At 59.2% G+C, this 43,075-nt stretch carries 38 protein-coding genes and 1 tRNA gene; 26 read left to right on the forward strand and 13 right to left on the reverse strand.

Features of this window, described 5'->3' with window-relative positions; genetic code table 11:
- Window positions 1-119: 119 nt before the first annotated feature.
- Together NTD85_RS18725 and NTD85_RS18730 are read right to left on the reverse strand one after the other, a co-directional pair.
- Window positions 120-1,139, reverse strand: coding sequence for an AraC family transcriptional regulator (locus tag NTD85_RS18725; protein WP_262142887.1), 1,020 nt, complete (start codon window positions 1,137-1,139; stop codon window positions 120-122).
- A gap of 90 nt (window positions 1,140-1,229) precedes the next feature.
- Window positions 1,230-1,925 (reverse strand): SDR family NAD(P)-dependent oxidoreductase, encoded by a 696-nt coding sequence (locus NTD85_RS18730; RefSeq protein WP_003224415.1) that lies wholly within the window; start codon window positions 1,923-1,925, stop codon window positions 1,230-1,232.
- A gap of 350 nt (window positions 1,926-2,275) precedes the next feature.
- Between NTD85_RS18730 and NTD85_RS18735 the strand changes: the two genes are divergently transcribed.
- The 3 genes from NTD85_RS18735 to NTD85_RS18745 all read left to right on the forward strand — a co-directional run bounded on the left by NTD85_RS18735 (window position 2,276) and on the right by NTD85_RS18745 (window position 8,516).
- Window positions 2,276-3,781 carry a sensor domain-containing diguanylate cyclase gene (locus NTD85_RS18735; RefSeq protein WP_003224416.1) on the forward strand — a complete coding sequence of 502 codons (1,506 nt, stop codon included), beginning with the start codon at window positions 2,276-2,278 and terminating at the stop codon, window positions 3,779-3,781.
- Window positions 3,782-4,079: 298 nt separating this feature from the next.
- Complete coding sequence (locus tag NTD85_RS18740) at window positions 4,080-4,520, forward strand: hypothetical protein (RefSeq protein ID WP_262142888.1); 441 nt, start codon at window positions 4,080-4,082, stop codon at window positions 4,518-4,520.
- A gap of 411 nt (window positions 4,521-4,931) precedes the next feature.
- Window positions 4,932-8,516 carry an Ice nucleation protein gene (locus tag NTD85_RS18745; RefSeq protein ID WP_262142889.1) on the forward strand — a complete coding sequence of 1,195 codons (3,585 nt, stop codon included), beginning with the start codon at window positions 4,932-4,934 and terminating at the stop codon, window positions 8,514-8,516.
- Window positions 8,517-8,623: 107 nt separating this feature from the next.
- Here NTD85_RS18745 and NTD85_RS18750 read toward each other — a convergent pair whose 3' ends face one another.
- Window positions 8,624-9,085: a hypothetical protein gene (locus NTD85_RS18750; protein ID WP_262142890.1), complete on the reverse strand. Its 462-nt coding sequence runs from the start codon at window positions 9,083-9,085 to the stop codon at window positions 8,624-8,626.
- A 146-nt stretch (window positions 9,086-9,231) separates the two neighbouring features.
- Complete coding sequence (locus NTD85_RS18755) at window positions 9,232-9,756, reverse strand: GAF domain-containing protein (protein WP_262142891.1); 525 nt, start codon at window positions 9,754-9,756, stop codon at window positions 9,232-9,234.
- Between the two features lie 232 nt (window positions 9,757-9,988).
- On the opposite strand from NTD85_RS18755, the gene NTD85_RS18760 reads away from it, so the two are divergent.
- Complete coding sequence (locus NTD85_RS18760; protein WP_103522079.1) at window positions 9,989-10,219, forward strand: hypothetical protein; 231 nt, start codon at window positions 9,989-9,991, stop codon at window positions 10,217-10,219.
- Between the two features lie 255 nt (window positions 10,220-10,474).
- Here NTD85_RS18760 and NTD85_RS18765 read toward each other — a convergent pair whose 3' ends face one another.
- Window positions 10,475-11,623 (reverse strand): alpha/beta hydrolase family protein, encoded by a 1,149-nt coding sequence (locus NTD85_RS18765; RefSeq protein WP_262142892.1) that lies wholly within the window; start codon window positions 11,621-11,623, stop codon window positions 10,475-10,477.
- 55 nt (window positions 11,624-11,678) lie between these two features.
- Here NTD85_RS18765 and NTD85_RS18770 point away from each other — a divergent pair, with 55 nt between their 5' ends.
- From NTD85_RS18770 to NTD85_RS18780, 3 genes are all read left to right on the forward strand, one after another.
- Complete coding sequence (locus NTD85_RS18770) at window positions 11,679-12,389, forward strand: TetR/AcrR family transcriptional regulator (protein ID WP_262142893.1); 711 nt, start codon at window positions 11,679-11,681, stop codon at window positions 12,387-12,389.
- A 202-nt stretch (window positions 12,390-12,591) separates the two neighbouring features.
- Window positions 12,592-18,675 carry an autotransporter outer membrane beta-barrel domain-containing protein gene (locus NTD85_RS18775; protein ID WP_262142894.1) on the forward strand — a complete coding sequence of 2,028 codons (6,084 nt, stop codon included), beginning with the start codon at window positions 12,592-12,594 and terminating at the stop codon, window positions 18,673-18,675.
- A 130-nt stretch (window positions 18,676-18,805) separates the two neighbouring features.
- The gene (locus NTD85_RS18780) at window positions 18,806-19,135 is read left to right on the forward strand and encodes a hypothetical protein (protein ID WP_003224429.1); all 330 of its coding nucleotides are present in this window, start codon (window positions 18,806-18,808) and stop codon (window positions 19,133-19,135) included.
- A gap of 45 nt (window positions 19,136-19,180) precedes the next feature.
- Here the strand turns inward: NTD85_RS18780 and NTD85_RS18785 are convergent, their stop codons facing one another.
- Window positions 19,181-19,432 carry a hypothetical protein gene (locus NTD85_RS18785; protein WP_262142895.1) on the reverse strand — a complete coding sequence of 84 codons (252 nt, stop codon included), beginning with the start codon at window positions 19,430-19,432 and terminating at the stop codon, window positions 19,181-19,183.
- Window positions 19,433-19,702: 270 nt separating this feature from the next.
- Window positions 19,703-20,482 (reverse strand): AraC family transcriptional regulator, encoded by a 780-nt coding sequence (locus NTD85_RS18790; protein WP_262142896.1) that lies wholly within the window; start codon window positions 20,480-20,482, stop codon window positions 19,703-19,705.
- 98 nt (window positions 20,483-20,580) lie between these two features.
- On the opposite strand from NTD85_RS18790, the gene NTD85_RS18795 reads away from it, so the two are divergent.
- From NTD85_RS18795 to NTD85_RS18810, 4 genes are all read left to right on the forward strand, one after another.
- Complete coding sequence (locus NTD85_RS18795) at window positions 20,581-21,720, forward strand: MFS transporter (protein WP_262142897.1); 1,140 nt, start codon at window positions 20,581-20,583, stop codon at window positions 21,718-21,720.
- A 368-nt stretch (window positions 21,721-22,088) separates the two neighbouring features.
- A complete protein-coding gene (locus NTD85_RS18800; protein ID WP_262142898.1) occupies window positions 22,089-22,364 on the forward strand; it encodes a hypothetical protein in 276 nt (91 codons plus the stop codon).
- Window positions 22,365-22,481: 117 nt separating this feature from the next.
- Entirely contained in the window at window positions 22,482-22,649 is a 168-nt protein-coding gene (locus NTD85_RS18805; RefSeq protein WP_262142899.1) for a hypothetical protein, read from the forward strand.
- 580 nt (window positions 22,650-23,229) lie between these two features.
- Window positions 23,230-23,712, forward strand: coding sequence for a GNAT family N-acetyltransferase (locus NTD85_RS18810; protein ID WP_262142900.1), 483 nt, complete (start codon window positions 23,230-23,232; stop codon window positions 23,710-23,712).
- Between the two features lie 104 nt (window positions 23,713-23,816).
- Here NTD85_RS18810 and NTD85_RS18815 read toward each other — a convergent pair whose 3' ends face one another.
- Together NTD85_RS18815 and NTD85_RS18820 are read right to left on the reverse strand one after the other, a co-directional pair.
- On the reverse strand, window positions 23,817-23,975 hold the full coding sequence (locus tag NTD85_RS18815; protein WP_003224440.1) for a hypothetical protein: 159 nt from the start codon (window positions 23,973-23,975) through the stop codon (window positions 23,817-23,819).
- Window positions 23,976-24,185: 210 nt separating this feature from the next.
- Window positions 24,186-24,273 (reverse strand) — tRNA-Ser (locus NTD85_RS18820).
- A 122-nt stretch (window positions 24,274-24,395) separates the two neighbouring features.
- Here NTD85_RS18820 and NTD85_RS18825 point away from each other — a divergent pair.
- Complete coding sequence (locus NTD85_RS18825) at window positions 24,396-25,067, forward strand: Bax inhibitor-1/YccA family protein (protein ID WP_003224442.1); 672 nt, start codon at window positions 24,396-24,398, stop codon at window positions 25,065-25,067.
- 69 nt (window positions 25,068-25,136) lie between these two features.
- Here the strand turns inward: NTD85_RS18825 and NTD85_RS18830 are convergent, their stop codons facing one another.
- Both NTD85_RS18830 and NTD85_RS18835 read right to left on the reverse strand, forming a co-directional pair.
- Window positions 25,137-25,463, reverse strand: a complete 327-nt coding sequence (locus NTD85_RS18830) for a YceK/YidQ family lipoprotein (protein WP_003224443.1) — start codon at window positions 25,461-25,463, stop codon at window positions 25,137-25,139.
- Window positions 25,464-25,521: 58 nt separating this feature from the next.
- A complete protein-coding gene (locus NTD85_RS18835; protein WP_007915449.1) occupies window positions 25,522-25,959 on the reverse strand; it encodes an Lrp/AsnC family transcriptional regulator in 438 nt (145 codons plus the stop codon).
- Between the two features lie 150 nt (window positions 25,960-26,109).
- On the opposite strand from NTD85_RS18835, the gene NTD85_RS18840 reads away from it, so the two are divergent.
- Window positions 26,110-27,003, forward strand: coding sequence for a DMT family transporter (locus NTD85_RS18840; protein ID WP_262142901.1), 894 nt, complete (start codon window positions 26,110-26,112; stop codon window positions 27,001-27,003).
- Window positions 27,004-27,006: 3 nt separating this feature from the next.
- Here NTD85_RS18840 and NTD85_RS18845 read toward each other — a convergent pair whose 3' ends face one another.
- Together NTD85_RS18845 and NTD85_RS18850 are read right to left on the reverse strand one after the other, a co-directional pair.
- Entirely contained in the window at window positions 27,007-28,047 is a 1,041-nt protein-coding gene (locus NTD85_RS18845) for an FUSC family protein (protein WP_262142910.1), read from the reverse strand.
- Window positions 28,048-28,093: 46 nt separating this feature from the next.
- Window positions 28,094-29,719, reverse strand: a complete 1,626-nt coding sequence (locus NTD85_RS18850) for an NADP-dependent glyceraldehyde-3-phosphate dehydrogenase (protein WP_262142902.1) — start codon at window positions 29,717-29,719, stop codon at window positions 28,094-28,096.
- A gap of 372 nt (window positions 29,720-30,091) precedes the next feature.
- Between NTD85_RS18850 and NTD85_RS18855 the strand changes: the two genes are divergently transcribed.
- From NTD85_RS18855 to NTD85_RS18915, 13 genes are all read left to right on the forward strand, one after another.
- Window positions 30,092-30,454: a c-type cytochrome gene (locus NTD85_RS18855; RefSeq protein WP_103522074.1), complete on the forward strand. Its 363-nt coding sequence runs from the start codon at window positions 30,092-30,094 to the stop codon at window positions 30,452-30,454.
- Between the two features lie 76 nt (window positions 30,455-30,530).
- Entirely contained in the window at window positions 30,531-31,859 is a 1,329-nt protein-coding gene (locus tag NTD85_RS18860; RefSeq protein WP_226501519.1) for a D-arabinono-1,4-lactone oxidase, read from the forward strand.
- Between the two features lie 74 nt (window positions 31,860-31,933).
- Window positions 31,934-33,142 carry a DSD1 family PLP-dependent enzyme gene (locus NTD85_RS18865; RefSeq protein ID WP_262142911.1) on the forward strand — a complete coding sequence of 403 codons (1,209 nt, stop codon included), beginning with the start codon at window positions 31,934-31,936 and terminating at the stop codon, window positions 33,140-33,142.
- A 171-nt stretch (window positions 33,143-33,313) separates the two neighbouring features.
- Window positions 33,314-33,736 carry a hypothetical protein gene (locus NTD85_RS18870; RefSeq protein WP_103485613.1) on the forward strand — a complete coding sequence of 141 codons (423 nt, stop codon included), beginning with the start codon at window positions 33,314-33,316 and terminating at the stop codon, window positions 33,734-33,736.
- A gap of 271 nt (window positions 33,737-34,007) precedes the next feature.
- Entirely contained in the window at window positions 34,008-34,619 is a 612-nt protein-coding gene (locus tag NTD85_RS18875) for a transposase (RefSeq protein ID WP_080593238.1), read from the forward strand.
- A gap of 73 nt (window positions 34,620-34,692) precedes the next feature.
- Complete coding sequence (locus NTD85_RS18880) at window positions 34,693-36,291, forward strand: ShlB/FhaC/HecB family hemolysin secretion/activation protein (RefSeq protein WP_262142903.1); 1,599 nt, start codon at window positions 34,693-34,695, stop codon at window positions 36,289-36,291.
- A gap of 12 nt (window positions 36,292-36,303) precedes the next feature.
- Window positions 36,304-38,103, forward strand: coding sequence for a DUF2341 domain-containing protein (locus tag NTD85_RS18885; RefSeq protein WP_262142904.1), 1,800 nt, complete (start codon window positions 36,304-36,306; stop codon window positions 38,101-38,103).
- A gap of 11 nt (window positions 38,104-38,114) precedes the next feature.
- Window positions 38,115-38,540, forward strand: a complete 426-nt coding sequence (locus NTD85_RS18890) for an ExbD/TolR family protein (protein WP_262142905.1) — start codon at window positions 38,115-38,117, stop codon at window positions 38,538-38,540.
- A 3-nt stretch (window positions 38,541-38,543) separates the two neighbouring features.
- Window positions 38,544-39,242 carry an energy transducer TonB gene (locus tag NTD85_RS18895; protein ID WP_262142906.1) on the forward strand — a complete coding sequence of 233 codons (699 nt, stop codon included), beginning with the start codon at window positions 38,544-38,546 and terminating at the stop codon, window positions 39,240-39,242.
- Window positions 39,243-39,295: 53 nt separating this feature from the next.
- The gene (locus NTD85_RS18900) at window positions 39,296-40,993 is read left to right on the forward strand and encodes a putative porin (RefSeq protein WP_262142907.1); all 1,698 of its coding nucleotides are present in this window, start codon (window positions 39,296-39,298) and stop codon (window positions 40,991-40,993) included.
- 18 nt (window positions 40,994-41,011) lie between these two features.
- Complete coding sequence (locus NTD85_RS18905) at window positions 41,012-41,641, forward strand: DNA repair protein (protein ID WP_262142908.1); 630 nt, start codon at window positions 41,012-41,014, stop codon at window positions 41,639-41,641.
- 21 nt (window positions 41,642-41,662) lie between these two features.
- Entirely contained in the window at window positions 41,663-42,133 is a 471-nt protein-coding gene (locus tag NTD85_RS18910) for a YbjN domain-containing protein (protein WP_003224470.1), read from the forward strand.
- The coding region (locus tag NTD85_RS18915) for a peptidylprolyl isomerase (RefSeq protein WP_262142909.1) at window positions 42,130-43,075 on the forward strand (946 nt) is incomplete at its 3' end. The genes NTD85_RS18910 and NTD85_RS18915, both read left to right, overlap by 4 nt.

Here is a 43,075-nt window from a genome sequence, read left to right on the forward strand (position 1 = left end):
AGCATATGAATTGGCTGACACGGCCCCTTCGCGAGCAAGCCCGCTCCCACAGGTTTACTTGGATGGTGTCAGGTCCACTGGCTTAGCGCAGGCCAATCACGCTATAGGCCAGTCCCGCTTCATCGGGCCCGCAGCAACTTGCGGTAATCCACCGGTGAGATCCCGCGTGCCTGTCGGAAGGAGTGGCTGAAAGAACTGGCCTGCGAGTAACCCAGCATCAGGGCGATGTTCATGATGCTGGTCTCGGTCCGGCGCAGGTAATGGTCGGCCAGTTCCATGCGCATGGTTTCCAGTACCTGATTGAAGTTTTCCCCTTCGGCCGCCAGTTTGCGCTGCAGGGTGCGCGGTGAAATCGCCAACTGCCGGGCCAGGCTTTTCAAGCTGAAATCGCCGGTCGGCAATTGTTCGGTGAGCAATGCACGCAAGCGATCGGTTACGGAAAATGCCGGGTAGGTCAGGCACAACTGCCAATCGGCCTCCAGCAGCATGCTGCGATGCATGCGCGGGTCGGCGCCCTGGATCCGCGTCGAGAGCGTCGACTCGGCAAACACCAGTGCATTGCTCCCGGCCTCGAACTGCACCGGACAGCCAAAAAAGTCTTCGTACAGCGCCGGCTCGCCGACTGCCGGATGCATCATCCGGACCTCCAGCATCGGCTGGTTACTCGCGATCAACCAGCGGCCGAACGCTGCCCAGCCGACCATCAGGGCTTCCTGATGCAGGGCGCAGTAAGGCTCCAGTTCACTGATGCGCTGATCTTCGAGAGTCACGCGACCGTCGCCGATGACGATCCGGGTCTGGCTGGCAGGGCTGTCGTAAACGATCTTGCCGAATCGCAGGATCATGTTCAGCGACTCGCCCAGTGTCGCGCTGGTCATCAGCACATAACCCAGCACACCGTAGGTGCCCGGGCGCACGGCGGTGCCGACCAACAGACCGAAATGCGGCAGGTTGCTGCAGAGCGCCGCCAGTTCCAGCAAGGCACGCAGTTGGCGCATGGGAATGCGCACAATCGAGTCGGACAACTGCTCGCGTGAGAGTCCGGTCTGCTGCAACAGCCAATCGCCATCGCAGCCGTATTGTTCGGCGACATCGAGGACGTGGTTAACGAAAGCAGCGCTGGAAGTGGCGGGTCGCATGGGGGGAGGGGAAGTCCGGTAATCCGGTGATCTTGCTTTTCCGAAAGGTGAAGAAAGCGACGTCGCCAAGGCGCGCGGCGTCAATAGACCCTACATGCGCCCGATCACCGGAATGCCGGTGCCGGTGACGGCCGACGCTTGTTCCGAGATCAGAAACAGAATGACCGCCGCCAGTTGCGCCGGTGTCACCCAGCGCTGATGTTCGGCGTCGGGCATGGCCTCACGGTTTTGCGGGGTGTCGAGAATGCTCGGCAGCACGGCATTGACCGTGATGCTCATGTCCTTGAGCTCTTCGGCGAGGCTTTCGGTCAGGCGCAGTACGCTGGATTTCGACGCAGCGTAAGCGCCCATGCCCAGCCCGGCTTTGGCCGCCATGCTCGCACCGATGTTGACGATGCGTCCTGCCGAGGATTGCAGCAGCAATGGCAGCAGGGCTTTGCTGGCATTCAATGCGGTTCGAAGGTTCAGCGAGTAGAGCCGATCCCAGGCCTCTATCGCACCGCCCAGCAACGGCTCCCACGCATAGCCGCCGGCGCCGTTGACCAGCGCATCGAGGCGACCGAAATAGCGATTGATCTGGTGGGCGACTTCCTGGCAATCGGCAAAGGAAGTCAGATCAATCCCGGACAGGACCAGTCGATTGTGCGAACTGGGCAGCGTAATCATCGCCCGATCGATCAGCACCAGATCTGCGCCCTGGGCTGCGGCCATGTCCGCCAGGGTCTCGCCGAGATTCCCCAGGGCGCCGGTAATCGCCACAACGCGCCGTGAGAGTGACTGAGTCATCAAGAGTCCTTTCCTTTTTAAGGGCGCATACTCTAATGATATCGGTGACCCGTGGCATGCTTTTGGATGTCAACTTGTTGTGCAAAAGTGCCAAAATTTTATGCCTGGCAAAACAGGCGAAAAGGGTCGTGAAACAGGCGCCAGAAAGTTGGCTTTGGGGGTGCGCAGCCCAGTCAAATCCTGAAAGCCTGGCGACGGTTTGGGCTGGCATTCTTGTCGTGGTTTTTGCGCTACATAATCTATCCATCGCTGCTTGTATTCTTCTTCAAAACAAGGACAAATGGCCGCCGCCATTGCGTCGATCCACCAGTCGTTGAAACGGAAAACCGGACTTTCCCAAAGGTAGTAATGTGAAGCGTGATACCCACCTGGTTGTGCTTTTGTTGTTGGTGATCGGTTGTTCCCTCGCGTCACTGACGGTGTGGAAAGTGTTGGCCTCCCGAGAGCGGGCACTGGAGGAAGTCAACGTTCATGGCTTGAACCTGACCCAGGCGCTGGCGACTTACTCCGAAGGGATCGTCCGCCAAAGTTCGTTGCTGCTGCTTGGACTCGTCGAACGCCTGGAAACCGAAGGTAGCGGCCCTGCGCAGATCCAGCGTCTGAGCGCGCTGGTCAATCGTCAGGAACCGCTGATGCCACAGCTCAGCGGCATTACCATCTACGACAATCAGGGCCGATGGTTGATGTCGTCCAACCGACCGATTCCGGCCGGGGCCAACAGCAGTGATCGTGTTTATTTCATCCATCACCGTGACGATCCAAGCCGCGAGACTTTTATCGGTCCGCCGATCCAGAGCCGCTCCAATCAGGAGTGGGTGATTACCGTCAGCCGCCGTTTCAATGATGCGCACGGCGAGTTTGCCGGGGTGGTGGCGGTGACCCTGGGCGTCGAAAACTTCCTGCGTCTGTTCGGCAAGATCGATGTGGGGCAGGAGGGCGCCATCGGCTTGTCCTACACCGACGGTACGTTGCTGGTGCGCTATCCCTTCCGTGAGCAGGACATGGGGCGCAACTTTTCCAAATCGCCGATTTATGAGAAGTATCTGGTCGATCGATCCGTCGGCACCGCGTCGTTTACTTCCAGCCTGGATGGCGTCGAGCGGCTCTATGCGTTCCGCAAGAGTGACCGGCTGCCGCTGATCACCACCGTCGCACTCGGCAAGCGCGAGGCCCTCGCTGCGTGGCGCATGGAAGCATGGCTCTCGGCAGTAGTCGTCATCGGGCTGCTGGGACTTACCGGGCTCATCGGCTGGTTCCTGATTCTGGATATCCGCAGGCGTACCAGGGCTGAAGATCAATTGCGCGGTACGCAGCAGCAATTGCTCGCATCCAATCGCCAGCTCGAGTTGCTGGCGATGAAGGACGCGCTGACTGGTCTGGCCAACCGGCGCTGCTTCGATGAAAGCCTCGCCATGGAAGCACGGCGCGCGCAGCGTGACGGCACGACGCTGGCGTTGCTGATGATCGATATCGACTACTTCAAACTGTTCAACGACTCATTCGGGCATGTCGCCGGCGATGCCTGCCTGCAGAAGGTCGGCAGAATCCTTGAGGGATGTGTGCGGCGCCCGTCGGATCTGGTGGCACGTTACGGCGGCGAGGAGATGAGCGTGATCATGCCGGCCACCGACAGTGAGGGTGCCGCGGTGGTGGCTCAGTTGATCCTCGAGCGCTTGCAACAAGAGAACATCTCACATCCGTCCAGCCCGTTCGGACGGTTGAGTGTAAGTATTGGCATCGCTACGGCCACGGGCGCGCAACTGGAAAGCCTGCAAGGGTTGATCGAGGTCGCAGATCAGGCGTTGTACAACGCCAAGACGCTGGGGCGTGACCGGTTTGTGCAGGGACTCTGGTGATCTGCGTCGTTGCCGACCCGATGAACTCGTCGATCTGGATTTCGTCATGGTGCATGACTAAAACCGTTGGTCAGCTTTCAATGCAACCTGACTGCCTAGCGACTACTTTTGTGGCTCGGTCGTTAAAGTGACAGGAGGTACCACACAGTATTTAAACGTTGATTCAGTTGGCCTCAATGACGTTGATTTCAGGAAGGATCTTGAATAAGGCGCGGTGCATCGCTCTGGCGAATGTGTATCCAGACTCCCGGTCTGTAACGCAGTGCCCGCCACCTTTTGCTTGTTAAGGAGAACACAGATGGCAATCAGCCGAGTACCCGAAACATCCGATAAAAGCGCGCTCGTCGAAGCAGAGGTATACCGTTGGTACAACCTCTTTTTCCCGTGGTCACGCGGTGTGGCTTCGCAATCCGAAGGCGCCATCAAACCCTTGTACGATGCGCTGGCGAGCGACTTCCGAGTGGTGCTCACGGATGGTCAGATCATGGATCGGGCGGACTACTGGGAGCGACTTTGGGGGCTGTACGGGAAGCGTGTTGGCAGCCCCGAATCGCACATCATCAATCTTTCGATCACGCCTCTGCAGGGCGACCTGTTCCTTACGGTTTTCGATCTCGTCAAAGACGGAATCACCAAGAAGAAAGTCGATTCGGCGCTTATGCGTCTGGACCCCACATCGCCTTCGGGAATCTCGTGGGTTTATGTTCATGAAAGCGAGCATGAGAGTGCGGCTGCGTAGTGGCTGAGGACGCACTAGCCATTCTGATTTGCCGCCATCCAGATGCGCCTGGCAGAAACCACAAAGCCCTGATTATTCAGGGCTTTGTCGTATATAGATGATGTATGCGATGGGTTTTTACGTTAAGTATTTCTAATCATCGATGAAATCTACTTCGTTTTACTTCTTTTAAATATGGATCTGTCCAATCATGTCCTATGCCGCCTCGATAAGGCAATACGGCCCCTCTCTTCGCCTCGAGCCATAGGTTTCCGGGTTCTCAAGAGTTTCATGTTTAGTTCAAGGTCTGCGCAGTCGAATGCTTCTGTTAATTCGAGGGCTGTTACCTGCGTGGGTTTTGAGTAGGGAAATATATTATGGACGTTTGTCTCCAAAGGATTTTAGAGATTGAAGTTGTAAAGGTATCGCAAAATGAACACCGAAAAAGTGCTGGTCCTGAGAACATGCGCCAATAACATGGCCGACCATTGTGGTCTGATATGGCCCGTTTCAGGACCGGTGGAATGCAGGTTTTGGGAGCCGACGAGAAAACTTGAAAATGGGCTGGCTGGCTTGCTTTGGGGCCAAGGGACAAACGCCCATTTGAGCATGCAGGCGGATGCGCGATGGGTTGTGTGCGAAGTGGCGGTATGCGACTTGATATTTCTCGAGGACGACGAAGGCGTCAAGTTTTTCCGTGCAGAAGTCGTTCACGTGGGGACACGAAATAGCGCATTGGATTACATCGCCGATAATGCGGCTGATTATGAAGCGTCGACGAAGAACTTGATTGAGACTTTTGAGTTTCCTGAAGTGCAATCCGAGACAATCGAGACACTTCCCGGGCTCCCGGTTATTGCTGGCAGTCTTCCCGATGTCATCAGTCACCGTACAACTGTAAGGGCTACGCAAAAACTCGAAACAGCGGTTTATGGCAGTACGCTCACTGGCGCCAGTCAGAGCCAGCTCATTGCAGGCTACGGCAGCACTGAAACCGCCGGCGATAGCAGCACGCTTATTGCGGGATACGGCAGTACCGGGACTTCGGGGTCCGACAGTTCGATCATTGCAGGTTATGGCAGTACACAAACCGCCGGAGATGAAAGCTCGCTGATGGCGGGTTACGGCAGCACACAAACAGCCAAGGCAGGTAGCGATCTCACCGCTGGCTACGGCAGCACCGGCACCGCAGGCTCCGACAGTTCACTGATCGCCGGCTATGGCAGCACGCAAACGGCTGGCGGAGAAAGCTCCCTGACTGCCGGTTATGGCAGTACGCAAACCGCCCAGGAGGGCAGCGATCTCACCGCCGGTTATGGCAGCACCGGCACCGCTGGCTCCGACAGTTCACTGATCGCCGGATATGGCAGCACCCAGACTGCCGGCGGAGAAAGCTCCTTGACTGCCGGTTATGGCAGTACGCAAACCGCCCAGGAGGGCAGTGATCTCACCGCCGGCTACGGCAGCACAAGTACCGCCGGTTCGGACAGTTCGCTCATAGCTGGCTATGGCAGTACACAGACTGCCGGTGGCGAAAGTTCTTTGACCGCTGGTTACGGCAGTACGCAAACCGCTCAGGTGGGTAGCGATCTCACCGCCGGCTACGGCAGCACCGGCACCGCGGGTTCCGACAGCTCGCTGATTGCCGGCTATGGCAGCACGCAAACGGCTGGCGGAGAAAGCTCCCTGACCGCCGGCTATGGCAGCACTCAGACAGCCCAAGAGGGCAGTGATCTCACCGCCGGTTACGGCAGCACCAGCACCGCCGGTTCCGACAGTTCACTGATTGCCGGCTACGGCAGCACCCAGACTGCCGGCGGAGAAAGCTCCCTGACCGCCGGTTATGGCAGCACTCAGACAGCCCAAGAGGGCAGTGATCTCACCGCCGGTTACGGCAGCACAAGCACCGCCGGCTCCGACAGTTCGCTGATTGCCGGCTACGGAAGCACGCAAACGGCTGGCGGAGAAAGCTCCCTGACCGCCGGTTATGGCAGCACCCAGACAGCCCAAGAGGGCAGTGATCTCACCGCCGGTTACGGCAGCACAAGCACTGCCGGTTCCGACAGTTCGCTGATTGCCGGCTACGGCAGCACGCAAACGGCTGGCGGAGAAAGCTCGTTGACCGCGGGTTACGGCAGTACACAAACCGCTCAGATCGGCAGTGATCTCACCGCAGGCTACGGCAGCACGGGCACCGCCGGCTCCGACAGTTCACTGATCGCAGGCTACGGCAGCACGCAGACTGCTGGGCAGGAAAGCTCTCTGACCGCGGGTTACGGCAGTACACAAACTGCCCAGGAAGGCAGTGACCTCACCGCCGGTTACGGCAGCACGGCCACCACTGGCCCCGGCAGTATGGTGACTGCCGGTTACGGCAGCTCGCAAACCGCCGGTCACGGAAGTGCGCTGATTGCAGGCTATGGCAGCACCCAGACTGCCGGTTACAAAAGCATTCTGACCTCGGGTTATGGCAGCACTCAGACCGCCCAGGAAAGCAGTGACCTGATTACAGGCTACGGCAGTACGGAAACCGCTGGTTACGACAGCTCGTTGATCGCCGGTTACGGCAGTACGCAAACTGCCGGACACGGCAGCATCCTGACTGCCGGTTACGGCAGTACACAGACCGCACAGGAAGGCAGTTCGCTCACAGCCGGTTATGGCAGCACGAGCACCGCCGGCCCTGACAGTTCGCTGATCGCGGGTTATGGAAGCACGCAGACCGCAGGACACGAAAGCACCCTGACCGCGGGCTACGGGAGTACCCAGACTGCTCAGGAAGACAGTTCACTTACTGCGGGATATGGCAGTACCTCGACCGCTGGATTCAACAGTTCGTTGATCGCAGGTTATGGCAGCACTCAAACAACGGGGTATGAAAGCACCCTGACTGCCGGATACGGCAGCACGCAAACCGCGCAGGACAATAGCTCACTGACCACTGGCTACGGCAGTACGTCGACGGCGGGCTATCAAAGCTCGTTGATTGCCGGTTACGGCAGCACCCAGACCGCAGGCTACGAATCTACGTTGACGGCGGGTTACGGCAGCACGCTCACCGCACTCGACAGCAGTACCCTGACCGCAGGCTACGGCAGTACGGAAATCGCAGGATTTGGCAGTTCGCTGATGGCCGGCTACGGCAGTTCGCAGACTGCCGGTTACGAGAGCACGCTGACGGCGGGTTATGGCAGCACCCAGATGGCGGCGCGCGACAGCACACTCACCGCCGGGTATGGCAGCACCGGGGTTGCAGGACAAGACAGCTCGCTGATCGCTGGCTACGGCAGCAGTTTGACCAGTGGCGTTCGCAGCTTTTTGACCGCCGGTTACGGCAGCACGCTGATCAGTGGACTGCACAGTGTCCTGACTGCCGGGTATGGCAGCAGCCTGACCTCCGGAATGCGCAGCAGCTTGACGGCCGGATATGGCAGCAACCAGATCGCCAGCCATAAGAGTTCCCTGATCGCGGGCCATGAAAGCACGCAGATTGCCGGGCATAAAAGCATGTTGATCGCCGGCAAGGGCAGCTCGCAAACAGCGGGTTCTCGCAGCACGTTGATCGCCGGTGCCAACAGCATTCAGATGGCGGGTGATCGCGGCAAGCTGACTGCCGGTGCCGACAGCACCCAGACAGCCGGCGACCGCAGCAAACTCCTGGCCGGCAGCAACAGTTACCTGACGGCTGGCGATCGCAGCAAACTCACCGCCGGCGACGATTGTGTGCTGATGGCAGGAGATCGCAGCAAGCTGACAGCCGGCAAAAACTGCGTGTTGACCGCTGGTGCCGACAGCCGACTCATCGGGAGCCTCGGCTCAACGCTTTCAGGCGGGGAGAATTCAACCCTGGTCTTCCGCTCCTGGGATGGCAAGCGCTACACCAACGTGGTCGTCAAGACCGGGATCGACGGGGTAGAGGCTGACGTTCCGTATCAGATTGACGAGGACAGCAATGTGCTGGTCAGGGCTGAGGACAACGATGATAGCGGGGTCGAGGCTTCGCGGATTCCAACATAAAATCTTGCTTGGTTGCGGGCGTGAAGATGTCAGGCCTTTGGGTGATAAAGGGCCCGCTCTAGGCGGGCCATGACTTTTCGTACAGATACTGGCTGGCAGCAGGACGTTCAGTGCACCACTGACGGCTGGGTAGCGACCGAGACGGTGAAGATCACCACGAACAGCAAGACGAGTACCCAGAACATCACCACGACTGTCAGCATGACGGCCCTCAAGCTTCGGTAAAGCCAGCGCAACCAATGGCCCTCGGGCTTTGCTTCTGCGTGGGTTCTGAGCACGCTTTTCAAATAAAAGCCGAGGAGGGCAAGCAGCGCGCCGTCAATCAACAGCGCAGGCAGGCCGGCTTCTGGGAAAATGCTGTCCCATCGATAGAAAGACGACCGGCTCAAGAACACTACATAACAAGTGAGGCCACCGTAGGGGATGGCTCTCCACCATTTACCGGCCAGTGCTCCAACCATCAGGCACATGACTACCATAAACGGGTTGAGGAGAATATCGACCATCCATTCCATGACGTTGGGGAAGTAGCCCGGTGAATGGATGCTGCGCCAGATGTGTTCCAACATTGTTCAGATTCCTGCCTTCCTTGGAGTAAGTGCTGCTGCCGTGATTCGGTGTCCCTGCACGGTATCGGCATCTTGTCAGTTTACACACGCGACAAATGAAACAGCCCTGAATATTCAGGGCTGTTTTTTAGTTATTCGCTAACGCCTTAGCCGTCCTTGCTGTAGCCGCTGCCGGCCTCTGTCAGATTCGAATAGAAGATGCAGCCGATCAGTCTCGCGAACAGGCCTAACGTGTCCGCCAGATCCGGGTCGTCGAAAATGACGGCCCTCGAGTCCAATGCACACAACGCGCCCCAAAGTTGCCCGTCGGGAAGAAAAATAGGCGCCCCTGCGTAGCTTTCAATCAAATATTGCTTCACCACAGGACGTGCGGAAAACCTGCCGTCGCGACTTATTTGTGGCACGAAAAGCACCTGCGGGTCTCTGCGAAACTCACTGCAAAGTGTGGTCTCGAGTTCCAGGGTGTCGCCGGTGTTGATCCCAAGCTCGATCGGATCGTAGGCGGAACAGACTATCCAGTCCGTCTCGGTGAATTTTGCGATCGCCGCGAAGCGCGTTCCGGTCATGCGTGTGACGAGCTGCAGAATATTGGTTGTAGCTTCAATTTCAGCGATAGAGGAACGTTCCTCTGCGCTTAGCAACGCTCTGTGAATGGTCTCACTGAGAGGCATGCATTGTTCTCCGGTAATGAATGATCGAGCTGGCGACTGCTAAACGCGCTTGAAACTGCCCATTTTGATTCTAAACATAACGGAGTCGTTCACTTGAAAGGTTCCTGATGGCTGCCATAGCGAAGGATCATTGGCATCAGACGCCAGGGACCATCACCAGCGTTTTAGCTTTGATCAGGCGGGTAATGTTCGGTAATTTATTGAATGTCACACTGAATATAAGGGTGAGGACGTGGAAGGCGTAGAGTTGAACGAAAAGATGCGGCGTGAAGCTGATCGGCTTCTGGCGCAGATTGTCCGGGCAGACTCGATGATCATCGCGGTGAAGGCGGGGGCTCGCGCAGATGGCTTCGTGCTTGGGTTGGAAACCAGTGGGGTTTTGCGTGCCGGCGATGCTGAAAAGCTGTACGTCATTTTTGAAGCGGCGTTGGTAGAGCGTCTGAAAACGCTTTCACGCCCTTGAACGGCCCGTCAGCCTCAGCTTGAAGTGAAGGAAGCAGCGCCTGGATCAACGCAGTTGACGAACACATCTTAGAATTACGGAAACGACAAAGCCCTGAATAATCAGGGCTTTGTCGTACAGAGGAAGGGAGGGATCAGGGGTTTTTTGAAGCTACGGCTACTATCGATATGAGTCAGTTATAGAAGCGGCCAGTCGGATTGATCGGGGCTTTCCGTACGATATATTTTGAGAGGTGTTCACTCGGTAGGAAGATGATTATTGATCGATATTTCCCGCGAATAGATCGTCCATCCAGCCACAGCATTCTTGCGCCAGACGCAGCCGATTGTTGAGTTGCACATGACCATCTGCACCAGTTTGCGCCGGCAACTCGACCAGCGATTTTTGCGTTGATCCAATGGCTGCGTGCCAAGTTCTAGCCTGCTCGGTGAACAGGTCCGATTCGCCACCGCCGAGCAAGGACAGAAACGGTACCGTGACCCGAGCCGGATCGGCGCGCATGGCGCAAGTGCGGTCGACCAGTTCCGTTGGTGTGCGAGCGCCAGCCTTCCAGAAGGTCGTCTGGTAACTGCGCAGCGTGGCTGCAGAAAACGCAGTACTGGCCTGGTTCCTGGTGGCGGCTTGCACTGAACGGGCAAACAGCAGTCCGGCGTCATGTAGTGGAGTGCTGGCGATTACTGTTGCCAGACGGGTTTCGTGCCCGGCTGCACGGCTGACGAAATACCCCCCCAGACTCAACCCCAGCAGGGCAATTCGACCTGGACGGGCACCGAAGCGAATGATCAATTGGTCGATGATGGCGCTTATCGGCTTCTCCGCTTCGGCTTCCCAATACAGACCTTGCGCCTGCAACTCACCTTGGCCGGGCAAGTCCGCGAGTGCCACAGAATAGCCGCGCTCAAGCAAGTTGCGGCCGACGGTGAGGAACAGGTCTTCATGGCACGTGTCCGCGCCGCCAATCACCAGTACTAACGGAGCGTCCGGGTCCGGATTGGCGAAATAATGCCCAGGTAGGCTGGTATGTTTCCACGGGATTTCGAAACGTGTGGCGGGTAGCCGTAGTTCGTCGATGGCCAAGGCGAAGGTGCGTTGATGCTGGGCATACAGCTCGCTGAAACGTTGTCCGGGGCCAGCAAACTGCCAGGCAGACCGATAGCTGGCAAAGGCCTTCAGGCGCATTTCACCGGCGGAGTGTCGCCAGCCTTTGGCCCGCCAGGTGTTGGCTTGTTGATCGAGATAGTTGCCGTAAAGAGCAAAGGCGTTCACCCACGTGTCCGGGTCACCGTCTGTGATCGTTTCAGCGATGTGGTAGACCTGACCGACATCCAGACCGCCGGCTGGCCCCCACCCCAAAGCTGCCATGAAAAACAGATCCATATGCTCGTCGTTGAAACGGTAGGTCATGCCAAGCCGACGGGTCGGGTTCTGCTCTACTTCTGTTACTTGAGGTGTGTGATTCATGGAGTCACCCGTTAGTTGCGATATGGCTGCCATAATAGGCAAGCATTTCGCCTGCCTGTACTCGCATTCCGGGAGAGCGCTCTTGGTAAAAAAAATAAAAGAAAATCAGTCGGATAGCCGTCGATCTCCGTCGCAAACACGCGCGCAGGTCAAGGTCGAACTCATTTTGGAAGCCTCACGGCGCATCCTGGAGCGGGACGGCATCGAGGGCTTTACCACCAACCATGTCGCCGAACTGGCCGGTGTAAGCATCGGCACGCTCTATCAGTATTTTCCCAACAAACAGCGGGTTCTCGATGAACTGGCGTTGCGTGAGCTGGGAGCATTGACTCGCGAGGTGATGACAGTCATCACAAGTGATGGGCCTGTCGTGCCCGGGGCGCGGGTTCGAGCGGTGATCCGTGCGATTGTCAGCGCCTATGGTGGGCGTACCGGGGTGCATGGTGTACTGATGCACTACTTGTTGAGTCGGGGGGCGGGCACGCCGTTGCCGCAGTTGCGCGCAGCGGTCATCCAGTACTTCACTGACACTGGTCTGATTGACGCCAACCACCAGCGGCGCACGCTTGATGAGGCCGAGGCTTTTGTGCTGACTCACGCAATCAGTGGTGTGTTGCGCGCCATGCTCAACGACCCGCAAACCCTTGAACCTGGCAGTCGCCAAGCCATTGAAGATGCTTTGGTACGGATGGTGGTCAACTTCACCTGAGTCCTTTCGATAGCGGCAAAAAACCTGAGTTCGTTTGAAGCAAAATGTCGTTTTTGCCATACCGAATGCTAATTAAATAACTGATTAAAAAGGTTTTTTTGGCTTGATTCAGACCTTGGGGAAAGCGAGTCCAAAAAACTCGCGCTGATTCCTATCATGGACGCCTCAGCCCAATTTCACGGGCCCTCCAAGGTAAACTTCAATGTCCCCGAATTATGTTGGCGGCTCCCGGCTGCCCGGCTTGAATCCGTTCGTCCTGACGCCACTGGCGGTGGTGCTGAGCGTCATGTTGCAGGCAACGCCTGCATTGGCTCAGACCGTCGTACTGCCGACCGGTCAACAGGGCGCCTACACCAATAATCAGACGGGGCAGTCCGGTGCCGCCGGTACCGGCGATGACAAAAATCCCCAGGACGGTAGCCCGGCACCGACCGGCCCAGGACTGGTGGTGCAGATCAACGGCGGCACCACGCTCACCGATAGTGGCGCGGCTCCGACGCTTGGCCTCAGCGTAACCGGTGGCGCGGGCGGTACCGGCAATGGCACCGAGGGCGGCAACAGCGGGCCTGCTGCGGGTTCAGGCGGTTTGGGCGGTACACCCGGGACGTTGTCATTGACCATGAGCCAAGGCTCGCAAGTCACCAGTTCGACCACCGGTCCTGCGGCAGTAGCGGTGCAAAGCGCTGGCGGGCAAGGCGGCTATGGGGGCGGTTTTAATGCCGCTGAAGGTATCGCCGGTACGGCTGGATCCGGGGGTAATGGTGGCGATGTAGACGTCAATCTAGCTGGCAGTATCGTCAGTCTTCAAGGTGCGAATGCCAACAAACCCGGTGCCACCGCGTTACTGGTGACCTCGACCGGTGGAGCCGGTGCCGACTCCAATCCCGACTACTCCGGCTCTGGCCAAACGATAAAAACGGTCGGCGATGCGAATGGCCGTGCCGGCGGTAACGGCGGCAATGGTGGCGCGGTTTCACTGGTTTCCCGTACCGCCTCGTTCGTCTCCGGCGGCTCGGGCATTGTCTTGCTAAGCCAAGGTGGACAGGGCAGCGCAGGGTCGTCAGCCGACGCCAGTGGTGGCACAGCCCATGGTGGTGTTGGCGGTACGGGGGGGAATGGCGGTAGCGTTACCGCCAATATCACTGGAGAGGCACACAATCCCGGCTGGAGGATTTCCGCCGTTGGCTCACCGATCTCCGGGCAGGGTGAGATCGTAAATCTTCCCCTGGGCAACAGTTTCGAAACGTCTTTCCTCAGTGCAGCAGTTGCGGCGCAATCCTTTGGTGGCGACGGCGGAATGGGCGGCACCGCAGAAGGTGCCACCGCCATCGCCGGGCCTGGCGGGGCGGCGGGATCTGGCGGCGCGGTACAAGTGACCCTGGGCGATATCAATGTCAGCACCACGGGTTACACGGCGCCGGCCATTCTGGCACAGAGTATCGGTGGGTCCGGTGGTGACGGAGCGAGCGCTGGCTCGCCGTTCAAAGCCAAGGGTGGTAATGGTGCGCAAGGCGGTAACGGCTCGAACGTCTCCGTTCAAACATTCTCGAGTACTTCCGGCGATGCCTCGCAAACCACGATCACCACCACCGGCAATGACGCCAGTGGCATCGTCGCGCAGAGCATAGGTGGGGGCGGCGGCGCCGGTGGCGATGTCAGTACTGGCAGCGTAATTGCCGGATTCGCCGTCGGTGGCAACGGTGAGATTGGCGGTACCGGTGGAACCGTTACCGTACAAAACGGCGATTTTAATGATGCCAATGGCAAGTTGTTGCCCGGTGCGGTGATTGTCACCAGCGGTGATCGCTCGGATGGCATTTCGGCAATCAGTGTCGGCGGCGGCGGCGGTTCCGGAGGGAACGCTTCGTCGACAGTGGGTGGTGCATTCGCCATGACTATTGGTGGCAAGGGTGGCAGCGGCGGGTCCGCGGGGCAGCGTGGGACGCTGCAAGTGTCTGCCGCCAACAACGGCGTGATTCAGACCTCGGGCGCGCACTCCATTGGTATGCAGGCCATGGCCGTGGGCGGTGGCGGTGGTAATGGTGGCTCCGCCAGCTCACTCGAGGCCGGGGCGCAGGTGGATGTGACTCTGGCCGTGGGCGGCGATGGCAGCAAGGGCGGCAATGCTGGTGACGTATTGGCGCTCAATGATGGCCAGATCCTGACTCAGGGCAGCGATGCCTTTGGCTTGCAAGTGTTGAGCGTGGGTGGCGGGGGCGGCAATGGCGGCGCCAGCAAGGCGGCGGCCTATCAGTTGATCAACAGCTCGGAAGCTCCCTCGCTGGACTTCAACCTTTCCGTGGGTGGCAAGGGCGGCGCGGGTGGTGATGGCGGAAATGTCACCGGTACCAATGACTTCTCGATCGTCACCAACGGTGCCGGTTCCCATGGCCTGCAGGTGCAAAGTATTGGCGGAGGTGGCGGCAACGGTGGCGACTCCCATTCAACCCAACTGAGCACCAAGGGATCGACGCTCAACATCAATCTGGCCATCGGCGGTGATGGTGCCGGTGGTGGCAGCGGCGGTACGGCGACGGCCAACAATAACGGCCTGATCTGGACCATGGCCCGCGACAGTGATGCGATCATTGCGCAAAGCATCGGCGGTGGTGGCGGTAATGGTGGCGTAGGCAGCAGCGACACCGCGCAGTACGCCGACAATGACAGCAAGAAGGCCGGCGAACTGGAACTGGGCATCGGTGGCGGCGGAGGCACAGGCGATACTGGCGGCAACGTCAATGTCAGTAACGCCCAGACGGGCGCGATCATCACCATGGCCGACGGATCCCGCGGCATCTTTGCGCAAAGCATTGGCGGTGGTGGCGGCAACGGCAGCGGCGGAGTGGCCAACGGCAGTTCCGGCACGCTCAACGCCAGGGTCGCGGTCGGCGGCAATGGCGGCAGCGGCAATAACGGCGGTACGGTCACTGTGAATAACGCCGGGACCATCGTCACTGGCGGCGGTGACGCGGCGGCTATCTATGCACAAAGTGTCGGCGGTGGTGGCGGTTCGGGCGGTAATGCTTCCACAGGTGGTGGCGATGATCCTCAGACTCAACTCTTCAAGTATTTGCAGAACTCACTGCCAAGCGTCGTCACCACTTACAGCAATAACACGATGGGCTTTGTGCCCAGTGCCAGTGGGTTGTTCGACAAAGGTGTGCAGAACGTAGTCGACCTGATTAAGGGTTACTACAAGGACAACAGTACCAACGGCGCCAAGCCGCCGGCCAGTGGCGACGGCGGTGGCGATTTGAGCGTCACGCTCAATATCGGCGGCGGTTTCGCCGGCAAGGGTGGCGCGGGTGGCGACGGCAAAGAAGTCAACGTCACCAACGCCGCGACAGGTGCGATCCACACGTTGGGCCCGATGTCTGACGGCATCGACGCCATGAGTATCGGTGGCGGTGGCGGCAGCGGCGGGATGGTGGCCGCTTCGAATAACTCCAGCACTGATCTGAGCAAACTTAACGCCACCATCGCTGTGGGTGGACAGGGTGGCAGCGCCGGCAGCGGTGGCGAAGTCAGTGTCATCAACCAAGGCAACATACAGACCGAGGGTAGTGCTTCGCTGGGTATTTTCGCGGCAAGCATCGGCGGTGGCGGCGGCACGGGCGGCTTTACCACTACCAGCATTCCGGGGGCGACCAATCAGTTGCAGACACTCAACGTCGAGTTGGGCGGTAATGCCGGTGCCACGGGTAATGGCCAGGCCGTGGCCGTTTACAGCATGCCCTCCCTGACGGGAGGTCCGGCGACATTCGTCTCCACTACCGGCAGTTACGCCGCTGGGATCGCCGCCATGAGCATTGGCGGTGGCGGCGGTTTGGTGACCCTGAATGACACTGGAACCAACCCGCAAACCGGGGGCGCCGTCAGCACCGGTGGTTTGCAGATGAGCGGCTTCCAGATGGCCGGAAAATCGGCGGTAGAGGCTTGCGGTGGCACCGTAGCGACTTGCGGCGACGGAGGCCCGGTGCTGGTCATGGCGCAGAATGTCCAGACCAGTGGCCTTGATGCGCATGGCATCGTCGCGCAAAGCATCGGTGGTGGTGGCGGCTGGGTACGTGCCGCAGCCACGGGCGGAAAAGACTATTTCACCGTCGCCAATGGACTGTCCGGCAACGGGCAATCCAGCAGCGTCAATGTGCTGGGCGATGTTTTCACCAGTGGTGCCGGAGCCTTTGGCGTCATTGCCCAGAGCGTCGGGGGTAGTGGATTGCTGGCAGGCGATCTCTCGACTACGGGTAGTGCGGTCGGCGCCTTCACACCGCAAAATCGCAGTCTGTTCAATCTGGGTAGCACGGGCGATGGCGGTGCGGTGCAGGTCGACGTAAAGGCCAACAGCAGCGTTGCGACAACCGGCAGCAACGCCACCGGCATTTTTGCTCAAAGTGTTGGCGGCGGCGGCGGCCTGGTCGCCAGCGATGGCGTGCTCTATATGGGCACCGCCGGAGGGTTGGGCACTTCCGGGCCTGTCACAGTGAAGGTCGAGGGGGCGGTGACGACCACCGGGATCAACTCTCCGGCTATTTTCGTCAACACCGACAGCTCCGCGCCATCGGCTAACCCGGTAAATGTAGATGTGAGCGGTACGGTTAACAGTAGTCACTCCAATGCCATTGTCATCAACAGTAATGCGACCAGCAACACGGTGACCAACAGCGGGCAGATTGGCAGTGATTCCTATGCGGTGGTTGCACAGCGTAATGAGGTCAACGTAAACAATAGCGCAGGTGGCACACTCAATGGCTCGCTGAATCTGGGAAGCGGGGCGCTGGCGAACGATGGTACTTGGGCTCCCGTACTGGGGGGCGTCAGTTACATCGGTTCGATTGTGAACCCGGGCACATTGGTGGTTGGCAGCGGTCTGCAGGCCGGCAACATTTTTACCCCCGACACGATGATCAAAGGCAATCTTGCCAGCACCGGAACATTGCTCAGCCACATTGATTTCGCTGGCGGACAGGCGTCGACACTGGTCGTCGAAGGGACAGCGAATCTGAGCGGCACGCTGAAAGTCGCACCCGTGACCATGGCTTCATCAACCCAACAAGTCATCTCCGCGACCAAAGGACTGACTGTAGATAATCTGGCTGTCCAGGATGACTCCAACTATCTGTATAGCTATAAGTCGCAACTGGCCGACAACACGCTTTCGGTAACACCCGATGCGCAGTTCTCAAGCGCCGCCCACTCGGCTGGCCTGAGCCGCAACGCGCAGCAACTGGCGAACCATTTGCAGGCCAACTTCGACAGTGGCGTGACGGCGCTGGCACCGCTCTACAGCGCACTGGACCAGGTGAAAAACCCGCAACAATACAGTGCGGCGCTGTCCGGCCTGAGTGCCGAATCGCTACAAATGGTTGGCGTTGCACGGTTGACCGCCAGTGAGTCGTTCGTTGATCGGATGAACACGTGCCCGGATGAGCGCGACTTCAACTCGGACAAGCATGAACACGACTGTGTCTGGACCCGGGCCGATGATCAGAACACCCATGTCAACGGCAGCGACGACTCCTATCGCGTCAACGAGCATGTGGTGCAAGTGGGCGGTCAGCACGAGCTTGCGGACGGCTGGTGGGTCGGCGGATCGATGGCCTATAACGACGGCAGTGAGTCGGCCTCCAGCGGCGTCGGCAGTGTCACCGACAATGGGGTAAGCCTCGGCGCAGTGGTCAAACGCGAGATCGGCCAGTGGACTTTCAGTGGTGCTCTCGATGCGGCGCAAGGCAAGTACCAGTCAACACGGCACTTGCAAGTCGGTAATCAGAACCTCGACGCCAAGGGCTCGTTCGATGCCTACAACATTGGCCTGCATTCGCGCACTTCTTATCTGGTCGATGGAGGCAGCTGGTATGTGAAACCCTACGTCGATGTGCATGCGATCAATATCCATACCGATGGCTTCCAGGAGTCCGATGCCGGAGTGCTCGGCCTGAGAGTGAACGCTGGCAACGGTACGATCTTCTCGGCATCACCGATGGTGGAAATCGGTGAACACCTGCGCTTTAGCAACGGTGCTGAAGTGAAACCTTCGGTGGCCGTGGGCAAGGCGTTCTACAGCGGCGATAACTGGAACACGGATATGCGCCTGATCGGCTCCGGCGAAAGTGTGCAGTCGTTCAACAGCGAAATGGCCACGCCTCACCAACTGAATCAGTACAACGCGGGTGTCGATCTCAAGGTCAGCGCGCATTCCGAAGTACGGCTCGACTACACCGGGCAGTCCGGGGATGGTTACCGCATGGGTGAAGGCGCCATTCGGTTCACTCACTTTTTCTGATGAGCGAGTCGGACTCCACCGCATTTTGACGGTGGAGTCCCGACCAGTCGAATCGATAAGGGGCTGAAAAAATGATCAAGAACAGTATCAATGCGGGCAATTTTTTTTTCGCAATAGATGAGTTGACTCAATGAGTGAACGGCGCACCAAACTTGATGACGATATTTGCATCCACATCTTCAACTCGTCCGGCGCGATGGTCGGGGTGTGCCTGACGGTGGTCGGAATCCTGCGGGTGGTCATCAATACTCGCCAGGAAGATGTGATGGGGCAGAGCATGCTGGCGATCAATGCGATCATTTACCTGATGACTTGCCTGATCGCCTATTGGGCGTTACGCACTCGAGGAACCAAGCGCAACCACCTATTGGAAAGAATCGCCGACGGCTTGTTCTTTTTCGGATTGATTTTCACCACGCTGACCACGGGGTTTATTACGTTCGCGATGTCAACGTGCTGAACCGCTTACTAGAGGGCAAACAAACCGGAATCTTGAACTGTGCGGTCAAACGGAATCGATCAGCTTTTGCAAAGCCGGATCGCGGGCTGCAAATACGTCAAGAAAACCAAGCGCCCGCAGGGCTGGCAGCGACTCGACCATGTCGCGTTCCGCCTGTTGGTGCTGCGTCGAATCCGAGGAGGAATCAAGCCAGACTTTCGCGTTGATCAAAAATGCACCAACCGTTCCCTTGCGCACAACCACCCCGTTAATTTCGCGTGAGTCGACGTGGTCTGGAAGAAGTTCATTAGCTTTCATGGACGTCACCTTATGAGAAGAAGTCTCGAGCCAAATACTACGATGAAGCACTTTGGCTGGAAAACACCGATAGTACGGTGAGTGATGTTTGTCTAGCTATTCAATACTTAGGGGGCAGTGCTCACCTATGCCACATACATTTTCAGGGCAATCCCTGAAGAGCCGATTTTGAGCGCTTGGCTGCCGATTTTACGGGAGCAAAGGCCTCCAGGGTTGCAACTGATTGATCCCGGTAAATTGCCCGACGAGAGATATTTCGAAAATGCCCCCTCAAGTTAAAGGCTTTTCCTTGAAATAACCCCGTGGCGTGGTGCCGGTCATGCCCTTGAAGAAGGCGATCAACGCACTTTCGCTGGCGAAATCCAACTCATAGGCGCAGAAGGCGATGCTGTGGCCAGTGGCGAGCAATTCGATGGCGCGCATCAGTCGCCATTGCTGACGCCATTGCTGATAACCCATGCCGGTTTCTCTCAGGAAGATTCGACTGATGGTCTTGCTACTGGCACCTACCTGCCGCTGTAGTACCTGTAACTCGGGTGGTAGTTGCTCAAGGTTCTTCAGCAACGGCGTCAGTCGTTTGTCTCGGGGGAGTGGCAGCAGTGTCGGTTGCTCGGTGGCTTCGTTGATTTCGGCCAGGCACAGCCCAAGCAAATGAGCATATTTGCCGTGTTCCCACTCGGTGTCAAAAGGGGCCAAACACATCGCCTCCAATACGGCCCTCAGCAGGGCACTGACTTCGATTACTCGAACTTTCTCGGGCAACTGCGCAGCCAACGCCTGGCTAACGTACACCGACCGGTAGTCGACGGTCTGTTGCATCACAGCACGGTGCGCTACACCACTGGGAATCCAGGCCGCTCGGGTCGGTGGCAACAGGCACAACTGATTGACCAGGGTGATACGAGTGCAGCCCTGTTGAGTGAACAGTAGCTGGCCACGTTGGTGTTGGTGAACCCCCGAATCATGATTGCCAAGAAGCGCTCCGATACCGATTACCGGGGCTTTGAACTTGTCAGGATCGAAAGGCGCATTGGCAGGTAGCCAAGCCATAAATTGTCCGATTTGATTGATAAGTTGTCGTAGTTTAGATAATACGCCGTTGACGTCTCTTTAAAATCCTTCCCTGTTTCCCTGGGAAGTCCCTTTCAATGAATCTGAAAAATCTGCTGGTGCTGGCGGTGGTGCTGTTGATGTTTCCTCAGCTTGCCCAAGCGCTCTATAGTCCCGCGCTCTCGGATATCGTGCAGGCGTTTGCAGTAAGTCCCCAAGCGGCAGGGCAAATTCTCTCCGTGTATTTTCTGGCCTTCGCTTTGGGTGTGGTGGTGTGGGGGCGGCTGTGCGACCGATTCGGACGGCGTCCGATCATGCTGTCCGGGCTGGCCCTATACGGTGGGGCCTCCTGTCTGGCCTTGAGCGTCAGCTCCTTTGGCGGGTTGTTGATTGCCCAGTCACTGGCCGCTTTCGGTGCAGCAGTGGGGTCGGTGGTGACGCAAACTGTTCTGCGTGATCGATTCAGTGGCGTTGAACTGGCTCAAGTGTTTTCGCTAATGGGCATTGCTCTGGCAGCCAGTCCTGCAATCGGATTGTTTACCGGGGCTAGCCTGGTTCACTTTTTCGGCTATCGCGGCATGCTCACTTGCCTGCTGTTGCTGGCGCTGGTGTTGTGGGCCTGGTGCCTCTGGGCATTGCCTGAAACTCGCCCGGCTTCACTCCCGACTGCGCCTTTGTTCGGCACCTTAAGCTTAATGCTCAAGGATTGGGCCATATGGCGCTCGGTCGGGTTGGTGGCGGTATTCAACATTGCGATGTCAAGTTACTACAGCCTGGGACCGTTCATCTTCGAGCGACTGGATTTGTCCGGTGAACAGTTTGGCTATAGTGGTGTGCTATTGGCGCTGGGGTCAGGGTTGGGAGCGTGGTTGAACAAAGGATTGCTCAAGCGGGGAGTGAACAGTGAGCAATTGGTCCTGGTCGCCGGAGGCGTGGCGTTGTCAGGCAGCGTTCTGGTAATGATGCTGCAGGAAAGCTGGCTGTTCATTCTGCCGATGTTGTTGGTGGTGATGGCTTTCGGTATGGCGATTCCGAATGTGCTGGGGGCGGCATTGGCTGCTTATCGCGATTGCCTCGGCACGGCAGGGGCGCTGTTCGGTTTGTTGTATTACTTGGTGATCGGCGCCGGCTTGACCTTGGCAGCCTGGTGCCAGGCTTTTGGGCTGACGCTGTTGATCTGTGCCTTGCTGGCGATATTGCTAGGGCTTGCACGCCTTCCAACGGCCATCAGACGTTGATCGCAGCACTCGTTGAACGATTTGACCAATCTGTTGCATCGCCCGGTGATAACCGGACGGATACGCCGCGATGGATGCCGCCAAAACGTGGCGGAGAGTCAAATCCTGGCAATCATCTCTAAGCCCAAACAGTCACGCGTCTTGAGTTCCATCGTGATCCTAAATCAGATTTCTTTACCCGGATCTAACTCTTGATGCCAGCCTTCGGCCGCATAAAGTATTCCGCCTTGATTTAAATCCATCTATTCAATGACTGCTTCTGCCGAAAGCTGCCTTTTGAAGACAGCCTCAGGCATGTAGGGAGATTGGGGTTTGGTTTACGTTGATTTACTATTGTTCAGCCAACAGTCAATGGAAGGAACCAGTCTATGAATTTCAACGAGTCGCTAAGAAGCGCTGCCCACAGCGGTGCTTTGTTAACTCAACACTTCATAGCTTTTGCCCGCTCTGAAATGAAGGCATTTTTAGGGTGTGCTCTAGGCTGTTATCTCGGCTTCATTATATTGTTTCTCATGAAAGCTGATCCGGAGACGGCGACCTTCGGTGAATTTCTCAGTGTGATTCACTCATCTTTGAACATTGCTGGCTCCTTCATGGCAGCGGCTCTTTCGGTCGCTCTGAGATGGCTATTTCCAAGAAAGTGACGGAGGCTTCGCGTTGGCTGGACTTTACAGCCATGGTCTCGGCCCCTTGTAGATAAAGACGTAGGCGAACCAGAGGGTGGCGATCATGGCGTCACCCGAGCAGCCGCAATTTCATCAATGAGCGATTGCGGGAGCTGCGCGGCGTACTTGCCTTCCGACCACGACAAGGGCTCGGACTGGCGGATTATCTCGTTCAGCAGATTGAACGCCGCGAGCAACTGGTCGTCGCGGATCTCGCTGTCCTTTGGCAAGTCGTCGCAGAAGTGGTTCGCCGGTTCGATTTGACTGGGGTAGTTTGGTTCGCAGATGCAGAGCTGCAGGTCGGCCAGATCGATATCGCTGTCGACTAGGTAGTCGCGCAGATCGTCTTAATCGAAGATGTACCGATCACTATCGAAGATGACCAGAGGTTCGCCGGCCCATTCTTTTACTGGCATCGCCGCGAATTTTGCTTGGCGCCGAGCGTGGTGGCACGCTTTGCAGTAGCCGTTCACTTCGTAGATATCGTGATCCGGGTTCGCTTCGCAGCGGCGGTGGGTGGCTCCGCAGTAGCGGGCAAGGTTTTCGTCGGCGCCGAAAAGCGACCATCAGCGGAAACCCAGCCGGTTACCGTTTTGAGGCTGGCCGCTTCCGGAGCGTCGTGCATGATTATTGGCTTTTGTTCAGACATGACTTCGTCCTTGCCGCTATAGCGGCTGACTTTGAAGGGGGAGGGAGTTACTGTAGAGATCGGCCAAAAGCAGCCTGTTGCGACATTTAGAAAAATAGGTGCCACTCAGTCTTAACTCAACGGTGAAGTCAAACTGGGTCCCACAGATCAGGCTCTCTATACTGGCCTTCCAGGATGGTAAATAGAGCGCAAAATATGCCCATCACACCCAATCAAAATTCCCCAGTCGTTTTGGTCCTAGCTCAACAAAGCGACTTGGACAATCTTGTAGCCATTCGAATTGAGGCCATGCGCGAAAGTCTGGAGCGTGTTGGGCGATTTGATCCGGTGCGCGCGCGCGAGCGATTTCTTAGCGGTTTTGAAGCTCGCAACACACACTACATCGAGGTATCTGGAGAAAAGGTTGGTTTTGTAGTGGTCAAGCATCACCACAATGAACTCTTGCTCGATCATTTGTATGTGAGACCGAGCGCGCAAGGATCAGGTATAGGCTCTGTTGTTCTCACTCAGATTTTCAAAGTGGCGGATGAGGCTGCGCTCCCTATTAAAGTTGGAGCTCTCAAAGAAAGCGCTTCGAATCGCTTTTATATCCGCCATGGCTTTCAATTTGTCGAAAGCAGTGAATTCGACAATTATTATGTTCGTCAGAGCGTTCCGGCGGTTGGCTCAGATTGCTAGCTGGATGTGATGCACCTCAAGGTACGTTTTTACACACTCTGGGCCGATAGCGCTCACTCGGGCGCCATCAAAACGGCCAAGGTCATCTTGATGAACTCCTCGTTCTAGTCGATCGTCCAGAGTGCGCCGCGGACGTTCTCGGCGACATCTGCCGATCCGCGCTGCTCGACCCAGTTGGACAGCTCCATGATGGCGGCTTCGAGGGCGAGTTGGTTTTCGTTGATCTTGAAGAGCAGGGAAGGGAGCAGGTCGGAGTTGGGCATTTTGGTTTCCTTGGCGGCCAAGGAATGAGCGCAGCACCGTGTTACATGAAGAGTGTTTTAACGATTGGCACGGCGCCGGAGAGGGGAAAAATCGCTCGAGTTATGGAGCGCGTCCACAAAAGATATGGAACACATACCGAAAGGCAGAAGTTTTCATAAACGCCAGAAACGACAAAGCCCTGAATAATCAGGGCTTTGTCGTATCAAATATGGCGGAGGCGATGGGATTCGAACTCATGGACCTGTTACAGTCGACGGTTTTCAAGACCGTTGCCTTAAACCACTCGGCCACACCTCCGTTGCGTTGCGGGCGCCATAATACCTGAATGAAACACACTGTCAAACTCTGTGCATGGCTTGTTACAGAGCGTCTGTTATGATCTTTGCCACTGAACGTTTCAAACCAACAGGAGTGTCGCCATGCGCGAACAGGATTACGCAGTTCACAACAGCGTGCAGGCTGAGCAGCTAGAGGTTAGCCGCGTCCTGCGCAACACTTACGGCTTACTGGCGCTCACCCTCGCATTCAGCGGTGTGATGGCTTTCGTGGCTCAGCAGATGCGCGTCGGCTACCCGAATATTTTCGTGGTGCTGATCGGCTTTTACGGGCTGTTCTTCCTTACCAACAAACTCCGTGATTCCGCGTGGGGCCTGGTGTCTGCATTTGCGCTGACCGGTTTCATGGGTTTCCTGCTTGGCCCGATCCTTAACCGTTACCTGGGCATGCAGGGCGGCGCTGAAGTGGTCAGTTCGGCATTTGCGATGACTGCGCTGGTGTTTGGTGGTCTGTCGGCCTACGTGCTGATCACCCGCAAGGACATGAGCTTCCTCGGTGGTTTCATCACCGCCGGTTTCTTCGTGTTGCTGGGCGCAACGCTGGCGGGCATGTTCTTCCAGATCAGCGGTTTGCAACTGGCGATCAGCGCCGGCTTCGTGCTGTTCTCGTCGGTCTGCATTCTGTTCCAGACCAGCGCGATCATCCACGGTGGCGAGCGCAACTACATCATGGCGACCATCAGCCTGTATGTATCGATCTACAACCTGTTCATCAGCTTGTTGCAGATCTTCGGCATCATGAGCCGCGACGACTGATCGCTGTTGTGAAATAACGAAAAACCCGCTTCGGCGGGTTTTTTGTTGTCTGCGAAAATACAAGCGCGATCAGTTGATCACAATGCTGCCGTCCGCCTGCTGCTTGTAGAGGGTGTAGGGCAACAACAGGGTGTCGAGTACGCCGGATGCGGCGGCATCGATCAGCACGCCGGGGTTGGCGTTCTTGTAGTCGAACGCATCAACGCCATCCTTCAGTTCGGCATGCATCAGGCAGAAGTCGTAGGTCACGCCGCTGTAGATCCGCGGTACCGCACCGCAGTAGGTTTTCTCGTTCCTGAGACGCTCAGCGGTCTTCTGGTCACTGCTCACAACGGTCTGCACCGTGCCGCACCCGCTGAGCACCAATGCCATCAGCATCACTGCCTGAATATTCATCGCCGCCAATCCTTCGTCGGAAAAACCTCAATCTACGCCGAATACGCGCAAAACGCACTCATGCCATCGGCGGCAATCGACGTTTGACCGGGGTTTTCTTGACGATCGCGGTGTTGGTTTCAGCCAGTGTATTGAGCCGGTCGAGCAGGGTGTCCAGTTGCTCCATCGAGCGCACGTGCAGGCGCGCGATAAAACAATCTTCGCCGGTGACCTTGTCGCACTCGGTGAACTCCGGGATCGACAGGATCTGCCGTTCCACTTCCTGCAATTGCCCCGGCAGCGGTCGCACCCGGACGATCGCCTGCAGTTGATAACCGAAGCATTTGGGATCGATTTCGACCGTATAGCCCTTGAGCACGCCACGCTCTTCCAGCCGGCGTAACCGCTCGGCCACGCTGGGCGACGACAGGCCGCTGATCTGCGCCAACGCCTTGAGCGAGCGGCGCGAGTCTTCCATCAGGGCGCTGATGAGGATCTGGTCGATATCGTCGGTCATGGGGCAACTCCGGGATTAGGCATTTGAAGGAAACCACCCGCGATAAAGAAGGCAGAAATCCAGTTTAGCCTGCTTTTTGCGCTGGAGGCACGTGGTGTCGGCTTGGCATACTTTTGCCACGCTTTCGTCAAACGCCAAGGGAGATTAATGATGGACACAACAACCCGTCGCGGCTCGTTGGAGATGACCGCCGCTATGCTGATTTCCGGAACCATCGGCTGGTTCGTGCTGGTATCCGGGCAGCCGGTGCTGGACGTGGTGTTTTGGCGTTGCGTGTTCGGCGCCGGCACCTTGCTGTTGATTTGTGCGGCGTTCGGCTTCTTGCGCCCGGGTATTCTGACCCGCACCACGTTCCTCCTCGCGGTACTCAGCGGTGTGGCGATTGTCGGCAACTGGGTGTTGTTGTTTGGCTCGTATTCCCGGGCCTCGATTGCCATCGGGACGGCGGTATACAACGTGCAGCCGTTCATGCTGGTCGGCTTGGCGGCGTTGTTTCTTGGCGAGAAAATCACCCTGCAGAAACTGTTCTGGCTGACGATTTCCTTTCTCGGCATGCTGGCGATCGTCAGCGCCCATGGCGGGCAGGGTGAGGGCGGTGGCGAGTATCTGCTGGGGATTGCGCTGGCATTGGGCGCGGCGTTGCTCTACGCGATAGCGGCGCTGATCATCAAGCGTTTGACCGGCACGCCGCCGCATCTGATCGCCCTGATCCAGGTCTGCACCGGGGTGCTGCTGCTCGCGCCGTTCGCGCACTTCAACGGCCTGCCGCAAACCAGCGGAGCATGGGCCAGTCTGGTGACGTTGGGCGTTGTCCACACGGGCCTGATGTATGTGCTGCTATACGGTGCGATCCAGAAACTGCCAACTGCACTGACCGGAGCGCTGTCCTTCATCTACCCGATTGCGGCGATTTTCGTCGACTGGTTCGCCTTCGGCCATCGCCTGGAAACCCTGCAATGGCTCGGTGTAGCGGCAATTCTGCTGGCCGCCGCCGGCATGCAACAGGGCTGGGGCCTGAAGCGTCGCCCACTGCTGACGCAGTAACGCTCAGATGTTCCAGCGCGGCGCGGTTTTCGCCAGACGCTGACGCAATTCGCCGATGTTCGCCGCCAGTTGTCGGGTCAGCAAACGGTAACCGTCCAGCGTGCTGTAGACCGGTGTGTCGAGGCTGGCGTCCGGTAGCTCCAGCGGGCGCGCCAGGCGTTGCGCCGCCCCGGACTTCAAGGCCCGGGCCATGCCGATCAGTTGCACGCGGATCACCCGGTGCTCGGCCCGCAGCGCCGATTGCAGGTGCGCCATGGCTTCAGGGTCGTTGGCATCGGGGCGGGTGTTGCCGAGGATTTCCAGGGTACTGACGCACATTCGCAGGTTGCGCTGAATCGCGTCCAGTTCGGTCATGGAAATCTTCACTTCCTTGGACACTGAAGGCATCAGCGAGCGCAGTTGCACCATCACCGTGGTCACCCGGCCCATCAGCTTCAGATGTTCATCGGCGCTGACCGGTTGGCCGCTGATGATTCGTCCGTACAATGTGGCGCAGTCGCGCAAGGCATCGGCGAGGTTGTAGCGCCACGAATAAACCGCGTACAGCGGCAGTGCGAAGGAGAACGCCAGGGCCAGGGCGATGCCGATCAGGATGTCGACGCCGCGCCACAAGCCGTCGGTGATCGGGTTGTCGCCATGTCCGGCGACGATGAACACGGTAATTGCCGAAAGCAGGGCGGTGTAACCGCCTTTGCCGATGGCGTGATAGGAGAAGAATCCGCAGACCACGGCCATCGCAAAGTAGGTCAGCCACGGCATGCCGAGCCATGCCTGTTGGGCCACCAGCAGCAGACCGACGCCGGCACCGATCAGGGTGCCGGTGGCGCGTTCAGCGGCTTTCTTGCCGATGTTGCCGTGGTGTTGCAGACCGCCGATCACCACCAGCATGGTCACCGAAGCCCACTCGCCGTGGGGCAGGTTGATGCCGGTGGTCAGCAGAATGGTCGCCAGCAGCCCCAGTGCTACCCGCACCGCGTGAATCACTCGGGCGTGCTGGTAGCGGCGGTAGGGGTCCAGCAACGGACGCAGGATTCGCCGCAGCAGCGGTGGCAGTCGGTGGGTGCTGAAGGTGCTCAGTGCAAAGTCCTCGTCAGAAGATGTAGTCGGTGGTCAGGAAGCTCGAATCGCGGCCGCGAATGATTTCGCTGATCAGATCCTTGTTGTTGTCCTGGAACTTGGTCGCCACCAGTGTGCGGATCGAAAACACCCGCAGCGCATCGTGTACCGACAGCGTGCCTTCGGCGGAGTTCTTGCGCCCGTTGAACGGGTAGGTGTCCGGGCCGCGCTGGCACTGGGCGTTGAGGTTGATCCGCCCGACCTGGTTGGCAAAAGTGTCGACGAGTCGGCCGATCGCCACCGGGTTGGTGCCGAACAGGCTCAGTTGCTGGCCGAAGTCCGATTCCAGCACGTAATCGATCACGGTATCGAGATGGCGATATGGAACGATTGGCACCACCGGGCCGAACTGTTCTTCGTTGTACACGCGCATTTGCGGCGTCACCGGGTACAGCACGGCTGGGTAGAAGAACGACTCACGACTCTCGCCGCCGTTCGGGTTGACCACTTGTGCGCCCTTGCTCTGCGCGTCGGCCACCAGACCGTGCAGGTAGTCGACCTTGCCCGACTCCGGCAGCGGCGTCAGCGCCACGCCGCTGTCCCACGGCATGCCCGGCTTGAGCGTGGCGAGTTTGGCGTTGAATTTTTCGATGAAGGCGTCGACCACGTCCTCGTGCACAAACAGGATCTTCAGCGCGGTGCAGCGCTGGCCGTTGAAAGACAGCGAACCGGTGACCGCTTCGCTGACTGCGTTGTCCAGATCGACTTCCGGCAGGACGATGCCGGGGTTCTTCGCATCCAGACCCAGCGCGGCGCGCAAACGGTGCGGTTTCGGGTGCAGTTTCTTAAGATCGCTGGCGGCCTTGTTGGTGCCGATGAAGGCGAAGATGTCGATCTTGCCGCTGGCCATCAGCGCGCTGACCGTCTCGCGGCCGCTGCCGTAGATCACGTTGATCACGCCAGTCGGGAAGCTGTCGCGGAACGCCTCGAGCAGTGGGCGGATCAGCAGCACGCCGAGCTTGGCCGGTTTGAACACCACGGTGTTGCCCATGATCAGCGCCGGAATCAGCGTGGTGAAGGTTTCGTTCAGCGGATAGTTGTAAGGGCCCATGCACAGCGCGACACCGAGCGGCACGCGACGGATCTGGCCGAGGGTGTCCTGCTCCAGTTCGAAACGGCTGGAGCGGCGGTCGAGTTCCTTCAGCGCGTTGATGGTGTCGACGATGTAGTCGCAGGTGCGGTCGAACTCTTTTTCCGAGTCCTTGAGGTTCTTGCCGATCTCCCACATCAGCAGTTTGACCACGGCTTCGCGCTGCTGGCGCATACGCCCGAGGAACGCTTCGACGTGCTGGATCCGTTCGGCCACGCGCATGGTCGGCCACTGGCCCTGACCGCGATCGTAGGCGCGCACGGCGGCGTCGAGGGCGGTGAGGGCGGTGTCGGCGTCGAGCAGTGGCGTGCTGCCGAGGATCACTTGTTCATCGCCGCTTTCGCCATGGATATAGACCGGGCTACGCACTTGTGCGAGCGGGCCGTCCCAGCGCCGCAGTTCGCCATCGACGAGGTATTCGCGTTGCTCGACCTGACCGTCGAGGCGGTATTTTTCCGGGATGTCGCTGACAGAAGGGAACAGATTGCCAAGGATGTTTGCTGTGGTCATGTCGCTACCCCGTATTGATGTCCGTATACAGATCAAAAAGTCTTTACAGGTTATACGCCTGAATGCGCCGACATTTAAACCCGCCAATGTCACGCGAATGTCACGCAGAGATGCGGAACAGAGCTCTGACTGGTTTATGAAATCCAATGTGGGAGCGGGCTTGCTCGCGAATGCGTCCTTTCAACTGACATCCTCATGGCTGACACACCGCATTCGCGAGCAAGCCCGCTCCCACAGTTGAATTGTATGGTTTGAACATTTTCTGCTGGCCCCCGAAGTTCCCCTCACTGTCCCGCAATGCCCTCAACCCGCTGGCGCCGCTGCCTTAAGGTGGGCTCACAACAATAAACGGCATCCCACGCGAGGATCGTTATGCGGGCATTGCGATTGACCTTTTTGCTGGCGCTGGCGATTGCGCTGCCTGGCTGCGGCGATGACGCCAAACCTCCAGCCACCCATCGCGTTGCGAGCAACGCCACCCCCTCCGACCCGGCACTGGCGCAGATCTACGCCAACAGCTGCCAGCTGTGTCACGCCAATCCGGCCGCCAACGCACCATTGACCGGTGACCGTAAAGCCTGGGAACCGCGTATCCAGCAGGGCGCCGACACGCTGCTCGACCACGCCATCAACGGCTACAACGGTATGCCGCCGATGGGCCAGTGCGTCGAGTGTTCGGAAGAACAATTCCTGCAACTGATCGGCTTCATGGCCGATCAGCCCCTCCCACAATAAGGGTGCGCGCATGAGCATGGATCTGACACGCCGGCAGTTGTTGCAGCGGGCAAGCATCGTCGGCGCATTCAGTGCGCTGGCGGCCAATCCCGCGCTTGGGCAATTGATGCGCGCGCCGCGACTGATTCCCTGGCGCAACTGGTCGGGCGGGCAGAGTTGCCTGCCGGCGGCGCGGTTGGCGCCGAAGAATCTCGATGAACTGAGCGCTGCGATTCGCCAGGCCCAGGGCAAAATCCGCCCGGTCGGTTCGGCGCATTCGTTCAGTGCGCTGGTGCCCACCGACGGCACGCTGCTGTCGCTGAGCTATTTCACCGGGCTGCTCGATCACGACCCGAAAACCCTGCAGGCCGAATTCGCTGCCGGCACGCCGATGTCGCGCATGGGCGTGCCGCTGAAGGACGTCGGCCAGGCGCTGCAAAACATGGCCGACATCGACTATCAGACCCTCGCCGGGGCGATTTCCACCTCGACCCACGGCACCGGCAAAACCTTTCAGTCCTATTCCGCCCACGTCTGCGGCATGCAGTTGGTGACGGCCAATGGTGAGGTGCTGGACTGTGACAGCCAGCGCCATCCCGAGGTGTTCAACGCTGCGCGGGTGTCCTTGGGCGCACTGGGCGTGGCGACGAAAATCCGCCTGCAAAATCGCCCGGCCTATCGCCTGCGCGAGCGTCAGTGGATCGCCAGGACCGAAGAGCTGCTGGAAGACCTCGACAAAAACACCCGCGAAAATCAGCACTGGGAAATGCTCGTGGTCACCCATTCCGATTACGCCTTGTCTATCGCCCTCAACGAAACCAGCGACCCGGCCACGCCGCCGATCCCGCCCGAAGAGGAGGGCGGCAACGAGTTCGTGACCCTGATCGAGAAGATCGACAAATATGGCAGCGATTTCCCTGAGCTGCGCAGCACGCTGCTCAACAGCCTCCGGCATCTGGCGAATTTCGATGATCGGGTCGGTGATTCGTTTGACATCTACGCCAACGTGCGCACCGTGCGCTTCAACGAGATGGAGTACTCGGTGCCTGCCGAACACGGCCCGGCGTGCCTGCGCGAGATTCTCAAACTGATTCGCGACAAAGACCTGCGCACCTGGTTTCCCATCGAGTATCGCTACGTGAAAGCCGACGATATTCCGCTGAGCATGTTCGAGGGTCGCGACAGCTGTTCGATCTCGGTGCACCAGCACTATCAGATGGATCACCACAACTTTTTCGCGGCGGTCGAGCCGATTTTCTGGAAGTACAACGGCCGCCCGCACTGGGGCAAGTTGCACACGCTCAACGCCCGCACGTTGCAGCCGCTGTATCCGCGCTGGCGCGAGTTTGTCGAGGTGCGTCAGGCGCTGGATCCGAGCGGACGCTTTCTCAATGCGCATCTGTCGTCAATTCTGGGGGTGAGCTGATGGCGCTCAATCGACGCAATTTCATGCTCGGCACGTTGGGTGTCGGCGCTTTACTGGTGGGCTTGGGCACCTGGCTGCGACCGGGTGATCGAGGTGCGCCGTACAGCGAATATTTCCGCGCGCTGAATAATGAACTGAAAGACAAAGGCCCGATGCGCCCGGTGCTGGTGATCGATCTGGATCGCCTCGATCACAACATCGACGTGGTGATGCAGTCGGTCAAACGCGGCGGCAAGCAATTGCGTCTGGTGGAAAAATCCCTGCCTTCGCCGGGGCTGTTGAGCTACATCGCGCAACGGGCCGGGACGCAAAAACTCATGTCGTTTCACCAGCCGTTTCTCAATCACGATGCGGTCACGTTTCCGCAGTCCGACATTCTGCTCGGCAAGCCGTTGCCGGTGCGTTCAGCCGAGCTGTTTTATCAAAACCACAAAGGCTCGTTCGATCCTTCCAGGCAACTGCAATGGCTGCTCGACGGGCCTGAGCGCCTGCAGCAATACCTCGCGTTGGCGCAGGGGCTGGGCACGCGGATGCGCATCAACATCGAACTGGATGTCGGCCTGCATCGCGGCGGGGTCAGTGATGTGAATGTGTTGGGGCAGATGCTCACGCTGATCAGCGCCAATCCGCAGCATCTGCAGTTCGCCGGGCTCATGGGTTACGACCCGTTCGTGGGCATGGGCGTACCGGGGATTCTCGGTTCGCCCGAGGAACTGTTCGCCAAGGTCATGGTGATTTATCAGCGCTGCGTGGATTTCACCCGCCAGCAGTATCCGACGTTGTGGAATGACAACCTGTGCCTGAACACCGCCGGCAGCCCGAGTTACCGCATCCATGAAAACGAGCAGATGAGCACCGAGGTTTCGGTGGGCACGGCGATGCTCAAGCCGACGCACTACGACCTGCCGTCGCTGGTCGATCACGTGCCGGCGACCTACATCGCCACGCCTGTGTTGAAGAGTACGGGGGCGGTGAACATTCCGGCGCTGGATGACAAGTCGCGGCTGTTCTCCTGGTGGGACACCAACCAGCGCCAGACCTTTTTCATTTACGGCGGCAACTGGATGGCCGAGTTCGAATCGCCGGCCGGACTACAAAGCAACGGAGTGTATGGCCGCAGTTCGAATCAGGAGATGGTCAACGGTTCGAATGCCGTGGGCCTGAACGTCGAAGATCAAGTGTTCCTGCGTCCGACCCAGACCGAAGCGGTGCTGTTGCAGTTCGGTGATTTGCTGGCGATACGCGACGGAAAAATCATTGAAAGATGGCCGGTATATTCCTGAAGTGCTGTTCGTTGTGGTCGTTCAGATTTTCAGTTGTTTGTCCACTGTCAAGTTTGACAGTAGACCCGATAAGGCAGCCGGCGTATTAAACCCTACAGAAGTGTGGTTCATGCTTCTACTTTAATCTCAACTAACAAATGACAGGACATGCGCTTGTCATGGGAGAACGAAATGGCGACCAGTGGAGAATCAGAGACGTCGGGCAGCTTTGAAGTGAAAACCGATGAGCGCGGTGACGTAAGAGCCGATGCACTTTCATTTGAAGATTCGGGTAATGGCTTCAAGGTTTCGGTCAGGGAGGGGGTTGGGGGTCATATGGAGCCTAAGAAATATTTCGAATTGGGGTTTCCGAAGAAGGCTCTTTCGGCCACTTATCCTGTCAGTCAACTGTCTGTTGCGAGATATCTGGATTATTCCGATATGCACAATTTCGCCTATGTTGCCACATCGGGCGAAGTCACTGTCGCGTATACGGACTCACCTCGAAAAACGGAAGGCAAGTTTGATATTTTGATGAAACTAGAGGGTAATCCCAACCCACCTGGCCCTAAAGAGTTGAAAGTTTCCGGAACTTTTAGTCTGAAAACGGTTTGAATTCTTCAACCAAACATGTTGATGCCCGTTGTCATCCAGCTTTGGCGCTTTGCTGAACCGCAGTCTCAGCGAAGCGTCATCTGATTCAGCACCCGCCCCCGGAACAATTCCTTCCTTTGCTGTCGACGCAGCCAATCTCAATTTTTGAAATGAAGCTTTTATGACAAAAGTTCGGTAGCACATAGCCAGTCCGGTCATGCCTATGTAACGCGCTTGAGGGGCCCAACGGGGCGCTTTTCACAAGCCGAGGCGGGACGCCGGGAGTGAGGCAATGGGGACTATGGAACGCTACTCGAAAGTGGGCATGCAGGAACTCGATCAGCGCCTGTCGAAGATCGTCGAAGCGGCGCGCAAGAAGCCGGTTTCGGTGTATCGCTATGGTGCGCCGTGGGTCTGGATCGTGTCGCAGGATGACTGGCAGGGCGCCTTGAAAGAGGTCTCCAGCTACATTCCGCCAGGCCATTCGCTGGTATTGCTGCGCCCGCAGATCGACGACTTGCTCGATGCCCATCAAGACCTGCTGCACGAACTCAATGCCGAGCCCGGCATGCTCATCCCCGCGCAAACCGTCATGCACATCCTGCTCCTGCAACTGCTGTATTCGGTGCCCAGCGAGCAGCAACTGTATGAACAGCTCAATTACAACCTGCTGTTCCGCTGGTTCGTCGGTCTTGGCCTGAACCAGAAAGTCTGGAGCTTCAACGTCCTCAGTCGCGACATCGCCACGCTCCTCAACAACCCGCGTGCGGTGCAGCTCATTCAGAAAATCATCGGCGAAGTGTTCTGCGGTGCCTTGCTGCAAATGCCCGAGTTCTCCTTGAACTTCGCGCTGTTGCATACCTGGCTCGGCAAGCACAGCGGTGCCGCACACGTCAGCAATTAGCCGCGCCAGCCATTGATGCAACACACAAGGCGTGCAACAGCGCCAACAGGTCATCGCGAATTCAGGGGGTAGTGTGGATCAGATTTTCACGTCACGGCTGGCGCTGTGGGGCTGGCTGCTGGTGACGGCCGGCGCGCAACCGGCATTCGCCGAAGAGGCTGCCGAAGCCGCTGCGCCGCAACGTCTGGTGGACGTCAACGAATACTTCGTGCGCGGCAACACCGTGCTCGACGCGCGGGCCATCGAACAGGCGGTGTACCCGTTTCTCGGCCCGCAGAAAGCCATGAGCGACATCGAAGGCGCCCGCGATGCCTTGCAGAAGGCCTATCAGGAGCGCGGCTACCAATCGGTGTTCGTCGAACTGCCGGAGCAAGCGGTGGCGGATGGCATCGTCTATCTGCAAGTCAGCGAAACCAAGGTCGGCCGGGTGCGCGTGGTCGGCGCCAAACACTATTCGCCGCTGGACATCCGCGACAACGTCCCGGCCCTGAAAGAAGGCGAGGTGCCGGACTTCGCCAAGGTTCAGGGCGAACTGGCGCAGCTCAATAAAACCCCGGGCCGTCAGGTCATGCCGCTGGTGCGCGAAGGTCAACGCCCCGGCACCATGGACGTCGATTTGCAGGTCGAAGACCAGAACCCCTGGACCGGCAGCATCGGTCTCAACAACGACTACAGCGCCGACACCGAAAAGCTCCGCGCCGTGACCAGCCTCGGCTACAACAACCTGTGGCAGCTCGGCCACAGCATCAACCTGACATTCTTCACCGCGCCGCAAGACACCGACAACGCCAAGGTCTGGTCGGGCTCCTACACCGCGCCATTGACCGAGCGCTGGAGTGTGCAGTTCTCCGGTTATCAGTCCGACAGCAACGTCGCCACCATCGGCGGCAGCAACGTGCTGGGCAAGGGCCATTCCTACGGGGTGTCGGCGATCTACACGCTGCCGTCCAGTGGCAGTTGGTCGAACTCGCTGTCGGCCGGTATCGACTTCAAGGACTTCGACGAACGCCTGACCCTGTCCGGCGAGAGCGACAAGGTGCCGCTGAAATATGCGCCGTTCACCTTCGCCTACAACGGCTTCCGCTACACCGAAAAAAGTCAGCTTGGACTCGGCCTGAGCCTGGTCGCAGCCACCCGCAGCATTTTTGGTTACGGCAGTTCCGACGAAGACTTCGACTACAAACGCTACCACGCCAACCCGAGTTTCGCCGTGCTCAAGGGCGACAGCAACTTCACCTGGACTTTCGACAACGACTGGCAGAGCGCGAGCAAAGGCGCGTTCCAGCTGGCGTCGGGGCCACTGGTCTCCAACGAACAGTTTTCCGCTGGCGGCGCGACCTCGGTGCGCGGCTATCTGGCGGCCGAGCGCACGGGTGATGACGGCGTGCTGCTCAGTCAGGAACTGCGCACCCCGTCGCTGGCGAAATACGCCGGCAGCTGGATGCAGGAATGGCGCTTCTACGCCTTCGCCGAAGGCGCGCAACTGTACCTGCGCGACGAACTGCCGGACCAGGACGCCAGTTACGCCCTGGCCAGCGTCGGCCTCGGCACCCGCGCCAGCCTCAGCAAATGGCTGTCCGGCAGCCTCGACTGGGGCTACCCGCTACTCGAAGGGCCGAACACCTCGAAGCAGGAGTCGCGCCTGCACTTCAACCTTCAAGCCACTTTCTAAAGGAGCACGTTCATGCAGCGCCTCATTCTTTCGTTGTTGATCTGCCTGGGCTTCGTGCTCCCGGCCACGGCTCAGGCCTGGTGGCAGGACGACTGGCATTACCGCAAACAGATCGCCGTCGACACCACGCCGCAGGGCGCCGGGATCAATCAGGCGCTGGGCCGCACCGCGTTGCTGGTGCGCCTGCACACCGGCAATTTCACCTTCGATGGCGTCAAGGAAGACGGCGCGGATTTACGCTTCGTCGCCGCCGATGACAAGACCGTGCTCAACCACCAGATCGAAAGCTTCGATGCGCTGATGGGCATGGCGCTGATCTGGGTCGATGTGCCGAATGTCGAGGGCGGCCAGCGTCAGGACATCTGGATGTACTACGGCAACCAGAAGGCCCCGGCAACCGGCAACGGCCAACTGACCTTCGATCCGAATTACACCGCGCTGTATCACTTCGACGGCGCCACCGGCACCCCGGCCAAGGACACCACCGCTTACGGCAACACCGCACAAAGCGCCACTGGCGCGGCGATTGACGGTGTGATCGGGCGCGCCTTGCAGTTCAGCGGTCAGCCGTTGCTGCTGCCGGCCAGTCCATCGTTGCAGCACAGCGCTGGCAGCGCCTTCACCTTCAGCGCCTGGCTGCGTCTGGATCAGGCCAATGGCGAACAACTGATTCTGGCCCGCCGTGAAGGCGCCAACAGTCTGCTGATCGGGGTCAATCAGGGTGTGCCGTTTGTGGAGATCGACGGCCAGCGCGCCGTGGCCACTCAGCCGCTGAATCCGGGCCAATGGCAGCACGTCGCGCTGACCGCCGAAGGTTCGAAAGTCAGCCTGTACATCAATGGTCGTGAGAGTGCGACCCTCGCTCAAGCGATGCCGGCGTTCAATTCGGTGATGGCGATTGGCGGCGATCTGGCCGCAGGCCCGTACCAGCCATTCGTGGGCGCCATCGACGAACTGCGCCTGTCGAAAGTCGCGCGTCCGGCGCCGTTGCTGCTGGCTGATGCGACCTCCCAAGGCGCCGAGTCGAAACTGGTGGCCTACGGCGTCGATGAAGAACAGTCCGGTTTCGGCTTCGGCAGCCTCGGTTTCCTGCTCAACGCGGTGCCGGTCGACGCCTGGGTGATCATCGCCGTGCTGGTGCTGATGATGTTCCAGTCGTGGATCATCATGCTGCGCAAGAACCGCACCCTCAGCCGTGTGAGCAAGGCCAACGAGGATTTCCGCGAGCAATTCGCCAAGGTCGGCACCCGCCTGGAAATGTTCGCTGACGACGCGCAACTGGCTCAGCGTCTGCAGCATTCGCCGCTGTGGCGCCTGTACTCGGTGGCGGTCAAGGAAATCCGTACCCGTCGCGAGCAGGGCGCCGATACCTCTTCGGTGTCCGCCGCCACCATCGAAGCCATCCGTTGCTCGATGGACGGCGTGCGCACCCGCGAGAACCAGGCGCTCAGCTCGAAACTCTCGACCCTGTCCAACGCCATCGCCGGTGGCCCGTACATTGGCCTGCTCGGCACCGTGCTGGGGATCATGGTGGTGTTCCTCGGCACCGCCATGGCCGGCGACGTCAACATCAACGCCATCGCGCCGGGCATGGCCGCCGCATTGCTCGCCACCGCCATGGGCCTGTTCGTCGCGATCCCGGCGCTGTTTGGCTACAACCGCCTGATCACCCGCAACAAGGAAGTCAGCGCCGACATGCGTGTGTTCGTCGACGAGTTCATCACGCGTCTGGCGGAGATGCACGGCGAGAGCCAGTTCAGTGAGGCGTCGCATCAGCGCGGTCATCACGCCAACCACTCCGTACCGGCCTGAGGAGCACTGCCATGGCGTCTGTAAATGCCTCCCACGACGATGACGAAGATGCAGCGGTGGACAGCATCAACATCACCCCATTGGTCGACGTGCTGATGGTGGTGCTGGTGATGTTCATCCTCACCGCCACCGCGCAGGTCTCCGGGATCCAGATCAACCTGCCCAAGGCCAGCGCCTCGGTGTCGCTGTCGGAGGCCAAGACCAAGGCGATTTCGGTCAACGATGGCGGCCAGGTATTTCTCGACGCCTACCCGGTGACCCTGGCCGAGCTGGAGGAACGCCTGCGCATCGAGAAGGCGCAGAGCCCGGACTTCCCGGTGATCGTGCGCGGCGACGCGACCGTGCAGTACCAGAAGGTCATCGAAGTGCTGGATCTGTTGCGCCGGCTCGAACTGTCTCAGGTCGGTCTGGTGACCGGCAAACCGGCGCAGGGCTGAGTGATGACCGCACAACTCCCGATCGAGCCGCTGCCGGTGAAGCGTTCGCCGTTGCGTTACCTGAAGTGGGGCGCCGGGCTGCTGCTCGGCGCGCTCGCCGCGTGGTTCCTGTGGCAGTGGGCCAATGACATGAGCGGCGTGCGCCGTGAAGCGCCGAAGGTGCCGACGATCATTCCGTTGCCGCCGCCGCCACCTCCGGAAAAACCGCCGGAGCCGGAAACCCCGGTGGAAGAAAAGGTCGTCGAGCCTGAGCCAACGCCCGAGCCGCAGGAGGTCAAGCCCGAGGAAGAGGCGCCGCCATCACCGGCGGACGATCTGGCCAACCCGATGCAAATGGACGGCGATGCGCAGAGTGGCAACGACGCTTTCAACATCGGCGCCGGCAAGGGTGGCGGCATGGCGGGGGCGGGTGGTGGACGCCTTGGCACCGGCACCTACAGCCAGTTCCTCGCGTTCACGTTTCAGCGCTTGCTGCGCGAGAACCCCGATCTGCGCAACCTCGCATTCTCGCTGCAGGCCGATGTGTGGCTGAGCAGCGTCGGCGAAATCACCCGGGTCGAGCTGGTCAAGTCCAGCGGCAATCCCGAGATCGACACCCAGGTGCTGGCGGCGCTGCGTAACGCGCCGCACCTGAGCGAACGGCCACCGGCCTCCATGACTTTGCCTGTGCGCCTGTCCCTGCAAGGGCGGCGTCCGGGTTAACCCACTTATTCATTGCCAAGCATTCAAGCTTTGCCAAAAGGAGTTGTGTGCAGATGATTTCCAACGTGAATCGATTGTCCCTGGCGGTCGGCATGGTCATCGCGACCCTGGTCGGCCAGGCCGCGGCAGCGCCTGCGCCCTCGGAGAACGCCACGATCAATCTGATCCGCTTGCTGGTCGAGCAGGGCATTTTGAAACAGGACAAGGCCGACGCGCTGATCGCCCAGGCGCAGAACGAAGCCGCCCAGGCCAGGCAGGCAGCGGCATCGACTGCGGTGGCGGCAGGTCCGGTCGCAGCGCCGGGCGATGTGCGCGTGCAGTATGTGCCAGCGGCAGTGCGCGACCAGATCCGCGATCAGGTCAAGGCCGAGGTCATGGCCACCGCCAAGCAGGAAAACTGGGCGGCGCCCAACACCTTCCCGGACTGGGCTTCGCGTATCAGCTTCGATGGCGACATCCGCCTGCGCGACGAATCGCGCTACTACTCGGGCAGCAACAGCAACGAAATCGTCGACTTCGCCAAGCTCAACAACAACGGCCCGTACGACGTGAACCCCAACAGCAGCACCAGCCTGCCGCCGCTGCTCAACACCCGTGAAGACCGCACCAACCTGTTCCGCTTGCGTGCGCGGCTGGGCATGAAAGCGGTGATTTCGCCGGAATGGACCGCCGGCATCCGCATCGGCACCGGCTCGGACAACAACCCGGTATCGACCACGCAGAACCTCGGTGGCGGCTTTGCCAAGAAAGACATCTGGCTTGATCAGGGCTATCTGAACTGGAAGCCCACCGACGAGCTGACCCTGACCGGCGGGCGTTTCGCCAACCCGTTCATGTCCACCGACATGCTCTATTCCAATGACCTGAACTTCGACGGTGTGGCGGCGATCTTCGACCACAAGCTCAACCGCGACTGGGGCGTGTTCGGCACCGTCGGTGCATTCCCGGTGGATTACACCAACGACACCACCACCAGCAACGGTTTCGACAAGGAAGAAAGCGACAACAAGTGGCTGTACGGCGCGCAGATCGGCGCCAAGTGGGCGATCAACAGCAACAACCGCCTCAAGGGCGCTTTGGCCTACTACCGTTTCGACGACATTCAAGGGCAACGCTCCAGTCCTTGCGAGCCGTGGGCAGGCGCCCCAGGCTGCGACACCGATGGCACCCGTGCGGCGTTCATGCAGAAGGGCAACAGCGTGTTCCTGCTGCGCGACATTACGCCGAACCCGGCCAACCCGACCACCACGCCGCAGCCGCAATTCGTCGGCCTGGCATCGGAGTTCAACCTGCTCGACCTGAACCTGGTGTGGGACGCCGACCTGCCGCAAGACTTCAAATTGCGCAGCCAGGGCAACTACATCCACAACCTCGGTTACGACGAAGGCGACATGCGCAAACGCGCCGAGGGGCAGATCGTCAACAACCTCAACAGCAACGGCGACATCGAAAGCGGCGCCAATGCGTGGATGGTGCAGTTCACCCTCGGCAACGCGCTGGACCTGAAGAAGCAGGGCGACTGGAACCTCTTCGCCGGCTACAAGTACATCCAGCCAGATGCCTTGCCTGACGGCTTCAACGATTCCTCGTTCCACCTCGGCGGGACCAACGCCAAGGGCTATTTCCTCGGCGGCAATTACGGTCTGGCGAAGAACGTCTACGCCACTGGCCGCTGGCTGAGCACCGAGGCGGTGTACGGCGCGCCGTTCGACATCGACGTCTTGCAGCTTGAGATCAACACGCGCTTCTAAGGCGCCGGGAGTACGGTCATGCACGCACGAGTTTTACTGTTGGGGCTGAGTTTTTTCATCGCGCAAGGCGCGCACGCCGAAGGCATGGAGGAGCGCTTGCGCACCCAGTTGCGCAGCACCACCCAGCAGTTGCAGGCCCTGCAGAGCCAGCAGGCCCAGGCCAGCGCCGCGCAACTGGCGGCGCAGAACGAGGCCAAGGCTGCGCAGGCGCAGATCAAGCAATTGACCGCCGAACTGGCCAAGGCCAAAGGCGTGGCCGAGCAGTTGGCCGGCCAGCAGCAGAACCTGCACAGCCAGGCGCAGGCGCAAATCGCCGCCAGCAGCGAACAGGTCGGCAAGTTCAAGAAAGCCTACGACGAGTTGTTGGTCATGGCCCGTGCCAAAGAAGCAGAACGGTCTAAGCTTCAGGCGCAATTGGCTGAACGTGACACACAAGTGCAGCAATGTTCAGTCAAGAATCAGCAGATGTATGGCGTCGCCAAGCAGATCCTCAGCGCCTACGAAAACATCGATGTGGCCGAGGTGATGAAGATCCGCCAGCCCTTTGCGGGCAGCGCCCGGGTCAAGTTCGATGAACTGGCTCAGGGGTTCGGTGACGAGCTGTACAAGACTCAATTCGACGCGCCGCAAGCCGCGCTCGCACACTGATTTACCAACAAGGAAGAAGTCATGACTCAATTGATCAGCCATGTGTCCCCACAATCCCTGACCGAAGTCCTGCAAGCGGCCGGTTATCGCGTCAACCAGACCGAACAGAACGGCATCGTGCAGTTGCTCAGCGCCAGTCAGGGCATCGGCTATGCCGTGCGTTTCGGCAACCCGGCGGTGGAGCAGGGCAGCTACGTCGATTTCACTTTCAGCTGCGCGCTGCGGGTGCAAGGTGAGTTGCCACAGGGCGTGGCCGAACAGTGGAACGCCACCCGGCGTTTTGCGCGGTTGTCGTTGCAGGGCGAGTTTCTGGTGATGGAAATGGACGTGGTGCTGGCGGCCGGTGTGAGCCACGATCACCTGCGCGGCAATCTGGAATTGTGGGATCGCCTGTTGCAGGAGTTCATCGTCTACCTGCGTGATTTCAGCCAGGCCGCACAAGCTTCGACGGCAAAAGTCGCTACCGCTGAGCAAGAGGAAGTCGCGCTGTGAAAAAGCCTGCCATGGTGATCGGCGCCGGGGCAGTGGCGCTGTTGGTGGTAGCCGTGGCGCTGGTGCTGCGACCGGGCACAGACCCGGTTGCCGCCCAGCAATCGTCGCCGTTGGCGGCGGTTGCTGCGGGGCCTGCGGTGGCGCGGTTGGGCAATCAGCAAGTGACGCCGCAGGAGTTGCAGGCGCTGCTGGCGACCGTCCCGCCGGCGACTCGCGAGCAATTGCGCGGCAACCGTGAAGCGCTGGAGCGCTGGATTCGTGCGCGGTTGGCGGAGAAAGCCGTGCTGGAGCAGGCCGACGCTCAGGGCTGGGCGCAGCGTCCGGACGTGGTGCGGCAAACCCGCGCGGCCACCGAGCAGATCGTCTTTCGCGATTACCTGCGCTCGGTCAGTACAGTCCCGACGGACTATCCGAGTACGGCCGAGTTGCAGCAGGCGTATGACGCCGGCAAGGCCAACTGGCAGACTCCGGCGCTGTATCGGGTCAGCCAGATTTTCCTCGCGGTGCCGGATGCCCAGAGTCTGGAAAACGTACGCAAACAGGCGTCTGAGCTGAGCAGGAAAGCCCAAGGCGCGCCGGGGGATTTTGCCGCGCTGGCGACCCAGTATTCGCAGGATCGCCTGACCGCCGAACGGGGCGGCGATAGCGGGCTGCAACCGTTGCAGCAACTGGTGCCGGAGGTGCGGGGTGCGGTGGCGAAATTGAAGGTTGGTGCGGTGTCCGAGCCGGTGCAGAGCGCGGCGGGTTTCCATGTGATCAAACTCACCGAACAGCAACCGGCACGTACCGCGAGCCTCGACGAACTGCGCGATCAACTGACCCAGGCCTTGCGTGCGCAACGTCAGGAGCAGATTGCCCAGGCGTATCTGGACGGGATGCTCAATACCGCGACGTTGAGTATTGATGGGGCTGAGCTGAACAAGGTCCTGGAAGAGAAGCACT

Source organism: Pseudomonas sp. 13B_3.2_Bac1 (assembly GCF_025466205.1).
Lineage (GTDB): Bacteria > Pseudomonadota > Gammaproteobacteria > Pseudomonadales > Pseudomonadaceae > Aquipseudomonas > Aquipseudomonas fluorescens_H.

Coding starts and splice junctions, on each gene's coding strand:
- NTD85_RS18815 (WP_003224440.1), bottom strand. CDS start 23,975: ATGCCCAACTCCGACCTGCTCCCTTCCCTGCTCTTCAAGATCAACGAA.
- NTD85_RS18805 (WP_262142899.1), top strand. CDS start 22,482: ATGAGCGATTGCGGGAGCTGCGCGGCGTACTTGCCTTCCGACCACGAC.
- NTD85_RS18890 (WP_262142905.1), top strand. CDS start 38,115: ATGGCGTCTGTAAATGCCTCCCACGACGATGACGAAGATGCAGCGGTG.
- NTD85_RS18780 (WP_003224429.1), top strand. CDS start 18,806: ATGAGTGAACGGCGCACCAAACTTGATGACGATATTTGCATCCACATC.
- NTD85_RS18835 (WP_007915449.1), bottom strand. CDS start 25,959: ATGACCGACGATATCGACCAGATCCTCATCAGCGCCCTGATGGAAGAC.
- NTD85_RS18855 (WP_103522074.1), top strand. CDS start 30,092: ATGCGGGCATTGCGATTGACCTTTTTGCTGGCGCTGGCGATTGCGCTG.
- NTD85_RS18725 (WP_262142887.1), bottom strand. CDS start 1,139: ATGCGACCCGCCACTTCCAGCGCTGCTTTCGTTAACCACGTCCTCGAT.
- NTD85_RS18900 (WP_262142907.1), top strand. CDS start 39,296: ATGATTTCCAACGTGAATCGATTGTCCCTGGCGGTCGGCATGGTCATC.
- NTD85_RS18810 (WP_262142900.1), top strand. CDS start 23,230: ATGCCCATCACACCCAATCAAAATTCCCCAGTCGTTTTGGTCCTAGCT.
- NTD85_RS18730 (WP_003224415.1), bottom strand. CDS start 1,925: ATGACTCAGTCACTCTCACGGCGCGTTGTGGCGATTACCGGCGCCCTG.
- NTD85_RS18905 (WP_262142908.1), top strand. CDS start 41,012: ATGCACGCACGAGTTTTACTGTTGGGGCTGAGTTTTTTCATCGCGCAA.
- NTD85_RS18840 (WP_262142901.1), top strand. CDS start 26,110: ATGGACACAACAACCCGTCGCGGCTCGTTGGAGATGACCGCCGCTATG.
- NTD85_RS18740 (WP_262142888.1), top strand. CDS start 4,080: ATGGCAATCAGCCGAGTACCCGAAACATCCGATAAAAGCGCGCTCGTC.
- NTD85_RS18830 (WP_003224443.1), bottom strand. CDS start 25,463: ATGAATATTCAGGCAGTGATGCTGATGGCATTGGTGCTCAGCGGGTGC.
- NTD85_RS18750 (WP_262142890.1), bottom strand. CDS start 9,085: ATGTTGGAACACATCTGGCGCAGCATCCATTCACCGGGCTACTTCCCC.
- NTD85_RS18790 (WP_262142896.1), bottom strand. CDS start 20,482: ATGGCTTGGCTACCTGCCAATGCGCCTTTCGATCCTGACAAGTTCAAA.
- NTD85_RS18800 (WP_262142898.1), top strand. CDS start 22,089: ATGAATTTCAACGAGTCGCTAAGAAGCGCTGCCCACAGCGGTGCTTTG.
- NTD85_RS18870 (WP_103485613.1), top strand. CDS start 33,314: ATGGCGACCAGTGGAGAATCAGAGACGTCGGGCAGCTTTGAAGTGAAA.
- NTD85_RS18745 (WP_262142889.1), top strand. CDS start 4,932: ATGAACACCGAAAAAGTGCTGGTCCTGAGAACATGCGCCAATAACATG.
- NTD85_RS18875 (WP_080593238.1), top strand. CDS start 34,008: ATGGGGACTATGGAACGCTACTCGAAAGTGGGCATGCAGGAACTCGAT.
- NTD85_RS18755 (WP_262142891.1), bottom strand. CDS start 9,756: ATGCCTCTCAGTGAGACCATTCACAGAGCGTTGCTAAGCGCAGAGGAA.
- NTD85_RS18885 (WP_262142904.1), top strand. CDS start 36,304: ATGCAGCGCCTCATTCTTTCGTTGTTGATCTGCCTGGGCTTCGTGCTC.
- NTD85_RS18850 (WP_262142902.1), bottom strand. CDS start 29,719: ATGACCACAGCAAACATCCTTGGCAATCTGTTCCCTTCTGTCAGCGAC.
- NTD85_RS18785 (WP_262142895.1), bottom strand. CDS start 19,432: ATGAAAGCTAATGAACTTCTTCCAGACCACGTCGACTCACGCGAAATT.
- NTD85_RS18895 (WP_262142906.1), top strand. CDS start 38,544: ATGACCGCACAACTCCCGATCGAGCCGCTGCCGGTGAAGCGTTCGCCG.
- NTD85_RS18775 (WP_262142894.1), top strand. CDS start 12,592: ATGTCCCCGAATTATGTTGGCGGCTCCCGGCTGCCCGGCTTGAATCCG.
- NTD85_RS18825 (WP_003224442.1), top strand. CDS start 24,396: ATGCGCGAACAGGATTACGCAGTTCACAACAGCGTGCAGGCTGAGCAG.
- NTD85_RS18770 (WP_262142893.1), top strand. CDS start 11,679: ATGGAGTCACCCGTTAGTTGCGATATGGCTGCCATAATAGGCAAGCAT.
- NTD85_RS18795 (WP_262142897.1), top strand. CDS start 20,581: ATGAATCTGAAAAATCTGCTGGTGCTGGCGGTGGTGCTGTTGATGTTT.
- NTD85_RS18765 (WP_262142892.1), bottom strand. CDS start 11,623: ATGACCTACCGTTTCAACGACGAGCATATGGATCTGTTTTTCATGGCA.
- NTD85_RS18910 (WP_003224470.1), top strand. CDS start 41,663: ATGACTCAATTGATCAGCCATGTGTCCCCACAATCCCTGACCGAAGTC.